The organism is Citrobacter sp. CRE-46 (assembly GCF_059615875.1).
On sequence record NZ_JCAPUG010000002.1, the window covers coordinates 57,672 to 115,342 of the forward strand.

Below are 57,671 nucleotides of genomic sequence, written 5' to 3' on the forward strand. Positions count from 1 at the left end.
GAGCACAGGTAAAAGGAGCAACGGTCCGTGCCGACAGCGACATTAGCGCCGGACGCAATATTACGGCAACTAACGAGGTTTCTGGTGCCACAGTCAAAGCAACAGGCAACTTGTCAGCAGGTGGGGTTTTGCAGTTGGATCGGATCAATGTTGCAGGCATCGCTTGTTACCCGAATGGGCAGATAAGCCGCGATGCCAATGGCGGCGTACTTTCCTGTCAATCCGGTGCGTGGACGTCCAGCGGCAAGGTATCAGCATTTGAAATGATTCAAGGAAATGATGCTTGTGGCAAATACGTCTACTCAAAAGCCTACTGTCCTGCCGGAAAACAATTGATTTCGGGTGGCTGGGTTCTCTCAAACTGGACAGGTGGTAACGGGTGGAACGCCCCAGATTCCTCAATGCCATCACCATCAGATAATGCCTGGCAACTTGTTACTGGAGGTGGTGTTACGGGTGGAACGTGTATGCGCGCAATAGCGTGGTGTGCTAAAAATTAACTGAATGATAAACTTGGATAAATCCTCAAGCACAAGCAAAGGAAGCCGCTAATAATGCTTACGTATCTCTTCAGTACATTAAGAAACAGGTTGAAAGTACCGACTGCCAGAAACCTCTTCAACACAACAAATCTTCGAAGAAAATCACGCAACAAGTTGCTCAAAAAATCAGGGGTTGTCATAACTGGCGAAAGCGCAGTAACCCCCCCATTTTTTTATGAATATGGTCGCATAACGATCGGTCAAGGTGTCTACATCAACACTGGATGTGTCTTCCTCGATCATGCGTCAATTTCGATAGGCGACAATACCCTGATTGGACCGAATGTCACACTGACGACAGCCAGCCATGAAACTTCGCCTGAATTGAGATGTAGTGGCGTTACTCAGGCTCCAATCAGTATTGGCCATAAGGTATGGCTAGGAGCAGGCGTCGTCGTTTTACCGGGCGTTACAATTGGCAATAACAGCGTTATAGCGGCAAACAGCGTAGTACGTTCGGATGTACCAGAAAATACGTTGTACGCAGGTTCTCCTGCTGTTTTTAAACGCAACATATGATATGGGTTACTGGAAACGAAACACATTAAAACTGCCGTAATCGCACCCATAAGCCATCATTCCATTTGATGTAATCGAGAACGATTGGCCATCAGGAACATCAAATGAAAAACTTCCAGATTTCTGCCACTGAGAGTTACCATCGATTGAGTGTGCAACAGTAAGGCCGCCAACTGTAGCTGTCAGTGAAAACGTATTGGCACAGTTATCTGAGTTACCAAAGTTGATTTTTTTGGGGGGGGGATTGCCTCCCCAGGCATATATTTTAAACTGCTTTCCAGTTGTGTTGCTGCTACTAAAAAAGCCTTTAAACGCTCCGAGAGAGGTGTAAATACCATCAGATGGAGAGGGGGAACGCCAGGCACCGGATTGACAGTTTCCTCAACCGGCTTTGACTATGTAGTTAAACGCAACGTTCTTAGGGCGTACTTCACTACCATTTGAGTAGTAATGATCCATACCGTTATGATGGCCTTCGAGCCTACCACCAGTATTAAGGATCATATTACTTTGGTCTTTTTGGTAACTGAGAATAGCTCGTCCATTGTCGAGGCCGCGCCCATTATCCCAACCACGTATAAATGTGCCGCGTAGATCGGGTAATACACATCCAGGATAAACAATAGCCAGTTTAGGGTTAGAACCGCATGAAAAGCTCTGCCCTGCCATTAAAAAGAAACCTGGTGGGGGTGTTGTGGAAGGCCACGGAATAGGGCTACCAACAGGGTAGCTGTCAGATCCGCCCCACACGCCGGATTGACAGTCACACTGACTCTGTTGAGTTCATTTTTATGAGCAGCTAATTATGAAGCTGCATTTCCCTGTTAAATCCGTTCGGTTAGTGCCTGGGTGAAAGACATATTCATCATAGTAGCCGCATGTAACCACTCGGTTTGCATCTACGGCAGCAACTTGACCGGCGAAGTAATTTGGTTTCCATCCATGTGGATTTTCGCTATTGCTGACACTCCAGGTGCATTGGTTTTGGCTAAAACCTGTGGGCAGCGGAATCTGTTGCCCGTTGCCGATTAAACCCGTTAAAACTGTACTCCCTATGTTCCTGCGCCAGACACCGGATTGACAGATTAATTAATTCAGTCTGACTGCAAAACATCTAACGTTATCTATAGTGCAAGTTTGGTTATCTTCTGTACAAGCATCAGATCCAGTGGCGACCCAACCTTGTGCCGTTAACCCGCTCGAATTCAAGGAAGTCTGGCAAATATCGCCGTAGTTATTCCCTGAATTTACTGACCATGTGTAACGCTGTATTTTTTTTTCCCCAGAATTAGCCCAGGCACCGGATTGACAGTTAGAAACAGTTGATCATAACAGCACCGCCTAATGTATTAGTTTGCCAGAGGTACTTACCTTCACCATCCGGCCCGGCTACTGGGTAGATCTGCGATCCACCACCTTGTCCGTAATGCCCTAAAGCACAATATCTGGCCCATGTAATATTGTTGACACCAACTGGAGAAGCGACAGAAAAAAAACCGATTTTCAAACCACTATTCCACACGCCGGATTGACAGAATTATTGCATTTTTCTCTTAAGGCTTTATTTTCTTCACCTTTTTAGGAGTAATGATGTCTTCCGTTGCGCGTATTAGAAAAATGCCCCTCAGTCGTGGCCTCGATAAATATTACGAATCAGTATCTGTTCATAAAAAGGGCCACCTTCAGGAGTTTTACCGAACCAACGTCATTAAGCGCCACCCACTGGCCAGCAGGAATATGGACGAAATCACCACGGTTGATATTGCCGCCTACCGTGATGAAAGACTGACCCAGCGCAACCCCAGGACGGGGAACCCTATCACCGGTAATACAGTAAGACTTGAGCTGGCGCTATTGTCATCACTTTTCGGTATTGCGCGTGTGGAATGGGGAACCTGCCGTAGCAATCCGGTCGAATTAGTGCGTAAACCGAAAGTATCAAAAGGTCGTGATCGCCGCCTGACATCCACTGAAGAGCGCAGACTGTCCCGGTATTTCCGCGAGCGAAACTTAATGCTGTATATAATCTTTCATCTCGCGCTGGAGACAGCCATGCGTCAGGGTGAAATCCTTAACCTGCAATGGGAATATATTGATCTGCAGCACGGTGTGGCGCACCTGCCAGACACCAAGAATGGGTCATCGCGTGACGTTCCCCTCTCACGCAAAGCACGTAATCTGCTTCAGATGTTGCCGGCCCAACTAAAAGGTAAAGTATTTTCCTATACGTCATCCGGTTTCAAAAGCGCCTGGCGGCTCGCCCTCAAGGCCCTCACTATCGAAAATCTGCATTTTCATGATCTTCGGCACGAGGCCATCAGTCGCTTTTTCGAGCTCGGTACACTGAACGTTATGGAGGTCGCTGCAATTTCGGGTCATCGGTCGATGAATATGCTTAAACGCTACACCCATCTGAGAGCTTACCAACTGGTCAGCAAGCTGGACGCGCGACGGCGCCAGACTCAAAAGATTGCCCCCTACTTCGTACCTTATCCCGCACTGGTAGAACAGGATTGCGGAAGTACTGGTGACATAAGAGTGATGCTATGCGACTTCGAAAACTTGATGGTGTCGGCGCCGACCCGCGAACTTGCCCTGACCCGCGCCAGCGAACTGCTACTACGCACTCTGGCACTTGCTGCCCAGCGCGGCGAACGAGTCCCTGCACCAGGGGAACTCCCCATCAAAACAAACGACCACATCATGATTTGTCCGCTTAACCCCGACCAGGCTCTCTCGGCCCGGGCGTAACCTTTATCCTGGAGGGACTGTGTATCTGATTATCCTTTCAGCAGTACCGCTGACATTACTGCTGTATTGCCCGGTAATGACAATCGTTAGTGCCGTGACGCCCTGGACAGGGTTTCGCACGGCCTCGGTTAGTCATCGAAAGAAGCATTACACTACCCTGCACCTTTCGACATTTGACCGGGTTGGTCATCTTAATCTTCATCGTGCAGCGCGCTTTCACCGTAGTTTTCTTGCCACGTTGCAACTGGCGTTACAAAGGGACAGCGCCCCAGTGTACTTCACATCCCATTTGATGCGCCCGGCACACATGAAAAGCATGACCCTCCTGATGGGAAAAATGGACGATACACACCGCTGGCGCTGGATCACAGTATCGATTCCTCCTGCCGTCAGGAACGGGATACGGCTACAAACACTGGTACAGGAATGGCGCTGGATTACCGTACCGGAAACCGGCGTGCTTGTACTCATTCGACCGCGCCGGAGAATGCGTTAAAACGACAATACACAAACGCAATTAAAACGCACACGTAAACGCAGTCGATCTACACGATCGAATTAACTCGTTATACATGCGCGTCACGATTAATTATTCTTTAACTCACTGAACCGCAAGATGTAATTTTACTTAAGGGGGCCACGTGGCAAACAGTCTTACCGCAATTTTCACCTCGCTTCTGGCGCTCCCCGACCTTGATCGGAACAGGATTGCAGAACTGCTTCAGCGCAATGAAAAGAAGCCTATGCAGACCACGTCACTCCGAATGAGACCCGGCACCCGCCAGCTGATTGATGAGTTATCCGGCAAGATTGGGATATCTCAATCGGAGCTACTGAATCTGGTTATAGAAGGTTCTCTGCGCGATATTTTCCTGCCGTTCAGCAATACCGCGCTTAGTATCATCGATCGCTTTGAGGTGCTAATGCAGGCACATGAGCTTGACCCGACTGATATCGCAGAGTTGCTTTCGTCATGGAATGTTCGGGTGAGCGTACTGCAGGACAGGGAACGAACGATGGACTATCTGTCCACTCCGCTCCTGCAGGCGCTCGCTCAGTGGTTTTTCGTTTCACAGGACTGGTTGTTAGGCAGGAATGTTCCAACGGTCGACACCACCCTGGCTCGACATCAATGGCCACAAACAGAAGATGCCTTACGGAAGATGATAATTCCTTCAGATGAGAATAATAATGACAGCGTTATTTTCTGGACGACCGAACATACAGGTGAGGATGAATATCAGGAACAAACCGGCATATTAATTAAGAAGAAAATTTCTTCATCCCTGCTGACATATTTCCCGGTGTTATCCATTATTCCGCTCGTTCTGAATAAAGAGCAAAAATACTGGAAAGAACGCCTCCTCAGAGAACATGCCGCAACAGGCACTCTGCGCACCGTAACGGTCAGCAAGGGACTATCCACAGCGCTTGAACAGGGAATAACACTACCCGCACTTATATTCAGACAGCTTTAAACCACGCAGAAATATTGAATTAAAAAAGAAAAAGAAATTTTTGATGCTGCCGCATCAAGACCTTCTTTTGCCCAAAATCCAGACTTGACTACAGGAAATTTAATGATGAAAAAGACTTACATTGCAAAAACACTGATTTCTTCCGCCGTCATGATGGCTTTTCATGCAGGTGCAGCAACCTCCTACATGGAAGCCCGCAGCGATGCCATGGGGGGGACCGGCGTGGCCTCTGCACACTACGGCACTGCTGCCTTATCCAACCCGGCACTCCTGACAAAGTTTGGCGCGAATGATGACTTCAGTCTGGTGCTGCCGTCCGTGGGTGTCCAGGTGGCAGACCCCGATAAGGCCATAGATACTGCCGATGACGTGAAAGATCTGTGGAACAAATTTGACAATGCTGTCGACAGCCAAAGCGGTGTTAGCGAAAGCGCTGCCGCGTTACGAAATAAGCTGGAAGATTTGAAAGATGTGAAGGCAAACGGGCAGGTCGGGGCATCTGTTATTGCCACCACCCCAAATAAAGTACTCCCATTTGCTGTTGTCGTGAAATCCTGGGGCACCGTTTCCGTAAATGGCACGGTCAGCGACCACGATCTGCAATATCTCGACAAAATCGCCAGCGGGGCCATACCGGCGGATGCGGTAGACAAAGATGCACTAACGTCCCGAGCCTATGGTCGGGCGGCCGTCATCACCGACGTAGGTGTGGCTATGGCGCATGAATTTGAAACGGCAGGACACAGCTGGTCACTGGGCATTACACCCAAGTATCAGCGAATCGATCTTTTCAATTACAGCGCAACGGTAAACGACTTCGACAAAAATGACGTGAACTCAGACGATTACCACAACACCAAAACCGGATTTAACGCCGACATCGGTCTGGCCACAAACCTCGGAGATAACTGGATGCTGGGTCTGGCGGTACAGAACATCATTGCCCGCAGTGTTGACACTAAAGAAGTGAACGGCGAGAAAGAAACGTTCAAAGTGAAACCTCAAGCCACTGCCGGCGTCGCATGGAGCAACAACGTCCTGACTACCGCACTCGATGTGGATCTGACCGAAGCCAGCCGTTTTGAGCGAGATGACAAACGCCAGTTCGCCAGTGTAGGGGCTGAGTTGAACGCCTGGAGCTGGATGCAGGTTCGTGCTGGTTATCGCCAGAACATGGTCTCCAGCGAGGGTAACGCCTTCACCGCGGGTCTGGGCTTCTCACCGTTTGATGTAGTACACCTGGACCTTACCGGTATAGCCGGAACTGATCGTACCTACGGCGCGGTTGCGCAGTTGCAGTTCACGTTCTGATAATCATAGGGAAGCCCGCAATGGGCTTCCTCTGCCGTTTACTTCCGATCAATATCTCTACCGTCTGCAAAACTCCGTCTCCTTGAATCTTCTGGCTTTAACCTCAGTCGCCCTCCCGGCAAGGTAACTACTATGAACTACTTAATTCTTCCCGGCGTGCTGGCTATCTCTCTTCTTGCCGGCTGCCAGCCCTGGATTCCGCCATCGACGCCTCCAGCTTCTGTTTCTCCTGACCGCTACGGCGCAGCATCATCCGTCGCCGTTGCCCGTCACACGCAATATCAGATGTGGAATAACGGTCTTTGGTCCGGTTCGAAAATTGCACCATCGCCCATGGAAATCATACGTACCAACAGTGCTGACGTTTCCTTCGACTGGGAAGGTGATGCTGTGGAGTTGCTGGCTGAACTGGCGCGTGCACGCGGCCTGCAGTTCAACTACAGCGGCGTGCGTCTGCCCTTACCCGTAACGCTACACGTTCGGGGTATGACGTTCAGCAACGTGCTGCGTGTGATTGAAGCGCAGACAGCATGGCGAGCTACCCTGAATCAGTATCCGGGACTGCTGCAGCTCAATTTCATGCAACCGGAGACAAGTAAGAAATGAAATATTTTCTCTTATTACTTTTCCCTGCGCTACTCCTGACCGGTTGTGCCGCCGAGCATCCTGCGCCAACAACTGATGCGAGTGTGCCTCCACCGGATATGCAGGCCTGGCTCAATCCGGAGCGACAAAGACCAGACAGTATTTCCGAAACTCGCTGGCAGATGCTTACTGATGCCGGCAGAACACTGGGATTTCGGGGGGGTAAATCTCAGCGTGCATGGGAGTTGACCCAGGCGCTAAATGCCCGCGAGTCCACCCTCAATGCCCTTTACGATTTCCGGCCGCTTATCAGCCCTGAGGGCTGGCTGCCGCCGGTTATCGATGAAGCGCAGGACGTTGCACACATCACTCCTAATCAAATCCGCACCGCCTCAAAGGTTTGGACCATTATCCGACCGGAGAGATTTGTCAGTAACCCGCCCAGTTGGCGCAGTTGGTTACTTCGCGGGCTGGCCACCACGGCAACCCCGGGCACAGAAGGACTGGTCGTGCCGGAAGACAGCTCTCAGAGAAAGGTATGGGAAGACGCGCTGAAAAAAGGCTGGCAGGAAGGTCGCGCAAATGCTGACCTGACCCTTGAAGCCAGTATGAATCAGCTCACCCGTGATTATCGGGGCATGATGCTTTACTCCCTGCTCTGGCGTCGGGGCATGATTTCCCGACCGGAAGTTACCGAACAACAACAGACTGTGACCGGCAGTGGGCAGAAACTCGTTACTGGCGATCGCGTACGCCGACTCAAATCACATGCGTCGTTTGAACTCCAGAAGTCCCGCTGGCGCCCGTCTGTTACCATTCAGTAAGGAGTTTTCTCGTGAACACATCTCTTATCCCAGATAAGTTCGGGATTTTTCCATTCAGTGGAGCCTTCACCGCCGACGAGTTCAGGGCATTTTTTGCCTGGTGCTCAGCACAGGCCGTTAGTGACGTGGACCTGGTCGGTGGCTCTCCAGTTTCTGTTAGTCGTTATGGTCGGCGTGAGAGAGTCTCCGACACCGTACTGCCGAATACCATGCTCGGCAATATGCTTGATGACCTGCTGGGACCAGAAGTGCGCCCTAGAGTGCAGGGAGGTAAACCGTCGGACAGAGCCATCCAGATCGACGGTGATATGCACGGGCGTCATGGCCTGAAGCGGGGTGAACGCGTGCGACTGCGCGCACACATTATTCAGGGAACCTCTGCCCGGGAAGAAAAGGCATTATCCGTCACTCTGCGCGTTATCCCACATATCATCCCCGACTTTCTGAAGATGGGTATAGAGCCTGAACTGGCAGCCTCCATGTTGCCAAAAACAGGGCTGGGTCTCATCTGCGGCGAAACAGGTTCCGGAAAATCAACGCTTCAGGCGGCGTTGTATCGACACTGTCAGAACACTCAACCTGACCGCAAGATAGTGACCTACGAAGATCCGGTTGAGTACATTCTTGGCCGTCCCGATGACCTTCTGCCACCGCATCAGGCTCAGGTAGGCCGTGACGTGGCGAGTTTTGCAGATGGGCTTCGCTCCGCCATGCGCCGTAACCCGGAGGTCATCGGTATCGGGGAGATCCGCGATACTGAAACAGCAGAAGCCGCTGTTCAGGCCGGGGAAAGCGGGCACATGACTATCGGGACTCTGCACTCTAAGTCGCCAGGTGAAACCCTGAACCGATTACTTGGTTTGTTCCCGCCTCAAATTCGAGATGCGCGTGCGTGGGAGCTACTTGGTATGTTGCGTTTCATCGCAGTCCAGGTACTTGTCAAAACGACTGACGGCAAACGTCGTGCCCTTCGGGAATACATCGTATTCGACGATGACTTACGCGATGCGCTTCAGAATATCCCTTCAGAAAAGTGGCCGGCGTACATCGACACCATTCTGAGGATGGAAAAACGGCGTATTGTCGATCAGGTGCGGGAAGGTTTCGTAACAGGTGACATAGACAGAGATGAAGCAGCGCTCTATCTGTCAGGTAAGGAACTCACGCAATGAAACGAGAAGGATTCTGGCGTTATGCCACTCCGCCGGTCAGCTTTTTTGGTATTCCGCTGCCGTTCCTGCTGCTGTATCTGATCTGGTTTCGCTGGCCATCCATGAACACGCTGTATATCTGTTCCGCCATTCTGGGATTCTTTGTTGCACTGAATTTCTTTGGCTGGAGTGTACGTGCCATCTGCCTGCGCGTGATTAGTACCTTCAGGGGAAAGATTGCCTCCGGTCGCCCCTGGTGGTACCGACACTTCATCGAAACGCCGCGAGACTGGACCGGTCTCTGAGCCCAGTCTGACACGCCAGTTCTCCACAGCGCTTACGCGCTTCCCCCTCTATATCTTCCAGGATTGTGACCATGCAAAAAAGTCACCGTATATGGCTTGCCGTACCTCACGAAGAGAAGGACGACGCCATCAATGCCCATCCACGTTTGGATAATGGCCAGAAAGCACTTGAATGGGACAATGAACACCGGCTCTGGTATGCCCGACCAGGTGCCGACCTGAACAAGTTCGAACGATGGATGCCCCGACCACACGAACTGTCGATGAATGCAGAAGACCCGGTAACAGAGTTTGCACAAAAACTCGAAGAAGCAGGGCTGATGGTTAAAGGGCTGCCCGTAATGGATGGCAGCCTTCAGCGTGTACCGACGAAACAGGACAGGAAGGGTTCCAAAAGCGGAGCTTACAAAGCATACCTGGACGGGCGCCCTGCCGGATGGTATCGCGATTATCGCAGCGCCGACGCTAAACCAACGCAGTGGGTGTTCTCAGGTGGTGGCGAGATGGACCCGCTTGCGCGCCTACATCTCCGGGCTCATGCCCAGCAAACCCGTGAAGACAATGCACGTGCTCTTGAGCTGCAGTATAACCGTCAGGCGGAATATGCCGCCCGATACGTTGACCGGTACCCGCAGGCTACAACAAGCACCTATCTGACCCGCAAGGGAGTAGAGGCCGCTCCGGGTATAAGAATCAACGAAAAACAAGAGCTTGTTATCCCCTTCAGCAACGCGCATGGCGACATTCGTTCTTACCAGCGTATTCCACTTACCGGTGGGAAAGACGCCCGGATCCTTAAAGACAGTGAGAAAACAGGTAACTGGTTTGCTCTCGGGACCCCGCAGAATGGCAAGCCGCTGTTGTTTGCTGAAGGATATGCCACAGCAGCCTCCATACATGAGGCATCAGGCCTGCCGGTACTGATGACTATTGATGCGGGAAACATGATTGCCGTTGGTCAGAACGCCCGTGCCGTCTGGCCAGACAGTCAATTTATCTTCTGCGCTGACAACGACCATCAATTAAAAAACCCGCAGACTGGTGAGCCAGAGAATAAGGGCATCCTAAGTGCCACCAAGGCCGCCGAACTGACGAACGGAGAGGTAATAGCACCAGCATTTACACCGACGGAGCTTGAACAAAACCTTACTGACTTCAACGATTTAATCCTCAGCAGAGGAAAAGACCTCGCCAGGCATCTCATCAATGTTCAGCTTCACGCTATGGGGATAGAAACCCCATTCAACACAAACTCACAAACCCGTAACGCCTTTGTAGAGGGCGGTCTCGTCTTCACCCCTGTTCAGGAAACTGCTATGGATAATCATGAATCTCCGGATATCGCACATATATCCGATAATGACATCGCCCGTGAACATACCGTCAGTGAGTTGGCCGAGGCCACTGCAGCAGAAAAACCAGCGACGGGGGCACCAGTGCAGCCTCCGGAAAACCAGGCGTCACATAAAGCCGGGCGTGAAACGATAACTTTGTTTCATGGTTCACCTGCAGCCTTCAGTGCCATTGATTCTGAAAAAATAGGATTAGGTCAAAACCTCGTGGGGAGAGGTTTTTATACTGATACGTCTGTTTTAGGCGTGCACTATGTAATGGAGGAAATAAATCATAAGGACTATCACGTATATGAATTAGAGATCCCTTCTGAGTCTGTTATTTTAGACCGTTGGGATAATTCCACATTAACAGAAGAACTGCGGGCACGAATCAGAGAAGCTGGAAATTCGGGGCATCAGCAACTCAATGAAAACGAGAGCATTTCTCGCTCCGAGCTTGGAAATAAACTCGCTGACAGCAAGGCGATAGATGACACCTTTCTTAACTTCGCCAGCAGCCCTCAGGGGATGAGCATTCTGAAAGAAGCAGGCGTTGATGCATTAAAAGACAATAGTTATGTCGCTATTATCAATACGGATTTAATTGATAATATTCGTTTGCGCTCTGCAGGTGGAAATATAAAAGCAGAAATGACGAAATATATAGATAAGGCATTAAGTAACGTTGCTCAGGATGCATCAAGATTGTCAAATATATTGCAAAAGGAACAGAATCTTTCAATACATTATGAAGCCATCCGTTCTGAACTAATAAATCTTACAGTGGCTCAAAACCGGCCCGAAGAAGCTGAAAGATTGACAGCTCTACTTACACATACATTCGTTGAAACTATTGATAGTCCCCCTGATAGAAAAACAAATATTACCCCCTTAAACCGACTATATGCGGAGGCAATAAGAAGCCTTGACCTGAATCACGATGATAGCGCTGCGCAACTGGGTCGCATTATTGATAGTGCTGTTGTAAACATAAACCCTGACCAGAAATTCGTTGCTGAACCCAATAAACCAGAGCCGGCAATTCCTGCTAACGAACAGAATCCCGCGCCGACTGAGCCGGAACAACCTCAACCTGCAGATGTACGCGATGAGCCATCCCCCATGCCCCCAATAGAATCTGACGTTTTAATTCCTGATACGCAGAGCAACCCGGATGGGACGCTCGTGACATCTCCCGATGATATCGGTCAGAGTAGCCAGAGCGTCGCCGAAGCAGGATCGTATGCACCGTTACCTGACCTGGATGATTATGCAGACATACGCGCGCAAATGGACGACCCACAGTTTGGTGAATGGATGCACAGTCAGTCTGACGACTTACCCCATAAGCCTGCTCAGGAACAATTTACAGCCCACGAACTGCAGGAAACGGATGAACAGGCTGTAAAACCTGAGGCTGCATTGCATGATAAAAACGCTGAGCCCACGGCGCCGGTCTCGTCTGAATTACCAATCCCTCCACAGTCCCCCGGAGCACCATTAACCGGGAAAAAACAGGAACAGGCACAGACAGCCAACGCAGATGCAGACATGCCAGAGCTGAATCCAAACTGGACGAAAACTGCAGAGAATGAGGTGAATGAAGCGGATGGGCTTGTCTATGGACCGCGAAGACCGGAACCGCTGCAGCGGGAAGATCTGGATAAAATCATCAAAGCCTTGTCAACAGAAGAGCAGCGCGACAACACGGTGCTCTACCGCCTCGACGGGGAAGATGCCTTTCGCGATCTCGGCAACCGCCTCGAAATGTGTAACGGTGCAAGTCAGGACAAACGAAGGGTACTCGCCGCGCTGGCGGTTGCATCACGCTTTTACGGCGGCGTGGTGGAGCTAACCGGCAGTATGGAGTTTAAAGAGCAGGCTATGCGGCTCATTATCGAAAATGACCTCGATATCCGCATGAAGTTGCCTGCACAGCGCGCTCAACTTGAGGCACTTCGGCAACAGATGGGGACGACCAGTGATTCAATCACAACGCATATACCTACGCCAGACCTGAATCGGCAGACACCATCACCTGATGCCGCACCACCACAGTCATCGGCAACAGCCGCACCTGAAGCTGTTTCCTCTAACGCGCCAGGTACACCAACACCCCCTGCATCACCGAACCCGGTATCACAGGCACAAGAACCCGGCGCGCCTCAGCCGGCGTTTTCATCCTCTACTGAGGCTGTCGCGTCAAAGGCTGCCGACAGTATCCGGGTCCCGGAAATGCCCGCTGAACCAGCGCCCTCCGCACTGAAGCCAGGACAAAGCATCACGGCGGTATTGAAAAACTTTGGCGAGGCGACCTACGAAAATAAAGAGAAAAAGGGTGGGAGCTTCTTTATCGAGCTACAGAACCGTGGAGGGAGTCATACCTACTGGGGGCAGGATTTAAGAGAACTTATCGAAAACCACAAAACCGGTGATGTGGTTACACTGACGCTTAACTCCCGTGACAGCTGGCATGTACCAGGAGAGGAAAATGGACGCGTAAAAAATAACTGGTCATTGACATCCGCCTCGACGGGCCTTGCCGTGGCGCACGATCGGCCAGAGCAGGGGCAACCCCTGCAAGTTTTTCCGGTCGATACGTTTGGCCGTCTCACTCAGCAAATCCGTCAGGCCTGGCCCGAGTACACCACAGACCTGAAGTTGCCACCTCGCCTGGAAGAACGGCAGTTTTATCTGGGTGAAGACAGGCACCCGGTGAAGTCACCGGTAGCTGCAGCAAGCATTTTGCCACCATCCACAGACGCCCCAGACAGGTTGATACCCGTTATGGCCTCCATGGACACACAGTCAAACCAGTTAGACCTGCTGCTTGTACAGTCAGCGGGGGAACACCTGCAGGGTATGGTGCGACTGGATGGCACACTGTATCCGGCACTGGCCACACCAACTACCGACAATAGTCAGTTGGTTATCAATGCCATCACCGACGACGGCCCCCGCTTTGCGGGTTACGGGCAGGCGGTGAATTTCGAACCCGACGGCACCACCCGTGCCGCACCTCAGCTGATGAAGTTCCACCTGAAAGGTCGGGAAGAGGATACACCGCTTCCTGCCCGACTCTACACACCGGAAAAACAGGCAGACACCCTGTTCCAGCGTCTGGGTTTTGAACAGACCTGGAAACAATGGGATGACGCACGAAAGCCGGAGGGCAGACAGGAAAAGGCGCTTCATCAGGAACACTCCCACAGCCCCGGCCGCTAAGCCGATAAGGAGAGAGAATGCGATATCACATGCTTAAAGCCGGACTCCTGTCCGGCTTCTTGCTTTTTTCTACCACCGCTGCGGCGGCGACCTGCCGAGCAGGAAGTGCCGCTGAAGCGGGTAGTCAGGCTGGTTATGAGCGAGCCAGGGCGGCCGCAACAGCCTGGGAACAACGCGAAAGCAATGTCTCATCCTCCCTGCAGTCCTGTCTGTCCCGTATCAAGAGCGTCAAAGTGAGCCTGCCGCAATTCCCCGGGCTCGATGACATCATTTCTCAACTGGAAAATAAGGTCTGCGAAGCTGCCCTTGATAAGGTCAACGAACAGATTCCAGACAACATCGATCCCTGGAAAAACTTCAACTCCTGAAACCTATGACAAAACTGACTCAACCGGCCCCCCCTGCAAAGGGGCGGGCCTCCTCCCCTGCGGAGGATCCACTGAACGATGCTGTGAAAATGATGATCACGGCAGAAAAACGCCAGAAAATGGCACCAGAGCTGATGAAAAGTAATCTCCGGCTGGGGACTGGTCTACTTATCAGCATAATCCTCAACGCCGGTTTAACCTGGGCTCTGATACAACAGCCACGAGATTACTTTGCCACCGACAGCGGACGCCTGATTCGCCTGGCTCCCACATCCGAACCAGCATGGAGCCAGGACGATGCAATCGCCTTTGGCAGCAAGGCTCTGATGCGGGCCTTTAACCTGGACTTCGTTCACTATCGTGAGCAGGTATCTTCTACGGCCTCGCTGTTCTCTGAAGAAGGGCACGCCAGTTACATCCAGGCACTCACTAACTCCAATATCTATGATGCCCTGAAGCGTGAACGTATGAACCTTACCGGCTCCGTTGGGGCTGGTGTCGTCATCCGGCGTGGACGCCTGTCTGATGGAACCTGGTTCTGGACTATGCAATATCCGGTACGTCTGCGTCTGGTTGGTCAGACAACCAGCAAGCCCGAACAACCTTTTGTTTTCGAAATCACCATCCAGCGCGTAGATCCACGACAGAAACCTGTCGGGATGGAAATCCGCCAGATGATCTCACGCAACGCCCCCCGCAACCTCTGAGGCTCCCGCCATGAAACTTCGTTATCTCATGACCACGCTACTGCTGTGTGGTCCGGCTCTCGCAGTCGCTGCTGACAATACTGGCTGGCAGAACGCCAGGACACCTGGCGCAACAAGTGCAGCTCCAGCCCAGCAAGGTGCTGAACCACATACAACGGACGTACCCGCAACCCGGATTAGTGGGGAGTTACCGGCACCAGGACAAAGCTCACCGCTGGTAGACGAAGCGGCAAGCATGGACTCGCCTCTGTCAGCGGATGAGATACGCGAACTGCGTCTGCGACTGACAGACAACGAGCGGTCGGTAAATGCTCCAATGATAAGCGTGGTTCCGCGCATCAGTTCGTTAACCCTTAATCTTTCACCAGGAGCCAGTATCCCGTTGGTACGTACGGCCATGAACAACCAGAGCGTCGTTACCCTGACAGACATCAGTGGTGCGCCGTGGCCACAGTCGGATCCGCCAATTAATGCCAGTCCGAAAAATTTTGATGTGAAGTTCAATGCTGGTAGCAACATGCTAACTATCACCCCACTGCGTCCGTGGGCGGCAGGAAACATATCCGTCTATCTTAAAGGACTCGATGTACCGGTCATGATTAACGTGACAAGTGGTGAGACAGACACCCGTACAGCCAGCCAGGAGATCGACAGCCGACTGGATTTACGCGTCCCACGCCTGGGTCCCGGCACCATGGCCCCAGGCGCGCCAGTCGATAAAATCGCACTCCATAGTGCCACTTTGCAGGCCTTTCTGGATGGCACTCCACCAGAAGATGCACACCGCCTCAAATTCCAGGGCAACGTTCCTGACACTGTTATATGGCAAAGCGGTGATGATCTGATGGTCCGTTCCCGGGCAATGCTTCGCGATGAGTTTGAACAGACACTCTCTTCAGCGGACGGCACACATCTCTGGAAACTCCCCCTCACCCCGTTACTGACCTTCTCAGTGAACGGGAAATCCGTTCACGTCACGCCGGAGCTTCAGTAATGAGCGCAGAACAGGATGCCGGAAATAACGGCAAAAAACTTATTTCAATAATCGGATTTGGAGCCCTGGTTTTACTGACTGCCGGTTACTGGTTAGTGTCATGGCTGGCACATGACCCTTCAGGAAAGGATTCTGCCGTCAATCTTAACGGCACTGCCTCAAGTGCCGTAACCACCACAACAGAAAGCCCGCGATACCGTGAGCTACTGAAAGCCTCAAACGACTTAGGTGCGCAAGAAGCCGCACGAACTGATTCATCTTTTATCGCCAGCCTCCCGGTAGGCCTTGAAGTCACGGAACCCCCGCCTGATAAGCCGCCGGTAACAAAGCCGGCATCACAAGACTCGCCATCTCCACAGTCGGGAAAATCGTCACGACGCACGGAAAACACGGCCGGAGAAGAGCAGGCAAACGAGAAGCGCCAGGCTCAACTCCAGAAACTGCTCACGAGAATCAGTGCCGCGCAGGCGGGCGGTGACGCACCGGTTCTGGCCACTGCACTGGCCAGCGTTACGCGGACTTCACCAGAGTCTGGTGCTGGCCGCCAGGCAGAATCCACAGCTAAAACAGAAAGCGCACAGGTCTTCGTCCCTGCACTCACTCGTGCGTCCGGTTATATGGAGACTGCCGTGGATTCGGATAACCCCAACTCAGAGGTGGTTGCGGTCATACCTGCAGGGCCGCTGGCTGGCGCCAGACTCCATAGCCCTTCAGTAAAACTTGCCGGAAATGGACTCGATATCAAATTCACCAGTATGAGCTGGAAAGGAATGGAACTGAACGTAAAAGCAAGCGCACAGAGCGAGAAAAACCTGATGTCTTCAATAGCTTCCGATGTCAACCATCGATGGGGGACACACATCGTTCTACCAGCTGTATTAGGTGGTCTTGGAGATCTGGGGGGGCTGTACAAGGATGCTAATACTCAAGTCATGCAGTCCAGCGTCGGAACAGTCACCGGACGCGTAGGGAAACCTGACGGCAGCACAGTAGCTGGCGTAATGGTCGGTGGCACAGCACAGACAGGTGCGGAAGTCATCAAACAGGAGATGGCCCGCGAGCCGTTCCGCCAGGTAACAGTTAAGCAGAAAGAGGTTATCTCCATTCTCTTCGTTGAATCAGTAACTTCAGACGACATTATCAGTAATAAGAAGGCCGCACTCTCCGCTGCCAGTACATCAGCACCAACACCTGTTGCAGCAGAGCAGCAAACTGAATCCCGCCTGCAGGAAGCTATAGCGCGCCGCCAGGCTGAAATCCGTCGTCAATATGGCGACACCGTACCCGTGAGGAACAATGATGAATCAGCAAATTGACATACCTGAAGAAGATACGCTGGAAAACGAGGATGATTTTGGCGCGCCAGACCCCCGTCAGAAACCACCTTTATGGAAACGGGAGCTGCTGTTTGGCTATTCTCTACCGTGGCTTCTCGGGATAACTCTTCTGGCAGTGGCCAGCCTCTGGTATCTGTTCGGTCCGTCACTGTCATTTACAAATAACACACCGTCTGAAAGCAGCTTCAGTGAGGTTGAAAGTACGCTCGACGGTGCACCGCAAAATGCAGTTGAGACTATCCAGCACACGAGGGCTTCGATCCCCGTAGCGCAGCCAGCGACACAAATTGCACCTCCGATGCTCCAGGGCGATACGGCGAGCATGATGACGGATATTCGTGACGAGCTGAACGACCGTGATCGAAAGATAAATGACTCTATGACGTCACTGAAAGACAGCGTCACCCGTCTGTCTGATGCTATCAAGAGGGATGAGGCATACGCGGTAGAAACGCGTGCCCAGCTTAATGACCTGATACAAAAGCTGGCAGTACTGGAAGCCCGGGCAAGCGTCACTGATACCTCAAAACCCGCTTCCAGGTCCCAAAAACGGCAGGTAGCCAGTGCTATTTCAGGCATGAAAATCATGTCACTGGAGTCGGGAATGGCCTGGATTAAATGGCAGGGCAGTACCTGGTCCGTCCGGGAGGGGGATACGCTGGGTAAAGTCACTATTCGTCAGATTGATCCCGCCACACGCTCTGTGGTGACAACAGGAGGAACCCTGCGCTAATGGCACTGGATGCCATTACGCTAATAGAGAACCTGGCTTCGGGCATCTTCACCGCTGGACTGGATTTACTGTTCAGTTGGTCTGAGATGATTGGTTTTTTTGGCCTCATCGCCCTACTGGTCCGGCAACGTTCCAGTCGTGGTCCCTTATCCCCGGGCAGGTTCGCTATTGGCCTTTTTTCCTGCGCCGCACTGGTATCCCTTCCCTCCATAATTAATGCCAGTGGTGCTCAGCTTGGTTTTGGCGCTACATCCTTTGATGCAATCGCTTATGTGCAGCCCGCCACCTACGGCGTTGCTGCAGGGGCCGCTAACGCCGTGCTTTCCCTGGTTCGGCTCGCAGGTGTGGGATTTGTCTATGCAGCACTAGATATGTTTCGACGTTCAGAACTTGAAGGGCATACCGCGCTCAGTTCAAGCGAAAGCATTCGTGCCGCGACCGTAAAACTGATGGCCGGAACCGCGATGGTCTTTTCACCTCAGCTCATCGATGCCGCGCTCGCCACCTTCGGACTCGCTTTTTAACACCATTCGTTTTTTTATAACCCAAGGAGACACCATGTCACTTTTCCGTGCTATTTCCGCGCGTATTTATGCCGTTGTTATTTTCTGTCAGCTGACCATGATGAAGTGCCGTGAGCGAATGATTCAGGGGTTGTGTGCCCTGGCCACGTTCCTGTTACCCGGCATGGCCTTCGCCGAAGGCGATCTTGCTGACATGCTTAGCAGCGCCGCTGCCGGTGCTAAAAGTGGTAAAACTTCTGGCCTGGAAATTGCCCAGGCGATCGGAGTATTCATCTTCATCGGTTCCCTGCTGGCTTTCAAAAAAGTTGGTACCAACCCGCAGATCACCGTGGGCCGCTGCTGTGCAGGTCTGGCTATTGGCGGTCTGCTGGCCGTTGTCCCTGAAGTTATGAGTCGTACCCAGAAACAGCTTGGTACCAGCTCCGTCAATATCAGCTAAGCACAGGAAAGGGTCGGTGTTTACCGACCCTTTCAGGAGAAAACGATGAGTAATAAGAAAAAGACACCTGACCTTCGGTGGCTACATTCACTTCCAGTACCTGATGTTGTCCATACCACAGCCCCCCAGCTTCCTGCCCCTGTGAGCGTTTCAGGGGGACGCTGCTATTGCTGCGGTGCTGATATGAAACATCTGTTTATGTTACCAGAATCCCTGCCCTTAACCCGACTTGCGGAAGAAGCACATGATGCAAAGGCCAGACTCGTCAGAGCGAAAGATACGCTGGCTCAGCTGGCGTCCCGCCCCACGCCACAGGTACCGGCTGAATACGAAAAACATACTCGTGCACTGAAAGCCGCACAAACCGGGATGCAGCACGCATCACTTGCAGCCCGCCGCCTTGCCCTGCGCCAGATTCCCACCGCGCTTCTGACCGATACCGGTTTACTGTCTGATACTGAATATGCTGAGTTCGAACGGCTCACGCAGCCGTTTAATCTCTGTTTTATCTGCCACGCCTGGCATGCCCTCAACGGGTTTGCTGCTGCTCAGGGGGTAATGGTCTGGTTACCGGATCTGCATCCACGTAATGTCGTCGCCCTGAACCGAAAAGCGCTGCAGGCCGTCTTCAGCAACATTCCTTACAAAATTCGGGAGGGTCGCCGGGTGCTGTCGGAATTGACCCGGCATCGATTGCCTCTGGAAGAACGTTTCGGAGGGTGGCGGCCTGCTGATTATGCCGACGCGCTTAAACGCTTCCCGCCAGTCATTCGCGATGACATGCGACAGAAAATGAATGGAGTGGCGTTGATCCTTACACCGGATTCAGTAACGGACAGTGACGTGCTGTCAGAAATCCCGCAGAAAAAAATAGTATCGGCGCTGCCCACTGGCACCACTGTCACACAAAACTGAAGCGCACCTCGTCACACAGATGCGCCATCGAGCCCATCAATACACGCCATCCTGGTGGAGTCTTCACTGCTATGAATATCAACCGCCTTGTCTTCGCCATTGAAGACGTTATGAACACCTTTTCCCGTTTCACCATCTCTGCTGACTTTGTCGACTATTGCGACATTCGCACTGTGATCGGACTGGACAAACACGACCTGGAACTCAGACCCTGGCTGGAAGCACCTTATATTGGCGTAACCCATCATGGTTATTACCTCTCTGCATTTGAAATTTCCGGGGCATTGCGTGAACTATCAGAAACCGCCTCAGCCGACCATCCGGATGCGTTTGAAGGAATGATCGCGCACCTCACATCCACACTCAGTACGACCTGGAAAAATACCGGCCATAAGTTGGCCTTCATTTTTGAACGAGATCCGGAAAAAGGGCGTGACGAAGTCAGCACCATGATCGCCCCACAAAAACGCTCAATTCAGCACATCGGCATCCAGTTGGATGACCTGCTCAATGAAAAGGTAAACGTAATTTCACCTTGGCTTGTCCGTGAGCGATGCTGGCTTGCCGTCTGGAGTTCACCGACACTGGTGAGCCATCAGGAAAGAACAGATTTCAATACCACCGTTCGGGCTATCCAGGATAAAGCGCCGGTCGCGCGCTTTGGACAGGAGCCCTGGCGCTGGCAAATGTCTGGTCTGAAGATCAGGCATGACAGCTTTATCTCTACTCTTGAAAAAGCACTCGTACGCGGCGGAGACGGCTTACTTGTCCGCCTGCTAGACGTGCCTGAGTTCTGTAACGAAATCAGACGTGAAACAGCACGTAACAGCACATCGGCAGCATGGCGCCCGGCACTGCCGGGGAAAGCCGCACCCTCGGGTACGCTTCAGGATGATGACGCCACGGCTCTGCTTGCTCCCTTCCTGAATTTTCAGGTTTTTGGTTGTACACCAAAAACTGAAGGTAATCTTGTGTTTGCAGAGGGACTATGGCATGGCATGGTAGCCATAACTCTGCCTCCTCAGAACCCCAGCCCCTTCAATGAACTGGTTAAACTGGTTCCACGTGCCGTTCCCTGGCGTATTCGGATCGATATAATGCCGGGTGGGATGAAGGCGCTGGGCTGGAAAAAGAATATTTCATCATTTGGACAATTTATTCCCTCCATTCGTCCTCTTTACGACGCTTTTACGCAGTTGGCTGAAACGGATGAACGAGATCCAGTTTGTGTGATGACCATTGTGGCTTCCACCTGGGGGCGTACCCGTGAAATATGCACCCGTAATCAGATGCTGCTTGAATCAGCTATGCAGGGATGGGGAGTCTGTAACACGACCACAACCTTCGGTGATCCACGTCGGGGATGGGTAAACAGCATGCTGGCAGCGTCAGCAGGTTCAGGCCCCGTCCCGCTTTATCCGCCACTATCCCATGCGCTTTCTATGCTGCCCTTCAACCGACCAGGTTCCGTCTGGCGCGGGGAAGGTAATTTGATGCTGCACACTGAAGACGGCTGCGCCTGGGAAGTTGGGCTGGGTTCTTCACGACAGAACAAGCACACCGAACTTGCACCAGGTGACTCAGGTCTTGGTAAGTCGGTACTGATTAATACCCTGACGGAAATACAGGTATCTTCCGCCCAAGTTTCACTTCCCTATGTGGCGCATATCGATAAAGGGTTCAGCGCTATGGGGTTCATCCAGCTGATTCGTGACAGTCTGCCGGAGGAGCGAAAGGACGAAGCCGTCGGTATTATTCTCAGCAACGACCCGTCTAAGTCGCGCAATGTTTTCGATATCTTGTACGGTGCCCATAAGCCAGTAACGCCGGAGAAGCAATTTATCGCGTCCATGTTGATGGCCTTCTGTATAGAACCGGATAAAGGGACGCCTCCTAACCCGACCGATACCCGGCAGATAGTGAACCGCCTGATTGATCTGGCGTTCGACATGCGCAGCGGTATTGAGCCAAACATGTTCCGGTCAAACGTAGAGCCAGAAGTGGATGAGGCACTGGAGTCATCCGGGTTGAGAGATGAGCACGATCAGGAATGGTGGACTGCGACGCCATGGTATGAAGTACGTGATCTCCTCCATGAGCGCGGGCAGTTATCCGCGGCTCAACGGGCGCACTATCAGGCAGTACCCGAACTCGCTGATATGCCAGCGCTACTACGCAGTGAGGCAATTCAGGAGAGTTTTGGCAGAGTACAGCGTGACGGTTCACAGGAGCCACTGCTGGAATACATTGAGCGTTGCATGATTCAGGCTCGTCAGGACTATCCGATGATGGCCAGTCGGACTCGTTTCGCGCTGAACCCGAACACACGCATTATTGCCGTAGACTTAAACAACGTCGCCGGCGATAAGACTCCGGCAGGCAGACTGAAAACCGGCATAATGTTCCTCTTTGCTGGCCACATAACAGCTGGTGATTTTACGCTTCCTCAGTATCAGGAAGAGATAGTGAAAACGGTGCCGGAAGCCTATCTCCCGGGCATTATGCGGCGTATCAACCAACTCGACAGCGAAATGAAAACCAAAATCTACGACGAGTTACACAACGTCAAGGGCATTGATTTCATCTTCGAAGCGCTGGACACGCAGGACAGGGAACAGCGTAAGTTTGGCATCCGCACGGTGTTAAGTACCCAGTTCCTTACCGACTACCCGAAAAGCCTGCTCGATTCTGCCAACACCCTCTGGCTGCTGCGCTACCGCCAGGAAGACATCCCTCTTTTACGGGACAGTTTTAAGATCCCCGAACACAATCTCCATGCTTTCCTGCGTATGCCAGCCGGTCCTGCTGCAGACGGTAGTGGAGTACCGATGCTGTGTATGATGCGCACGACCCAGGGCACGCTGGCGCGGATTGTCCGGTTTACGCTCGGACCGCTGGAGCTGTGGTCGCTTAACTCAGACAAAAAAGATGGTGCGCTACGCAAAAATCTCTCCGCGACGATCGGCACTGCCCGTGCCCGTCAGTTGCTGGCAGATAAGTTCCCACGTGGGTCTGCAAAAAAACTCATTGAGTACAGAGAGCGTAACAGTGGCGTCCGTGGTGATAAGGGTGTCATCGAACTGATGGCGGACGAAATGATTAACGAACTGGGGTATGACCTGTGATGTGTTCCATCCACCTGACGCCACGCTGCCGTCGCCCGGCAAAGGGACAGGTCAGACTTTCACGCCTGATGATCGATGTTGACGGCGTGGAGTTTGTTCTACCATCTCGTCACTTTCGTACAGACAGTGCAGTGAACTCTCGTGCTGTATACGCTACTGATCGTCGGGCTCCACAAGAAGCCTGTGGCGTTCTTCTTACGATCAAAGATCGTCCTCGCCAGTTGGTTACTACGGCCATATGGCAGGTAAAAGAGCCAGGCGAACAGGTGCGAGAATCGCGTCATGTGGTCCAGTGGCTGTTACCTGAGGATATAAGGACGGTGTTAAGTGATGATACCTGGTTATGGCCGGAGGGGGCAGAGACCCCACAACTCAGCCCAGGAGACTGGCCGGTACTGGATATTACCCCTTCAACTCACTCACGGATCGCTCGTCGTGGGTTGACTATCATAGACACCCGCAGCCGGGAAGGACGTATCAGCAGACGCTTTCAGACCTTCCCTCTGGTAGCCCTCGCCCCCGACCCACAGTCAGCTCGCCTTCCCAACGTATTTACCCCGCTCAACTAAATGGAGAATTTCATGATACAACGCCATCTCCCCGCGCTGGCGCTTGCCATCGCGTCCAGCCTTCCCACAGTTGCCAGTGCTTTCACCGTCAACGTGAACTCCAGTGTTCCGATAACTACTCAGGTTCTGCCTGAGATGGCCACCATCCAGGCAACGCTGGTCGAAATACTACAGATGCAGCAGGCCACCGGTACAGCAATCACACAGAATGCTGACAAGCTCGGCGCGCTGATTAATCAGGATGGACAGGCCACCCGTCAGCAAATGATTTTCAATAATGAAACCCAACGGCTGGAAGAAGCTCGACAGAGTTTTTCGGTACCGGATTCGATCTGCAGTGATTCAGCCTCCGGCGTTGCTGCACAAAGTAAAAGTGCGTCAGGTAGTACCGCATCAAAACTCTCTTCCGGCAAAGGCGTTTCCAACTCAGCGGTGCGTAAGAGGATTTCCACTGCATCAGAAGAGCAGGCCCGCGACGCTTATGACGGTGCGAACGTGCATGCAGCGTACTGCACAGCAGCAGAATATGAGCGTTTTGGTGGGACGGGGATCTGCCCAGCCGTCAGCAAAATGCCCGGTGGTGACAGCCAAGTACGCTCGATCTATGGTGGAGCAGGACCGGAAGGGACGGCACCAGCACTGTCCTGGACACAGGAACAGACCGACGCCGCAATGGCCTACATGAAAAACACATCGCGCCCTTCGGCCGGTCGCACGCCCGGTAAAGGTGAAGTCAACACCGTAACCGGACGGACGTATGTAGGATTGCTCAACGAGTACAACGGTATCACCGATGCCGCCTCTGAACCTCAGCTCTCGCTGATTGCCGACAGTAAGCCCAGTGAAACCACCCGTGATGCCCTGAAAGAAGCACTGCAGTCCCCTTCCGCAGCGCAGTATTTTGATGATGTGGCTTCACCGGAGGCGAAAGCGAAAGGCTACATGAGCCAGCGAGAATTTGAATCCTTTGAGGCCGGACGTCGATATGCCAATACAGCCTATCTCTCTGACCTGCAGCAAATGAACGGAGATAACCTTATGCGCGAACTCATCCGAACCACGGCGCAGATGAACTGGCAACTTAATGACATTAAAGAGTTGATACGCAAAGGGAACGTTATCGACGGCCAGTTGCTCGCTGCCTTTGCCCGTCAGTCCTATGCCCCACGACTAAAACAACTCGAATCAGCCATGAACCAGGGAGCGGCCAAATGACATCTGAAAAAATAGTCTCACGAAAAAAAAGCCTCACCGGGCGTATCACCATCGGATTGCTTAGCATCTTTCTACCTGTGCAGGAAACAAAGTGGTTTCTACGATCAGCTCGACACATGACATCACGCAATCTGGAGCGAATGCGTGATGCCTTTCCTGAGCTTAACACCGACGACAAACTGCCTGCTTCTCCTGATTGGGAAAAAGCCGTTGAGGAATCCGGCTGTACTACCGAACAGCTGGATAAGGGGTATGTTAGCCAGCGCCGGCGCTGGCGATTTCTGTTCTGGCTTATGATTATACTCGTTCCGCTTGCACCACTGACAACATTCATCATCTGTGGGAGTATCACTGCACACCAGATCAGCACCTGTGTGGTGCTGTTTTCCGGCGCTGGCGTGGCGTGGTCAAAAGCGCTAATCGTAACCTATCGACTGTGGCAGTTACGCAACCGGCGTGTGAGTCTTGCTGAAGGAGGCACCTTTCAGCATTTCAGGACGGAAACACATGCCTTACGAGATTCCATTCTCGGAAAATAACGGCCCTCTTCTGCCCCAACCGCCATCCCGGCATTCATGTTTTATCCGGAGTTACCGTGAAAAATCTCATTCGTGCGCTTTGTGCAGGGCTGCTTATACCTGTTATCCCGGCACGCGCCGGTGTCACTTACGATGATATAGTCTCTGCTGCGACCAATGCCCAGGACCTTTCCCGACAGGCTCTGGTCACTATCTTCGGCGACGTGGTGCTTGACCCTCTCGCCGCCGGTAATACCACGATGATCGGGAATCTGTTTGCGCTGTTTAACGGAATTATTGCCGTCCTTGCCGTCGTCTGGTTTGTGATTATTGGCCTGAAGCACATCAACAAAACGGGGCATCAGGGCAAGGTATTCAGTGGCGATCGCGATATCACCAGTACACTGAGTACAGTCTCAGGATTCTTGATGATTATCCCGACAGCCAATGGCTGGAGCATGTCTCAGCTCATCATCCTCTGGGGCGCATCGATTATGGGCGTGGGCTCTGCCAACCTGATGGTGTCCAAAGCTGCAAGTGATATTGCCAGCGGCTACTCCCTGACGGTGCAGCCCACCCAGGCCTCGACCCGTACATCTGCACGCGGTATTTTTGAGATGCAGCTGTGCAAATACGCCATCAATACGGCACTGGACGATTACAGCAGCACTGCCAATTCCACCACAGCAAAAATGACTGAGAGATTCGGTTCGTCTGGAGGAAATTATACCTACCGGGTCACGAACGGCAGTGGAGTGTGTGGCACAGCAACAATTCCGGAACAACAGAAATCAGGCTCCTCGTCTGGCTCTGGGAGCTTCTTTAATCCCTTCAGTAATAGCGACACACGTGAAGTCGTGGACGCACAAAACAAAGCGATGGAAGCCATGATTCAGGATATGGATAGCGCTGCCAGCGAGTTTGTTACAGGATTTATGAATAAGCGAACGACCGGAAACGGCACACTCCCGGATATAGAAACGCGCATTCAACGAGCTGCCAACAACTATGAACAAACAGTACAGCGTGCGCTGCCGGCACAGAGTGAGCAAAATGGCATTCAGGATGCTGTCAGGAATTACCTCGATACATACGGCTGGGCGTCTCTCGGCGCCTGGTATCAGACTTTCGCAACGGCCAACCAACGCCTGACTGAAGTTGCCAGTCGCGCACCGGCGACCAGTGGGATGTCCTCTCTAGGGGAAATTGGCAGCGGAGAACTTTTCAGTGCAGTAATGAGCGCATACAGAACTCAATTGCAGAATTCGAGTTACAGTCCGGCGTTGGGGACCACTATCTCAAACGATGAACAAACGGCAGTAGATGGGAATGATCCAAATAGTTATTTCATGAAAACTGTCGGTGGGCCCATGCAGAGGTTAACCAACTACTTAGCAACTTCATTAAGTGGAACAGGTTCTGTAAATGGGCAAGTTAACCCGCTTATTAAGATGAAAAATGTAGGCGATTACACGTTTGGAGCTGCCGAAGGCACATTAACTGCATACACAGCTGTTCGAATCATTGCAGCTGCTGGGGAAGGAAGCTTGGTAGGTAAAGCGCTAGATTTATCTACCGGCACAGTCAGCGCGATTAATAAAGGTCTGGATGCTATATCTCCAGCAATATACTTCCTGCTGCTGCTCATGTTTACGGCTGGGTTTACCTTATCAATCTACTTACCGTTTATACCATTCATTTTCTGGATGACAGGGATTGGAAACTGGATTGTCAGTGTTCTTGTTGGCTGTGCTGCAGGCCCTCTGTGGGGAGCTACACATCTAGGTACTTCACAGGATCGAGGTAGTCGTGCTGCGTACGGCTATATCTACTTGATCGACACGATGATACGCCCAACCCTCATGGTGTTTGGATTCTTTTTCGCATCTGTCGCGATTATAGCTGTAGGTACAATCTTACACGCATTGTTCGGAGCAGCTCTGGTCAATGTTCAGGCAAATTCTTTGACCGGAGTTTTCAGTCTTGTTGGATTCTTAATGATTTATGCACGCCTGTGTACAGCACTGGTATCCAGTATGTTTGCATTACAGGCATATCTACCGGACTACGTGATTTCATTCTTGGGCGGAAGGGATGCAGCCAATACCCTTGGCAGTATGGCTGGCTCAGTGAAAGATATGTTTATAGCCGGTGGGAGAAATATACGCCATACCCCTGGAGTTAATACAAAGGGTATGAATGGCCCCGATGGAACAAATAATGATGGAATCAAAAGTTGAGATGTGGACATCTATCCAGTAGTGCTATAATATTGATTGAAATACCTAAGGAGGGTTGACTGTGAAAGATAGATTCCCTAAATGGTGGCTTCCATATTATGTAGTCAGAACTCTATTCTTGCGGTTCGGAGTTATTACATTAGTTTTACTTGCTCCGCTATTTACTTTATATGTATCGAGCGGGGATTATGTTATTGGAAGTGACTATATTTTTCTCTTTAGTCTTTGGTTTATGCTGTTCGCCCCATTCATCATAAATTACGGCATAGCCAATAATCGTAAAAAAAAGATCCTTGCTGTTATTGAGAAAATCAAGGATACAGGGCACTTCAAGCCGGACATCAACTCAGAAGGCTGGCTCTTCTGGCAAAGTACCTATCTGGGTTTCGACTTCCAGCAAGGAACGTTTTTGTACATCAGAATCTATCCTGGCAACGTTATGGATGTCATTGGTTTCGATGCTTACAGCCTTACCCGTACAGAGGTTGAAGACTCAAAGCTGCGCCTGTTCACAAAGTTTACATCGTTGCCGATGATTCTTATTGATACCGGCGCTGCATCCAGTATTGCTAACCATTTGCACGCAATGAACAATAAAGGATACAGCTATAACTTTAACTTCAATGATGTCGTGAATAAAAAACGTGCCGAGATCGAAGTTCTGACAGGACTACCAGTTCCCGTTCTTGCCTAAAACACATCTACTCCCCTCCAATAAATAGCCGGTTTAATTACCGGCTATTTTTATTAAAGTAGATCATTGCCCTGAAAATTCACTCTAAAACAGATAATGATAATTAAAACCACAATCTGACTCCTTATTGATTATTACTCAAATAAAGGGGATCCATATCAGATCCACAATAATTTAATTTTTAACCAATCAATATATTTTCACCTTCCGTTGCCATCAGTAAACACGCCTACAGACTTTAGATAAGTCCATGCGTTGTTGCCCTTTTTTATTCAGTTAGTCTTCATCTTGGGAGTTTATCCATGACATCCGCTCGCGTGGGATCGAATGACCCGCTTGAATTTCTCGGCGCCCTCGCCATCCTGGGAATTATGGTTCTGCTTGTCGCTTGGCTGTACTTGCCCGAGTTTGTGTATTGGTCATGTTTCATTTTGCATATCCTGTGGGGTATGGCTGACTTTGGACCATTCCATACCTGGGCCGCACCGCGCTATAACCTGTTGGCCGTCACCGCCAACAATGCCCAATACATCACGTACGATCAGTGGATCAACGTGATGGAGCAAACGACAGGGATCTTGATGATATTCCTCATTCCCCTGTCCACCGCTTCCCTGTGGAGCTGGTTACACCATCCAGCCCGCAACTGGCAAACTCGGCGGGTACTCGACATAAGTACATTGCCGTTCGCCATGGAAGCTATTTCTCCTGCAATTTCCCCCATCCTTAGTGAGGGAGATGCCAGTCGTCTCTTGTTGGATAAACGTCGTCCGGAAAGACGTCCGGCACAAACCCCGGAAGGTTTCGTAGAAGAACATCAACTCATCAGTAACATGCAGCTCGATGTTGCCCGCTGCCGGGCTGTTTTCATGGCGCAGCTGGGACGTCCGCTGAATGGATGGAAAAGCCTTGCGCCGCATGAAAAAACTCTGTTCGCAATATTCGGCCTTCAGTTTTTCCTGGACGATCGCCCGGCAGCAAAAGCGCTGATGGATGAACTGAACCGTTCCTGCCGTCTCAAAAGTCGCCGTGATAAGGGGAAATTCTCAGTACCAGTCTATGCGCTGGCCAGAACTGCCTTTAAGCGTGTCATCCAGAGCGAAGGCGCGAAAAAGTGGTTGCATGAGCACCGCTACGTCAGAAGTGGCATGGTCTGGCTGTACGCACATGATTTACGGCTGACACCGCCTAACTGGTTATGGCTCAAGGGAGTGGATCGTCCCCTCTTCTATGCCCTGCACCGGGCAAACACCACCAAAGGATTTATTGAAGGAGCAGGTATCGTCGCCGTCGCCCGCACCGAGAGTGAGGCTATACGACTTGGCCTGCCCTGCCCGCAAGCCTGCGTCGATGAAGCCATTGAGGGACTGCGCATCGATATGCTGTCCTTGGGGCTAATCTGGGACGAACCTCAGCCAGACCTAGACCGCAAGCGCCGCATCCGGACCAACTGGTCACTGACGGAAGATGTTATCACTCGCCCGGGAGGCGACGACGCTCCCATCTTCTGAAAATCCGAACATATCTAACGCGAATTAACATACCTTCTACTGGAGTCTCCTTATGTCACAGAAAAGCACCTACACCACCTTTCGTTGTAACGATTTCATTTACGACACAATTGTGGTTTTACATCAAAGCGGAGACGGCGATCCTCAGGCCCTGCTCATATTCCGCGAACCACAGCGTATGGCCATTCATGATAAAAAACTCATTGCCTTTTATGAGCTTTCAAAAGAAGCCGTGACACTTCTTGATGACCCGATGCACGATGCCGCAGAAGTCTTCAACACCATTGCACTGCAACTCAAAACTCAGAGTAAGGCGGTGATAAAACGGCGAATTAAAGCCCTTGTCCTGTTTGTTGGCGGTGCGTTGATTGCGTCCTCGTTATGGTTCATGGGTACAAGCAACCATACCTCACTTAATTTCAGTAGCACAGAACTGACAATACCTGAAGGGCCTGCCCCTGTTCAGCCACAACAGTCTGCCGCTATTCAGGGACAACCTAAAATGACGGTTCTCCCGTCGACTGACAATACTGTCAGCCACGCTGTACAGGCTGAATCCGCCAACATGCAGAATATTATGAAGGAAAGCCATGAATCCTTACCGGCCTCTCCTGCTGAAGCATTGCAGACGGCAGCAACACCGATAACTCCACCCACGCCAGTAACAACAGAAGCGACGGAACAGTCAGCCCGACAGAAGATGGTAGCCATACTGAAGCGCAGCGCCGATCGGGGTCTGTTCACCATCCCACTCTCAACCGGACATGAACGTACGCTGTATGCATTCCTCGACCCAACCTGTGCGGTTTGCAAAAGCATGGAACCAGCAATCGAACAGCTGGCACAAAATTACAACGTGGTCATTTTCCCTGTATCTGTAGTCAATGACGGTGGCGATGCCGTAGATAAAATCGTTCCGGTATTGTGCGAGAAAGACCTGACTGCCCGTGCTTTAGCATGGAGCGACCTTTTTCGCCCGGACGCAGGCATGCAGGTTCCTGGACAGGCGACCTCTCAACAGGTGAGTTCAGACTGTTCCGTGTCGGCTCAAGCCGTAGTGGCCGTAAACGATACAGGCTTCCGCGCATTTGGTTTCTCAGGTACACCGACAGTGCTGACTGACACAGGCATTCGTCTGGCAACAGGCATGCTGGCCGCACCTGATAAAATTGCTCACTTCATGAAAATTACCGATCCAATGACACAAGAACAGGTCGACCGTTTTGTGAGTTCCCTTAGCATCCAGGAGTAACCCTTGACTGCTCCCAGCCCTGAAGAACGGGGATTCCCACTTCAACGAGCCGAACCTAAGCCGCGTGATGCGGTTCAGGATTTACAGGCTCTCCATGGGCTAACACTGCCAGCCCGGCAGCTTTTATATTACGGGCCGCGTTGATATCACGATCATGGTCTGCCCCGCATTCAGGACAGAGCCACTGACGAATATCAAGAGGCATGTTTTTCATGGTAAAGCCGCAACAGCTACAACGTCTGGAAGAAGGGAAATACTGGTCGATAGCGACAACGCTACGCCCTGCCCATTCCCCTTTGTACTGTAGCTGGCGAACAAGTTCGCTCCAGCTTGCGTCAGCTATCGCTTTTGACAGCTTTGGGTTGCGGATCATGTTTTTCACCTTAAGGGATTCGACGCAAACAACTTGGTTTTCGTTAATCAGTTTGCGGGACAACTTATGCAGGTTATCCATCCGGCAATCGGACATTTTCGCGTGGAGTTTGGCGAGCTTTAAGCGGGCTTTGGCACGATTCTTTGAGCCTTTTTTCTTCCTGCTTAACATGCGTTGCTGCAAAGCCAGTCGCTTCGCATATTTAGCCGTGTGGCGTGGATTGCTGGTTTTGAATCCGCTGTCGGTGACGAACAAATCTTTTAAACCAACATCAATGCCGACCGTGGAAACGGTAATCGGCAGTGATACAGGTTCAAACTCGCAAAGACAGGATACGAAATATCGTCCGGCGGCATCTTTGGTGATAGTGACAGTGGATGGCGCAGACGGCAACTGACGGCTCCAGCGCACATATAACGGCGCCTTGCTCTTTGCCATGTACAACTTGCCGTCACGATATTTAAACGCGCTCGCAGTGAACTCAACCGCCTGCTTGTGGCGTTTGCTTTTGAAGGCTGGATATGCGGCTCGTCCGGCGAAGAAGTTAGCAAAGGCCATTTGTTGGTGGCGTAGCGCCTGTTGCATGGGTACGCAGGAAACGTTATTCAGCCAGGCGAATTCTGGCTCTTTTTTCAGTGCAGTTAATCGCGCGCTGGCTTGTATATAGCCGATCTTTTCCTTTCGCTCGTAGTACGCATCCGTGCGCCAGCGGAGGATGCTGTTATAGACAAAACGTACACAGCCAAACGTCTGAGCTAAAAGCTCAGTCTGCTCTGGTGTCGGGTAAAACCGGTATTTATAGGCGCGTTTCATCGTTTCACATACTAAAGAGGACAATTTGATTATGCAAAAGGCAGTTAGCCGGAAAACCGCTTCCTTTCCTCCCCGGCCTAAAGGCCGGGGTTTCCCGGAGGCATTCTGATGAATAATACGCCCGTAAATCAGGCGCTAATGAAGCGCAATGCCTGGAATTCCCCTGTTCTTGAGCTTATGCGCGACCACCTGCTGTATGCCGGAATTATGGCTGGAAGTGTGGTGGCGGGTTTTATCTGGCCACTCGCCATACCGCTCTTTCTTTTGCTGACCATAGTGGCCAGCATCAGCTTCGGTACCCACCGCTGGCGCATGCCGATGCGAATGCCAGTCCACCTCAATAAAGTAGATCCGTCTGAAGACAGGAAGGTACGACGCAGTTTTTTCAGAGCATTTCCCTCACTGTTTCAGTACGAAACAACGCAGGAAAGCAAAGGTAAGGGGATATTCTACATTGGCTATAAGCGAATGAATGATATCGGACGCGAGCTGTGGCTCACCCTTGATGATCTGACCCGCCATGTAATGTTCTTTGCCTCGACCGGTGGCGGGAAAACCGAAACCATCTATGCGTGGATGCTCAATTCATTTTGCTGGGGACGGGGATTCACCTTTGTTGACGGCAAGGCGCAGAACGACACTGCACGTACCTGCTACTATCTGGCTCGCCGCTTTGGGCGTGAGGACGATGTGGAGTACATCAACTTCATGAACAGCGGCATGTCCCGCAGTGAGATGATCCAGAACGGAGATAAAAGTCGGCCACAGTCTCACCAGTGGAACCCCTTCTGCTACAGCACTGAGGCCTTTGTGGCTGAGACGATGCAATCAATGCTGCCGACCAACGTACAGGGTGGAGAATGGCAGTCCAGAGCTATTGCAATGAACAAGGCGCTGGTCTTTGGCACAAAGTTTTACTGTGTCCGTGAAAACAAAACCATGTCATTGCAGTTGCTCCGCGAGTTTATGCCGCTGGAGAAACTGGCCGGGCTTTACTGCCGTGCCGTGGATGATCAGTGGCCAGAAGAAGCTGTCTCTCCGCTCTATAATTATCTGGTAGACGTACCGGGTTTCGATATGGCCACCGTGCGGCAGCCTTCAGCCTGGACAGAAGAGCCGCGCAAGCAGCACAGCTACCTGACGGGCCAGTTTCTGGAAACCTTCAACACATTCACAGAAACGTTCGGCAATATCTTCGCTGAGGATGCCGGCGACATCGATATTCGTGACAGTATTCACAGCGACCGCATACTCCTGGTGTTGATCCCAGCCATGAACACGTCGCAGCACACAACCTCTGCACTGGGGAGAATGTTTGTTACCCAGCAGAGCATGATCCTGGCCCGGGACCTTGGACACAAGCTGGAGGGACTGGACTCAGAAGCGCTTGAAATCACCAAATACAAAGGCAAATTCCCCTACATGAATTATCTCGATGAGGTGGGAGCCTACTACACTGAGCGAATAGCCGTTCAGGCTACACAGGTACGCTCTCTTGAGTTTGCACTTGTAATGATGAGTCAGGACCAGGAGCGCATTGAAAATCAGACCTCAGCGGCCAACGTCGCAACCCTTATGCAGAACGCAGGCACCAAAGTCGCCGGAAAAATCGTGAGTGATGATAAAACGGCAAGAACAATCAGTAATGCTGCAGGGCAGGAAGCCCGGGCGAATATGGTCAGCCTGCAGCGGCAAGACGGTCTCATTGGCACTTCCTGGATCGATGGTGACCACATCAATATCCAGATGGAGAACAAAATCAATGTGCAGGACCTGATTAAGCTACAACCCGGTGAGAACTACACAGTGTTTCAAGGTGATCCAGTTCCAGGAGCATCTTTCTACATCGAACCTCAGGATAAAACATGCAATGCCCCCGTCATTATCAATAGATATATCACGATTAACCCACCGAATCTTAAGCAACTGCGAAAACTTGTCCCACGAACAGCACAGCGCCGTCTGCCGGCAGCGGAGAACGTCAGCAAAATCATTGGTGTACTTACAGAAAAACCCTCGCGCCGGCGTAAAGCGGCCAGAACTGAACCCTGGAAGATAATCGATACCTTCCAGCAGCGGCTGGCCAATCGGCAGGAAGCACACAATCTGATGACAGAATATGACATGGACCACGGAGGACGGGAAGAAAACCTCTGGGCAGAAGCGCTGGAGATCATCAGAACAACCACTATGGCGGAACGAACAATCCGGTACATCACACTCAATAAACCTGAGTCAGAATCGACGGAAGTAAACGCTGAAGAAATTCAGCTGGCGCCGGATGCAATATTGAGGAACCTGACACTTCCACAACCTGCCTATGTTCCTCCTGCCCGGCACAGAAACGAGCCATTCTTCTCCCCAAAACAGACAAGTTCACCACAGCCAGATATGGAATGGCCAGAGTGACAGTTCAAAAATTTGTCGGGTTTTAGGAACAACTGCCGATAATCAAAATGATATAGCACAAAAGGAAATGAAATGAAGAAACTAATATTTGCCGCACTCTTTGGTTTTTCAGCCGTTGCCGCTGCAGCGCCCCAACCTGTTGTAGACGCCAATGCCGTGGCGCAGTTGACTGAAATCCGTAACATCCTCCTCACGAACCAGCAGAAGGCGTACGCCTGCTCCGATGGCGAGAAGCTTTATACCGTCGGGTTGCAGATTAAACATGATGGTTCTGAATACAAATGTGTTTTAAAGAATGACCACGCGGAATGGGAAGTAGTTCCACGCATTGCATTTAACTAAAAAAGGCCGCGAAAGCGGCCTTTTTTGTTTTTATAGTTCTGCTTTGGAGGTAGCTGAGTCAAAATTCAGTGCTTTCGAATACGACCGTTGCTCATCCTTAGCGATCTTGCTCGTTTCTTCCATATCAAAGTCCGGATATTTTGTTTTAACCGCTTTGCACAGGTCTTTCAGGTGCCCTTCTGCTTCACATACTGCGTTCCGGAAATCATCATGAGCAGCCTTTGCCAACGGATCAGTATGTACATTGTGCTGATGGCCGAACTTCTGCAGATGAGGGTTATTGGTTTCAACGAAGTACCATGCATAAGAAAATGCCCGCGAGCATGACTGGTAAAATAGCTCTACAGATTTCCTGATTTCTTTGTCATGAAGATGGAACTGAGTAGCCTGAATATAACCCTCAACACCGTAGTGGTAATGAAGTGCCGGAATATATACCCACGTTATTTTTCCGTGATGGAAAAACCAGTCATAAGTAGGCAAGTGCATCTGGCTGAATAACTCATAAAGAGTATTTTTATCTTCCTTGTCTTCTGCAGTCATCTTCTTTTTTGATGGCCAGCGATCCAGTGTTTCGTTCGCTATCAAACAGAGCAGACCCAGCCCCAGACATACCCATCCACTCGTGCTCGTATCTGGTATATTAATGCTTGCGTACCTGGATAAAAATGCGTTCACATAGGGGACCCAAAGTGGCCCTGACAACATCGATATACCGGCAGCTATCAGCGCCCTGGTGACCCACTTACGTAGTTCTGGAAAAAAAACGCGAAATATTTTCCAGAAAAATTGCTCATCAATTTTCAAATCATATTTCCTGGGCATACCCTATGCCGCGGTGGAGGCCACAGTGTATTCGTGAAGAAAAAGCTAAGACAAGGCACAGAAACCCTTGCAGGCGACGTTAAAAAGTATTGGAGTAGCTATAACCCTCACTCATTTCTCAAGAGGTCGACATAATCCTTATAGACATAGCTTTTCCCGCGAGCTCTGCCAGTCGTTTCAACAAGAATGCCTGTAGCTTCGAGTACCTTGATCGCAGTACTGGCAGTAGGAAACGTTACCGCAAGTTCAGACTGAGCACGTTCGACAGTTAATCTTGGCATAACTGGCAGTAACTCAAAAAGACGCATGGTTTGCAAGGACGTCGAGGTGTTCGCAAGTAGCATCTTTCGATGCATGGCGATGAGAGAAGCTATCTGAATAATACTCCGTTGAGCCTCCTCAGCAGCTATCTCCACCCCTTCCAGGAAGAACGATACCCATTGCTCCCAGTTCCCATAGCTCCGTATCTCTGACAGACACCGGTAATATTCTTCCTGATGGCTTTTCAGGTACCCGGAAACATATAAAAGAGGTTCGGGCAGGACACCCCATTCTTCCAGCAGGATTGCAATAAGCAGTCGGCCAATGCGTCCATTACCGTCCAGAAAGGGGTGAATAGTTTCGAATTGCGCATGCACCAGGGCAATCTTAACGAGTGGAGGTAACGTCTGATTTTGGTCGTGAATAAACAGCTCCAGATCAGACAAGAGGTTCGTGACTTCTTCCGGGGGAGGAGGAACATAGACCGCATTACCAGGACGAGTTCCGCCTATCCAGTTCTGGCTGGTTCTGATGTTGCCGGGTTGTTTATTAGCGCCACGAATACCATTGAGAAGAACCTTATGCGCTTCCGTAATCAACCGCACCGATACAGGAAGACCTTCAGGTGAGTTAATTTGTTCCCGGACATACCGGAATGCCTGCAGATATTGTGTAACTTCTTCAACATCATCCGCATTGGCAACGGATAAACCTGCTTCGTCATCAAAAACGTCTGTCAGGGTAGCTTGGGTACCTTCCAGCTGGGAAGTTAGCAATGCCTCGCGGCGCAAGGCGCTGTAAATGAGCCACTCTCCGGAGGCAACGAGACCAGACATACCTGAAAGCCTGGCCAGGGCAAGTTCAGCTCGTGTATTTTGTTCTTGCCATACATGGGGATCCAGTTCTGGTTTCGTTGGTGGCAGAGGAAATGGCACAAAGGCATGAACAGCCTCATTGTGGCTTTGGGTGGTTTTGTAGTGGCCTGTTACTCGATTCATTAAAGCTCCTTTTAATAAGCTAGATAGTTATTAAAACATCCTTTAATAACAATATCACTAGTTAAAAAAAGCTTTAATACAGAGGCTGACTCTGTTTATCTTGGCGTCGGTGGTTCCCAGGTATTCTGATGTGAAGCTTGAGCATCCGGAGCATAACTGCTTTGATTCAACACATTTGTGAATTGTTGCTCATGCTCAACACGTAGCTGGTCTACATCCGGCCGTGCGATATGGTATTCAGCTTCATCGCGGTGGTTCACATTGTGCCATGCCACCATTTTGGCAAATGCTGTATTGAACTGTTCATCATTCCCTTCTGGTGCCATCGCGACGGTCGGAGAACGACTGAAGAGAACCGGTGCGACTTTGACCATATCCCGCTTCAGCGAATCGTAATCGCCGGTGTTTCTGAAAATAACCCTGTCGCCATAGTCAGTGCAAATGTGACGACCTGTCTCCGGATCCCGGAACTGGACGCGACCATTTTTCTTCAGTGAAGCCTGTAGGCCAGGTACACCGGAATACATCGGCGTACCACCAGGTTCACAGATAACAACACATCTGCTGTCTGTAGTGGATTTCACTGCATTACCACGACGATCCTTGTAATCCCATCCCCTTAGCTGTGATATCGCAGCCTTGTCACCTTTCACCGCTTCAGCTTCAACCCACTGCCGGTAAGACGGCGGATACCATGTTCCCTGTCCGATGAGTTCAGCGCGTTCAGCTTTCATAGCTTCTTTCAGTGTAATCAGAGCCTGCATACGCTGCAGTTCTACAATATGGTAATACAGCTTTCTCACCAGAGGGTCTCGATGTTCGATACGGATGCGCGCTTTACGCATCCGGCATTCATCATGTATAGCCTGGTAGCGCTCACGACCACGCAAATCCGGACGCTGCCAGTTAGCCCGCCAGGCTGCATAACGGGCTTTCAGATCTTCTCTTGCAGCTGCGCGCGCTTCACGGCGCTGGCGACGCAATTCAGGGTCACGTTTCATACCAGGAATATCGCGATCGCTCACGGCCAGTTCCGGATTGTAACGGCTTACCGGCTTAACACGTTCAAAGATGTCTGCCGGCACTGGAACAAATGAACCAGCATGAGGTTCCGCACGCGCAAGTGTAAGATCCGGATGAACATGACTTGCCTTAACAGGAGTCTGTTCGCGATTATAGGCATCCATCACAACCAGCCCCTGCTGCTCACGAACTAACAACAACCCTTGTTTCGCAAACTGTTCATGACAGCGTTCCCAGGAAAAGTGTTTACTGCTTATAAGCGTTTCAATCTCCTGACGGCAGTGCGAAACAGCATAGCCCCAGAGGCTTTCCTTATCGGAGAAAATCTCGCGTTTCAGGGCTCCCTGTGGACCCGATCCTGTACGCAATTTTCGCCATTCCCGATCGGAAACTGGAGTTGCTTCCAGACCGCCACCAGTGAACTGTTCTGCAGGAGGAACCTGCTGGAAAATGTCTTTTGGTACCGGCTTCCAGCCACCTTTATACGAGTCCAGGACCGCTTTCGTTAGCGCAGGCCATACCCGTTCTGCCCTGACTGGTGTGCGCGTTGGATCATATCCATCACAGATAACCAGTCGATCATGTTGTTCTTTAAGATACAAACCCGACTTTGCGAGGAGTGTATGTACCGACTGTATAGTTCGTTGCGACGGGTCCTGATCAAGTGCAATCAGCGGTGCGCGTAAACGTGCGGTCGCATAGTCAGTTAAGGTATCTTTCTCTGTCATTCGTTCAGGACGCGACGGCACTGTAATTTTCTCAGGTTCGTAACGGCCAACAGCCTGGACTTGCGAAAAGATATCCTGTGCAGGAGGAGTAAACTCACCCAGTTTACGAATAAGTTTTTCGGTATCGAAAGCGTGACCAAATGCCGAAAGCGTTACGCCAGGACGCTCACTGTCCCAGCCATCCTTCACTTTCAGCTCGCCGTTATCCGCTGACAGGAACAAACCTTCTTTAGCAAAACGCTGATGGAGAGAAGACCAGTCAGTCACAGGTGCTTCCCGTAAACCGGCTATAGCAGTGTCAGCGATGTATTCTCTCAGGCTCTGAATACGACCACGCTTCCAGGCACTTTGACGATCACGTTCAATCGAAGTACGACGAACAATACGATTGTCAGGTGCAATCACATAGCACCCATTATCGGGCGAAAAGCCATGCTTAAGCTCCAGCTCACGGCAGGCCTTACTCAGTTTTTCCTGGCTGTAAGCGAGACGGTTAAGATAACCGGTCTCCGGGTGAACGCGGTTTACAGCGATGTGAACATGCAGATTATCCGTGTCAGTGTGAACGGCAGAGACGAACTGATGGCCGGCTAATCCTAGGCGAGAAAGCGTATGGCTGACCGAATCATAAATCTGTTCTGGACGTGGGCTTTCATGCGACTGCCAGCTCAGAATATAGTGGAATACAGGATCACTTTTGTTATGGGCGAACTTCGCTTTACGGGCCGAGAACTCCATCTCTTCGGCTGCGCTTTCAATTGACGTACAGTTGTGGAAACAGGTCACGCCGTAAAAATTTACCCATTCACTGCCGTCCGGCATCACGTCAACAAGCGAGATAAACGACTCATCACGCAGTTTCGTGGCATAATCAACAAGACGAGAAAAGCGACTGCTGTGCGGCATTTCCGGTTTTGTTCCGGATGCTTTAACAGCTTCCATCAAATCATCATCGCGCGGTTCATCACGAACAGAAACGTAAGACACCAAATCCCCAAAGGAGGACTTTCCGTCTTGTCGTTTCGGTGGAATAACTGCGATCATGATGTTCTGATTCTCTCCGTACTAGTCGTTGCTCATAAGTTTTTTTCTGAGCGTGGTGGACAATTCTGATATTGCTACAAGGACCGTGGAGTATTCTTTATCCCCGACTCTTTTCCCTTCAACAAACAGATGCTTTTGCAGTCTTCCCAGCCTCAATAGCTCAGTCATAAAGCTGTCGTCGATGAGTGAAATGACCTTTCTGTTCATCGCAGCGTTACGAATGTAAGCCGATACGCTTTGTCCAACCTCTTCCGCTTTCCCTTCAATTTCTTCGATTTCATCAGGGGTAAACCTCAGAGTCTTGATAACGGTTTTCTGCCGTTTATCACTTCCTCTTCGGGATACTTTGTCGCTCATGTGTGCTCCTTACTCGGGTGTCGGGACGGAGCCCTGACCAGGTGGCATTTGTAATATCGTGCGTGCGCGGTATTACAAATGCACATCCTGTCCCGTTTTTTCGGCCATTATACGCTTCGCTGGCTGTTTCGCCTAGTGGCGATTTGACGGCATCGGCAGTGCGAGACACTGCCACTTTTTATTTGGCAATGGTATGATTGACATGAAAATCATAGCGGCAATATGTGAAAGGAAAAATTTGATATGGCAGATAAAAAATGGTTCACAACGGAAGACGTTGAACTGGCAAAAATGACGTTAGATTCTCTACCTGATTTAACCGAGAAACGTCTTACCAAATCCGACGTATTGAATAAACTGCAAGACCAGATAATTTTGCTTTCTGGTCATAAAGGCTATTCTGTAGATGATATCCGTTCGGCTTTAGAGGGTGTGGGTATCCAGACAAGTGTTAAAGCTATTCGTGAAATATTAAGTAAGCAGAAAAAAACAACAAAAGGGGCAGGTTTTTCTCGTAACAGAACGACTAAAAATTCTAATCAAACTCCAGTGAATCAAGAAAGTTAAGAATTTTTACGGAGAACACTGGAACCTGATGAGAGGCATTATTTTACCACGATAGTGGTTAGATAATTCCGAACTGTGTAATTAGCTGAAAACTGATTCAATACCTGAGTTTGTCACGCCCAGCACCATAATTAGCGGGAGTTTCCTCCCGCATTGCATCATTCATGACTTCAACTTTTGCATCATTTCTGCCATTCCCCACAATGCACGGTTCAGTTTTACATCCCCATCAATTCCGGTCACTGCACGTGTACGCTGTCTCTTTCCTTGCGCTGTTTTTCCCAGTAAACCACCCTTTGTCATATTCTCCTGAACACGCTGATACGTCGTCCAAAGATCATTAGATTTATCTTCATTTCGGCGAACATTGAGCAAATCGGATGGTGCCAGAGGGATGTGCTTTCCTTCTGAGTTTTCATCATAACGCCAGCCCAGAGCGGTCTGTGCAAAAATTTCCTGCTCCTCGCGTGTCAGCGCGGTGTCTTTCATTATTTCTCGTGACTCTGTTATTTCGTCAAAAATTCCCAGAACCTCGTATGCACCTTCTATAACTTGCTCGACTACATCGCCTTTGTGCGGGACACGGATCTCCCCGAACGTCTGCCCGCAAATCATCCCGTTGGTGCAGACGAAGCGGAACATTCCCGGAATCATCTGATAACTGCTGCTACCATCGTGGCTATTCAAAAGAATTATTTCCGGAACCTCTTTACCTGCAATTTGCCCGGCGCGACGCAAACGCATCATATGTTTGGTGTGACCACGTTTTCCTTCATCACGGGTGCGTGTCTGGCAAGCAAAGAACGGCAGGAAACCTTCTTCGCGCAATTTTTCCAGAACGGTAATCGTTGGAATGTACGTGTAGCGTTCGCTACGGGAATCATGTTTGTCCTCGGAAAAAATACTCGGAACAACATGCATCAGTTCATCGTTCGTCAGTGGACGTTCGCGACGGATGACATTCATTGATGCAAAACGAGATGCTAAACGGGCCATAGTGATTCTCCTCATGATGATTATAAAATTGCTTCTGCCGTCGCCTTTTTGATGATGATTCACCATCGCGGGTGGCCGTTCCCGTGATAAAGCGAACGGCCTGACCTACAAGGAGGAGATGCAAGGGTGCAGCAGGAAGCCGCAGCGCAAGCGACCAGAGGGAGTGCGAACGGGTGAGTGATGTGCCCTTGCATAGACTCCGGGTCGGGCCAGAGTCTTTCACGGGTAAGGCAGCACGCGGTGAGCAAAGTACTCAAAAGGTGAAAGCTGGAATTATCCGGCGGGCGAAGCCCGTTTCCTTTCTGGGGCCGCCAGGTGGCCCCAGTCAGGGCGGCGCTGTCGGGACGGCAGCTGCAAGCCCGTGCGCCGGAGGTGGAGAATTATGCCCGGGCGTGCCGGGCTGATACTTACCAGTCAAATACTGGCGCACCTTCCACATTATCCCCCACAGATGAGAAATGGATCATGCTAATATTGGCCTGCTTAATAGACCGATAAATTAACGCCCGTGTGGTTCGTGAAATGCCCAGACGTTTCAGCCGGAGAAGCGGACGTGTGGGAGCATCGAGGCGCAGAAGATACCCGACATCGGTATCCAGAATCCACGGCCATTCGTTCTCTGATTGGGTCAATTCCTGCAATAAATAATTATCTTCTAACGTGATATGAGATATTCGACATTCCATAACCGGGCGCAGCATCATACGCGGAGCGATGATACTTTTCCCCCATCCCAATGAATCCGTAATATCGTTCCACGCCCATTCATCATCACCAGGAATAGGGCACTCCAGCAACTGGAAAGGAACCCCGATTTTCTCCGCAATTTTCTTACCTATCGAGATCACATCCTCATTACGTTCCTGAAGATCGCGGCCTGCAATATATTCACCATCCAGATAAATGGCCTCCTCGCCGTTCTCAAGACGGATACCTGTTACGCCGCGTGGCGCATTTTGTAGATAATATTTTGGCATTGGTTATTCTCCGCAATGGCGATCAAAAGCCGCCCCGTTGCGGGGCGGCGGCTGTCAGATGTAGCCCAACTCGGCGTTCACGGTAGTCATGAACTGCTGCCAGTATTCAAATCGCAGCGCAGGTACATGCGCGCGGCGGCCACTCTTCAGGGCGTTTACAAACGCCTTCGCCTGTGCGACTATTTGCGGGTCGAAAATCATAGTTAACTCCTTTGGTTTTGATGAGGACCAGTTGCATCTGGTCTGGAAGAAGCAGAGTTCGCGCTCTGCTTTTTTATTGCCTGTGATCCGGCAATCCTTTCTGCGTCGATGACGCAAGCCTTCAGTTGTTCCCCCCCGGCTCCTTCTGCCGTCTCTTTTTTCTTCGGCTTCCGGGCCAGAACGAAACGCCCTCATTGCGCAGACGATCCGGCAGCGCCCGAAAGAGGCTGCAAGGGTTAAGGACTTATTTTTTCTGCGTCACACCGGAAAAAATCAGGCCTTAAGCAGCTCTGCTGCGACCCTTTCAGACGCTTACGGGAGATGTCAGTCTGCATCAGCAATGAGAGGCTTTCGTGCGTGCGGAGGGGAAAAAGGACGGCAGAAGAAGCCGGTGAAGCCGGCTTTCCTTAGCGGACGCCAGCGGCGGCCAGTGAAAGCGGCGCGGCCGGAACGGTCGCAGCAAGCGCGGGGGTTGCCGTTCGACATCGGACACTAGCGAATAGCCCGAAACCGCTTGCGGGTTCGGCGGAGCCTGGCCGGTGCGTCAGCAGCTGCCCGGCGGAGTGTGGCCTGACGACCCGGCGCGCTGGCGCGACGGGGAGCCGAAGGGGGCGCACCTTTCGCATTTTCCTTTCTCTTTTCGCTGTCAATTTCAACATCAAAAAAAGTGCAATTTCTGCACCTTTTAACCTTCAAAAAAACCATAATTTCATTATAAAATAAGTGCAATTTCTGCACTTTTTTAAGGATAAATAATGACAGGTTACGAGCTTCGACTCTGGAGAAAAGGCCTCGGCTGGAGCCGTGACAAGGCGGCTGAACAACTGGATATCAGCCTGCGAACCTATAAAGACTACGAAAACGCGCCCCGCCTGAAACGTAGCATTGCGCTGGCAACAGTGACGCTATCACTACAGGACCAGCTGCCCCGATTCAGACAGAACCGGACCAGCGGCGACAAAATGCGTGAAATGCTCAATACGATGATCGATGATGCGATCCATCCGGATTAACGGCCCTTCCCTGCGGGCCTCCCCTGCAACGTGTCCTGCACATATTTTTGCGCCATATTCCAGACTCGCGCTTCATCTTTGCTCAGTTCCTCTGAATCAATGGCTTCACAGGTATAGTAAGCATCCCATGGCGGCGGATGACTGACCGCTTTGGGCATATTCAGCAGTTCAACCGCCGCGCGAACTGCCGGAAGCACATCACCCGAATCGATCCCTTCATCAAAAATTATCTCTGTGCCCATCGCCACGTTATCCTCCAGCCACGCCAGCAGGATTTCCAGTTTGTGGGGTTTGCTCATACGTCCTCTTTCGGTGTGGCCCGGCAATCGCCGGGCCTGATTTTTCAGTCAATGGCCCGGTAAATCAGATCGCGTTCCGGGTGTTTGATGATGCTGATATAGTCCTTCAGCGCGTCCTGACGATCGACAAGCCCCTGGCAGACTTTCGCCATGCGCTCCCCCATTTCATAGACCTGCCAGTTCAGACGATTGAGGGACATCAGTGTCGCAATGATCCCGGCGGCCTCCGCTGAAACCTCAGCATCGAAGTAATTTCCCGGCATGGTCACGTGATACACCCCTTCCGGCGGTACCAGATACCCGGTCGGTCGGGTAATACAGTCCTCAGTCCATCCGTCAATTCGACCGCTGATACCACGCGGAACGGCAAAGTAACGCCAGAAACCTCCGTCATACTGGCTATGTACCTGTAACCAGGAGGCGACCAGCTGGTCGCCCTGCGGCGTGAAGAATAATTCAGGAATAAAGGCCAGACGCTGGCGCGGGTCAGTGATTTCAATGCTGGCAGTCGGGGCAATCATTGTGGAAGTCATCATTATTCGGCTTTCCTTAGTGGCCGCCAGTGGCGGCCAGTTTAAGTGGCGCTGCCGGAACGGCAGCTGCAAACGCTATATGTCAGGCGGCAATATCGAGGCCGTACATAAAGTCCTTCATTGCTTTCATGCGTCTCTGGAACTCCAGCTTGTTTTTAAAGTCGTTCCAGTAATAAACCGGGGTATACCGCGCACGATGCAGGTTCATTGTCAGCGTGTTGCCTGTGATAACTTCCGCCGGGATACCCAGTAACGAAAGCTGAACAAACGCCATATCGGCGGCGATCGGGTCAATATCGATACAGCTTCCGAACATGTGATTCGAATGGTCATATCCGGCATCTAACAGGCATTCGGCATAGGCGATAATCATCCCCGCCGCGCCGCTCGCAGGGTCACTGACGGTGACAAAACCCTCGCGGCGGATCGACTCTTTCACGCCGGGCATCATCATTCGTGCCATCATCGACTGAACGGAATACGGCGTGAAGTATTGCCCCATGCCATTAGATCCCAGCTCCAGCTCCATGAAAATCGCGCCGAGAAAATCATGAAATTTGGCATCGAGCGCGCACACCATCAGGATGAAAAGATCATGCATTTTCTGAATATCTGCGGCCTCGTAGCGCTCGCAGACTTTGCGGCTACGCTCGATATTCTCCGGTGTAAGAATCCGCGCCAGATCCAGCTCACTGGCAGAAAGCGTGATGAAATCGCAGAACACATCCCAGCGGCGCATATAACGCGCGGTATCGTTAAACAGGCGGATAAACTGCTTACGTGCTGCATCCACGTGCATCAATCCGATAATCGGCTTCTTTTTGGAAACCGGAACAATTGGAATAACGTTGTCAGACTCACGCGCCTGGTTGAAAAATTCTGCAAAACTCAGTTGTGACATAGTTCCCCCTGCTTGCCGCCCCTTCAGGGGCGGCTCCGTGTATCAGTGTGTTTTCTGGCTTTCAGGAATGAAGGTCGCTTTGACCTTCGCCACAATGACGGCGTGATTCAGGTGGCTGTAATCACGCAGACGGAAATAACGCTTGCCGCAGCGCACGAAAATATCAGTCACGTTCCCGCAATACATTTCCTGCATCATGAACGTTTCAGTGTCCTGCGCGGTGTCGCTACGCCAGTTCATTGGCGGCATCATCCCTGCCGCGTCATGGAACTTGTACACGTCGATTTCGACGGGTGCAGTGACAGCCGCTTTTTCGCGGGTCAGCCAGTAGGCGCGCTCGGCCTCGGCGGTCGCGTTCATGTCCAGCGTGTGGGTCGGTTCGGTCTGATATACGTGCATAAGGATCTCCTTTCTTTTAATCACATCACCCGTTGAGTTACGGGAGCCGCGGTTTTGACGTTTTGCGGGAACCTGCTGAAGTTTCCCGGGTTGTTTCACTTCACCCGTTTGAGAACCTTCGCCGCAGGTGCAGCACGCCACCGGCCGACGCCGGAATCCGGGGCGGAAGCGCAAAGTTTTTACCTGGAAAAAGTTTTCGCTGGAGAGCGGCAGCGGCCCTGGATGACAAGGAGGACTGTGGCGTGATTCAGCACCCAGGAGGAGGATCTCAAAGGGCGAAACGCACAACGGAGAAGACGAGCCGGGACCCGCCGCAACGGCGATACGCGGCAGCGTAGCGATGTTGCCCTGCAGAATCCCGTCGCCGGCGACGGGATGGTGAGAGCGGCGTGGCCGGAACGGCCGCAGCAAGCGTGGGGTTGACCTTCTCCATCGGACACTAGCGAATAGCCCGAAACCCGCAGGGGTTCGGCGGAGCCTGGCGGGTGCGTTAAGCAGTTGCCCTGGCGGAGTGTGGCCTGACGACCTGGCGCGCTGGCGCGACGGGGAGCCGAAGGTGGTCGGGTTCTTCGCCTTTCTGGTTTGAAACAGCAAAAATCCGGGAGAAAATGGCACAGCTATCAGGGAAAGTGGTACAGAAGTGAGTAAAGAGAAACAGACGGCAGGAAGAAAGCGGAAGACGACTAAATGACCATAATGAGGACATAAACGGAGGGGAGGATGGGAGGCGCGCAGCGCCTCTCCCCCGCCCTTCCAGCTGGGCGCCCTGCAGCAGGTTGTTCATGCCAGGCCAGACAGGGAAAAGGGCCTCCCTGCGAACAGGGAAGCCCTTCTAAAAGCGCTTGCGGCAATGGTCCGACAACATCCGATACCCTGAATGGCGGGGGTTTCCCCCCGCCGGGGTTAGCTACTTAGCGGATTCGTAAGCCAGTATTGCAGCGACCTCCCGTTCTCCGTCCTTCAGCCTGATTTCGCAAAGCGATTTTCGGGTCAGGTATGTGAATGCCAGCAGTGTTAAACACACTATAAGCACACACCAGATAACGGGACTTCGCGGCAGTTTCATGGCCTTCTTCTCCTTGCCTTACGGCATCTAAGAGGCTATCCTGATGGTGTCGATTCATGCAGGGGCCTCGGTTAATGAAAATTAACTGGGGCTTTTGTCTTTCTGCCTCACGACACAGGTACAAACCACCGGAACATCCTGAGGCAAAAAGCCTCAAGCGCCACCGCCATTATACCGTTCATCCCTCTTTCTGCCCAGGAATAGGCAGCTAACTGTCTTAATTTATCCTGCTTATCCGTCTTCCCGGGGATCGCCCTCCCCTCTGGCCCACTCAGTAATCTGCTCATCCAGCACGGCAAGTTGCGGGTATACCGCCTCAGCCAACAGATAAAAATCTGTCTCCAGTCCGCCATGCCAGTCGGCCCATTCGGCAGACATATCATTCAGTTTGTCGACGATGGTCTGCAGCTTCTTACGCTGACTGCGTGCGAGTTTCAGTTCCTCGCGGAACGGGTTTCGTTTTCTCACGGCCAGACCTCCCGAAGAGTGATCTTGTTCGGTACCATCCAGCGTTCAAGCTCGCGTTCTTCAGGCGAACTGGCTCCCGCAACGTCGTGAACATCCAGCACAACCTCCAGCGCCGACAGGTTATACCCGCGAACCAGAGATGCCAGTGACGGACAACGTTCTGTCCACGCCCACAGCATTTTTTCCAGATCGTAGTCCCGGATATCCTGTTGTGACCAGTGGGCATACCAGGTGCGGATAGTCTCCGGTGTGTGAAATGCCAGGTCAATTTCGGCCTGCCCGGTCAGATTGTCATACTTCTCTTCCCGCTCTCTTTCTCGGCGTGCCTCCTGACGGCTGTATAGATCATCTTCACGCTGGTAACGGCTTGCCTGACGCTCTCCCACACTGAACGCCTGCTCCGGAAACAGCGATGTCACCATCGAGGTATCAAGCGGTGAATAACAATGCCGACCCCGCGAGCGAATCAGAGTATCAAATGCTTCCTCATACTGAGCGAGCGGGACTTTGTCGTCCTTGTACCAGTACACGCCGCGTACCTGGTTAATGGCGCGACCGCTAATTTTGCTGCTCCCACACAGGAACCGGAAAAAGGCCCGGGCATAAGGGTGCGGCGGATTACCGAACCGCCTGTCCTTCTGGGTTGTTTCCTCAACGTGCATAATGGCACGGAGTGCAGCTTCACGTTCTGGCAGTTGCGTCACAAGAGAGAGATGGCGTGGAATGCTCATGCTGGTATCTCCTCTTTCAGAATAGACATGATGTCGCATAGTCCGTATCCATCCCAGTGAAGGCCACTGATCTGGCACAAAATGCGGCTGATTTCACTGGCATCGAAGAACGAGGACTGGTGAACACAGGCCAGACGCTCTCCCTGAGACATGGAAATCAGCACAAGCCAGTAATCACTGATTTCACCAGGGCTGCATACCACCACTTCAAAGCGCTCATGTTCGGGGGTAAAGCGAATCTGAACCGGAAACAAGCCGCCGAACTCACTGCGAAATTCTCCGTTCATGTCCCATTTGTCAGGAAGCGCGAAGGAATTCATGACGGCATTAGTGAGTTCACTGCGATACTGAAAACCCGCTGCTCGATGGGCTTCAAACTCTTCGGCGGTCATCGCGGCAAGACGGGAATGATGAATACTCATAGGGTATCTCCTTATTGCCGCCCCATCGGGGCGGCTCTCCATATCAGGCGGCTAATGCCGAGTGGTCAGTTTCAGTCTGGTTTTCTTCAATCGCTTTCGGCTGCGGAGCGCATAACCACGCAGGAACCCAGCAACTGTCTTTCAGACGATCTTCGGCAAGCTCGGCAGCATCGCCCTTCTTCATCTTCGCCGCATCGGACGCTGCCCCTTCCATTCCAGCCTCTTTCAGGGATTCGACAATCTGGTCATGCTTAACGCCTTTGAAATATCCGTCTTTGGTTGGATGCCACCAGTCGCGAAAGTTGAAATCGATCGCAGTCTCCAGCGCGTCAAGTTTACTTCGGGAGGTATGACCGTTATCGCGAGTCTGAACACCGTCAACGGAACAGGCCGTACAAAACGCCATAAGAGACATGAGCACGCCACCATCCAGCGAGAAGAACGAGGTTAAATCCTGTCGCCAGCCCTCTGGCAACAGCGCCTCAAGACGCTCACCTTCGGTCCGGATTGCGGTATATGCTTTACCCTCCTTGCCCGACGGTGCATTCATGGTCTGTGAGTAATGACCTACAGTCACGCGAACACCAAATGGATTATCCTGCTCTCCACGCCCCGTAAAGACCTCAGCACACATACGCCATGCCAGCAGCGCCACGGCTTTGGTTGGCTGGTTCATCAACGCTGCCTGAACAGCAAGCGTCCTTTCAGACGACATTTTCAGCAGTTGCGGCGCGGTAACCCCTTCGGTGATATCTTTTTTTATCGAAGTCACCGCAGGTACAGGATCCTCCCCACTTTCCGTTTCTCCGTTCTCTTTTGTCGGAAGGTCTGCAATACGGCAGACACCGCGCTGAATGACCAGTTCGCCATACTGGTAGCTGACCACAACACCCGCAGAGGCTTTCATCCCATCCGTCCAGGCACGTTGTCCTGCTTCTTCCTGCATACGACAGATTTCGGCATCAAGCTCGTCAGCTTCATCACAGGCACTGTCAAACGTACTAAATTTCTCTTTCAGTTCATCCAGACGCGCCTGTTCTTCATCGGTATAGACGGTTTCTGGTTTTTCCAGCAGCAGGTAGTCTTGCCCGTCCTGACCATAACGACTTACCGTTTCTGGACGACCCATACTCCACGACCAGCCCTCGCTCAGTTCGTGTTGCAGTGCAATCGTGTCCAGTTTTTCCTGTACAAGGCGCTGAACCAGTACGCTGTCAGCCGTTCCAGCCCCCTCTTCCTTGGAAAACAAATCTTCACGAACCACACCGCCAGCGGTTTCATATGCTTCACGACCCACAAAGAGAAAGGCTGAACTGGTAACAGAAATTTCGGTTTCTGTGATCGCACGTTTTAGTAAATGAGCCTGAACAGATCCCCACTGCGCGTAGACGCTGTCAAACACCTGAACCTGACGTTCCTGACTGGATTCAAGGCACAGAGCCTGACACTGCTCAACAGTGATTTCATCCTGTGCCAGCTTATCCAGCAGTGCTGGGGCAAGGTTTGCCAGTTTCAACATGCGCTGAACATGGCGGGAACCATAGCCCAGACCATCACCAATCTGCGCGGCGGTTTTGCCCTGCGCCGCCAGCTTACCAAAGGCCATAATTTGCTCGGCAGGGTGCATCGCCTCCAGTTCATTGTTCTCAGCGTAAGACGCTTCAACAGCCAACTCGTCACTGACACACTTAACCGGAACCTGATAATCAGCACCAATACGTCCCGTCTCGCACAACAGATTCAGTGCGGTGAGACGTCTACCACCTGCAGCAACTCCGGATTTGCCCTCCGGCAGCACGTGAACCACGAGGTTATGCAGAAGCCCGAGGTTTTCAATCGAGTTAGCCAGACGTTTAACACTGTCAGCGGTGTAAGGGATAGTACGCACGTTCAGCGGAGATTTAATAAGATCGGACAGCGGAACGTATGTGATAACAGCGGAATCAAGCGCGCTTTTCAGTTCTGCGCTGATAACTTTATTCTTCGGGTTGGCCTTTTTGGCTGATTTTGCTTTAACATTTGCTACTGACATCGTTATTTCCTCCATTTTAATGATTGTCGCGTTCTGCGGAGGTGCATCTCCGCAGAACACCTTTCGTTTACTGCTGTACTGCCCTGCCGTGACTTTTCAGGTAGCCGTTCAGTACCTGTCCGGCATCCGGCTGGAAATTCCAGACCCGTTCAATCAACTGCTCATGTTCGTCACGCATAACTAACTGAAAATGCGATGACTGATCGTTTTCTAACGTCACATTGGAGTAATACGCAGACACGTTTTTCGCGTCTTCGCGTGTAAAAGCGCCCAACGGAAGCAGTGGCGCAGGAGCATTGACGACTTCGCCATTCAGCAGCGCCGCCAGCGCATGATCCTCAGCCGTAGGCTGCCGTAATGACTCAGGCTGATTCAGAAAATCCTTCAACGATTTGCACATCACAAAACCCCTCTGGTCTGGTTTTCAGAGGCAAAGCCTCTCCTGCCGTCCTCTTTCTGGTGTTTTCACACACTGCGGAGGACCTTTCCGCGAGAGCGTAACGGGCACGGCCCGGTGAAGCTGTCCAGGATTAGCGGGAAATTTATTCCGGCTCGTCCGGAAAAAATTTGCTGATAAAGCCCCGGCGGTCCTGGCCAGCAAGACGGGTTGTGGCGGTATCAGCGACCGGAAAGGCACTCAGCAGGGAATGAACGCAGAGGAAGTGGCGGGAGAGAGCCGGCAACGTCAACAACGTTGCCCCTTACACCCCGGAACGGGGTGCATCGAGCGCAGGAACGGCGCGACAGGGCGGCGCGACCGGAACGGTCGCTGCAAGCCAGCCTTTGACGTTGCGACAGCCTGGGATGGAAACCCGCTGCCCGAAGGTTTACCGGAGGGCCGGGCAGAGACAGCGCAGCTGGCTCGGTGCGAAGCATGACAGCCCCGGTTCCCGAAGGGAAGTCGCCCGGGTAAACCAGCCCGTGGAAAAAAAGTATCTGAAAGCCCCGGTTTTTATCGTTCTGGTTATGGTTCTGGCCACGCGGTCCACGCCCACGCCCACGCCCACGCCCACGCCCACGCCCACGCCCACGCCCACGCCCACGCCCACGCCCACGCCCACGCCCACGCCCACGCCCACGCCCACGCCCACGCAGGTCAGCATGTTTCAGAAACGACAGCAGGAAAAGCAGATTTCAGAACTGATTCATTACCGGCTTCACCGGCGGAGGGAATGCGCCGCAGGCGCTTTCCCCTGCCGTCATCCCGCAGGGATGACAGGGTTTTCCCGCGCGCGAACAGGCGGCTCATTGGCCGCCTCCGGGACTAATATTTAACTTTTTGCTGGATAAACTGGCCGCCGATAAAAAGTTGCTCGCGACGAGTCAACAAATCACAAATATCGTCAAGGAGCATTGGCGTCGTTATAGGTCTGAGGCCTAATTCCCTGCGGCGTTCGTTTACCAGAGTTTTGTAGTGTTTCAGAATTTTGCGTGTTTCAGGTGTCATTTTCATAGGGAACCTTTTTCCGGCAGGGTTTCCCCTGCCTTATCTGAATTAGCGACGAAAAACATAGCCATCAATGAAGTTGAAAGTGTCGATAAACAAATCACGGGCAAACGCGTCATAGTCAAAGTAGCCGCGCAGGCTCTCAGGGATAGCCGCCAGCAGGCTGTGTTCGTTCACGTAGTCCACAGCAAAATCTTCTTCGCTCACGGCCTCGCCATAGTAGGCGTCTTCGAACGCGTCAAAGTCGCATTCGCCGCTGTATTCGGCCCACGCGATAAATGCCGCGTCCTTACCTACATCCTTCGCCTGTTTGTAGGCATCGATGAAATCCCAGTCCACAGAGCTTTCAGAGGCAAACTGAGAAGGAATGCCTTCCCAGTCCTGAAACATCAGTTCCGGGTCATGCTCATTCGCGTGGAGCGCGTGGCAGGCTTCCAGAAAGTCTTCTTTCTCGTCGAAATCGGTCAAATCAAACCATTTTCCGGCCAGGCTGCCACAGTTGTATTTGTGATAAGTGCCAACGTATACCGCCGGGGTGGTGGTGCTGATAGTGTTCATGGGTGTTCCCTCCATAGTCCAGGTTATCTGAGTACCGGCTTACGCCGTGCCGACACGACAGCCCGACGAAAAGCGGAGGATGCAAGGTCGGAAGCGGAGGCCGCAGCGCAGATAAAGCAGAGGCGGTCTGGACGGTTTTTCTGCGAATTTTTGAGCAGAAAAACAACGGGAAGAACGCCGATAATCATCAAAAATAACTGCGACCGGGTGACGGTGGAGGTGGCGCCAGCCACGTGCCTTGCATACGCAGCGGTCGGGCTAAAGTGAAGGCACGGCGTTAGCCGCAGACCGCACGAAATCTCATCCCGCGCGCGCCCGTAACAGCGTGGAGGTCGCGCTGGTATAGCGGAGCAGCGCGACATCCGATTCCTGTTCAGAACTGCGGGGCAATCTGCCCCGCCCGTCGGTCACGCAGCAATCCGGATTCCGGAGAATGACCGCATCATCGCGTCAATTTCGACGCGGGCCTCGCTGACCGCATCACGTAACCAGCGGCGCTCAAACCATACGCGTGATGGGCTGTCCGGGTGACGCAGCGCGAACGGTACGTCCGTGACACCAACAACGCGACCGCGACATTCGAGACGGATCTGGAGGCGACGAAACGTTTCCTGCCCGTCGAGGACGGCTTTCAGGCGCGCGTCGAGAGTGTCGTTATCCCACTCGGTATCATCGCTTCCGGCTTCCACTTCAATCACGGAGAGCGTGAAGTTGCGCGTCCGGCGGGTAAACACCAGAGGATCAGCAGCAGGACGCAGGGCTTCTGTCAGGCGGTATCCGGCAGCGGCGACACAGCTACAGACATGGTTGATTTCGTCTCGCAGGGCTTTCAGGAGGCACAGGATTTGTTTTACCGACATCCCGGCAGGACAGTTATCGTATTCCAGCGAAATCGTGCCAGCGTGGGCTTTGCGGTGGCCCAGCGAGTTGCGGTAAAGACGAACAATCAGATCGCTCCCGCCAACTAATGGCAGCAGTTCATTCAGTGCGCTATCCGGCATCAGGCCACGCAGCGCAATTTCAGGCAACAGGCGCAGCAGATCGGACGCCCCCAGTTGGCCATAGAAAGCGACGCCTTCCCCACGCGAATAATTCAGGCTGGTATCGATATCCATCGTGGCTGGCCAGCCACGGGCAACCAGCGTGTTACGGGTGTGACGGTGCATAAAGCGATAAGCGGTGGTCATAGTTTTCTCCTTGTCTCGACGCGGCGACTGCTTCGCCGTGCCGATACGACAGCCCGACGATCCGCGGGAAATGCAAGGGCGGAACCGGAGGCCGCAGCGCAGATAAAAGCAGAAACGGTCTGGACGGTTATCGAGCGAAACCTGAGCGAGAGAACGACGGGAAGAACGTTGAAAAACATAAAAAATTTACTGCGACCGGGCGATGGTGGAGATGGCCCGGCCATGTCCCTTGCATTAACCGCAGTCGGGCTATAGTGGAGGCACGGCGTTGACACCCGCCGCGACACCGGCGCGGCATAAAAAGCGGAGTCCACGACATCCTTATGGCTGATTTGGCGGGCTGACAATGCAGCCCGGCCACGGTTAGCGGGTGAATTCGTCCCAGTGTTCGTTGAACTGATTCTGAACCCGCGGGCTTGTCAGATCACCGGTAACAACCCAGGCATCCAGGAATTTAAGCTCCTGCAGGATAGAACTTTCAACATCATCAAGCAGTGTGATGCTGTTAAACCAGACCGACTTTCCGGAACGATAAGCCCATCGGCAGCCATCACTCTCTTCCAGGCATTCCTGCCACCAGGTTCTCCCCATATAAACAACCCCGGCTTCCGCCAGCGCCAGACTCTCCGCCTGGATCAGGAAATATGCCGGAAACTCAAGATCAGAAACTTCGATATCGACGCCAATCAACCAGGTATTCATTATTTCTTTGCCTCTTCAATCGCCCACTGCAGGTGATCCCAGTTGAAACCGATATTGGCATCATGGCATTCATCAGCGAGTGCCATCGCAGCCTCAATCGTCTCGTTGTCCAGCGTGTTATCGAGCGAAAGGAAATCGTCGGCCAGCCAGAACGTCCCTGTACAAAGTGCATCCAGAGGATGTTGCTGCAATCTGGCAATCATCCCCGATACAGTCATTTCACGACGCCACAGACCAGGTGTCGGGAAAACTGCGTTGGCCACATCAAACCACTCCCAGTCTCCTGGCGGTACCGGCCATTTCACCATTTCGGTCTGAACGCCTGGTAGCCAGGACAGACGCTCAAGGATCTCCCCCAGGGAAAACTTATGGCCACTTACATCGTCACTGGCCAGACAGTGGCCATTGAGAAACACCGCATGCTGGCCATCATCCAGCGTAATACACGTCAGCTTAAACATATTTCCCTCCTTAACCCGGCACCCATCTGCGCCGTGCCGACACGACAGCCCGACGATCAGTGGTTAATGCAAGGGCGCCAGCAAGGCCGGTAGCCGGTAATAGCAGAGGCGTTCCGAACGGGTTTTCCGTGAAAATTGAGCGGAAAACCGACGGAAGGAACGACGATAAGACGTTAAATCACAGGCGGCCGGGTGCAGCTGGCGGCGCAGCTTCCCTTGCATTCACCACAGTCGGGCTATAGTGAAGGCACGGCGCACCCATGCCTGAAGATGGGATAACCAGACGCTGCCGGTTCAATACCGGCAGTGGATGGCTGGGGAGAGATGATGAGCCCCGGTTTCCCGGGGACGTCTTCAGGAAAAGCTGGAGGTTAATTCCCGATCGTGGATGATACGCTGGCGTACCTCGTCAGCCAGAGCATGAAGCGCTTTCAGCGGTAGCCAATGGCGTACTGGCGCTCCCGGACGAATAATGCAAATGCCGGCGCTGCGGTCACCTTCGCGGACCATATCAAAATCACGGTAAATCGCGAGGCCAACGGCAACAACTGCGGCCCCGTGGTGAAAAATTTCTGTCAGCCATAGTTGCTGTTGTTCAGCATCCGGGCGCATCAGCGGCGGCATATCATTCCACGCTTCACCAAAAACCCAGAAGTGGCGTGTCTGGCGCTCAAAAATATTAATCCCTTCATACTGGGCTCCGGTCATGTCGTTAATAATGCCGGCATCAATGAAGATCTGACGGCACAGGACCATCAAATCGGCTTCAATCGCTTCAGTCAGGCCAATACAGATCGGGTTCGCCTCCTCAAAATCAACCCGAACACAAGGATCACCTTTCAGGATTTCGCCGCTGACGCTTGCACACAGGTTGAGATCACTGCACATCTGCTGCAGGCCATGGACCGCACGGGTATCAAGATGGCCACGTGAAGCAATCGCCGGCAGCATCGCCATAATAGATTCGGTAGTGACATGGCCCGAAATAGTGAAGCAATAACAGTTTGCATCAGGCTGGACAACGACTGACGACGGCCAGTTGTTTTCTGACAGGATCTGACGGCTGCGGGTTGGTGCAAGAGTCATATAAAGATTCATAGGGTACTCCTTCGTTTGATTTACCGGGCTTCTTCTGCCGTAGCTTTTACGTACGGGAGGATATCTCCCGCCATAAGCGACAGGCGGCAACGTGCCATCAGGCAAAAATCAAGTTCCGGAGGCAAAGCCGCAGCGCAAGCGACCAGAGGGAGTGCGAACGGGTGCAGCAGCAGGCGACTTTATTTTTGCCGGCACGGTGCAACTGTTTAAGCGATGGCTGGAGATAATCTGACTGCAATAGAGCAGCAAAGTGACTTCATTGGATATACCCACATCGTTATCCCCCGATTCTGTGGATAAGTAACCCAGCTCTCAACGAGTGCAAGGTACCACATCACCGGTGGAGTTTTTCCAGGAACTACAGAGGGTTAAAGGCAGCAAAAAATCAATACTTGAAAGTGTCTTCAATAAGGCAATAATACTGTATATGCAAACAGTGTTATTTGAGGTGGTTATGTTTGAGTTTATACGTGCTGACAGCAATCCAGAGTTGACGCCCATCCCTCTCTATAGCGATCGCTGCCAGGCTGGGTTTCCCTCACCGGCCCAGGACTACGTGGAGGCCGAATTAGACCTGAACCAGTACTGTATATCGCGGCCCAGCTCAACCTACTTTGTACGAGCTATCGGCAACTCGATGACCGACATCGGCCTGCATTCGGGCGACTTGATGATCGTCGATAAAGCCGAACAGGCTCAGCACGGAGACATCGTCATAGCTGAGATAGAGGGAGAGTTCACGGTTAAGAGATTGCTGCTGAGGCCACGGCCTGGACTGCAGGCGATGAACCCAGCCTACCCAACTCTATGGCCAGACCCGGAGAACCTGCAGATCTTCGGTGTCGTGACGGCATTTGTGCACAAAACCCGGGGACATGATTGATGTTCGCCCTGGCTGATGTGAACAGCTTTTATGCGAGTTGTGAGAAGGTCTTTCGTCCTGACTTACGTGATAGACCAGTGGTTGTTCTTAGCAATAACGATGGTTGTGTTATAGCCAGATCTAAGGAAGCCAAGCGGCTTGGAATCAAAATGGGGATCCCCTGGTTTCAGCTAAAAGCAATGCAGTTCCCGGAGAAAGTCCTAACGTTTTCCAGTAATTATGAGCTGTACGCAAGTCTGAGCAACCGGGTCATGGCACATCTGGAAGAATTGGCGCCCCGCGTTGAGCAGTATAGTATCGACGAAATGTTCCTGGATATTCGCGGCATCGATGGCTGTACTGACTTTGAAGATTTCGGACGGCAGCTGCGCGAGCACGTCCTAAGAGGAAC

At 51.9% G+C, this 57,671-nt stretch carries 56 protein-coding genes and 3 pseudogenes (2 of these 59 cut by a window edge); 33 read left to right on the forward strand and 26 right to left on the reverse strand.

The genetic code is table 11. From position 1 onward, the window contains the following. A protein-coding gene (gene pilV, locus AC534G_RS25710) for a shufflon system plasmid conjugative transfer pilus tip adhesin PilV (protein WP_058687259.1) crosses the window boundary here: on the forward strand, window positions 1–500 show its end. 787 nt of this gene lie to the left of the window's left edge; only the last 500 of its 1,287 coding nucleotides appear in the window; its start codon lies off the left edge, out of view; the stop codon is at window positions 498–500. A gap of 54 nt (window positions 501–554) precedes the next feature. After that, the gene (locus AC534G_RS25715) at window positions 555–1,061 is read left to right on the forward strand and encodes a sugar O-acetyltransferase (protein ID WP_077223963.1); all 507 of its coding nucleotides are present in this window, start codon (window positions 555–557) and stop codon (window positions 1,059–1,061) included. A gap of 381 nt (window positions 1,062–1,442) precedes the next feature. Here AC534G_RS25715 and AC534G_RS25720 read toward each other — a convergent pair. Then, window positions 1,443–1,823: pseudogene (locus tag AC534G_RS25720) on the reverse strand (phage tail protein); the annotation flags it as partial. A gap of 825 nt (window positions 1,824–2,648) precedes the next feature. Here AC534G_RS25720 and AC534G_RS25725 point away from each other — a divergent pair. From AC534G_RS25725 to AC534G_RS25845, 25 genes and pseudogenes are all read left to right on the forward strand, one after another. Beyond that, window positions 2,649–3,812 (forward strand): site-specific integrase, encoded by a 1,164-nt coding sequence (locus AC534G_RS25725; protein WP_213135375.1) that lies wholly within the window; start codon window positions 2,649–2,651, stop codon window positions 3,810–3,812. A 19-nt stretch (window positions 3,813–3,831) separates the two neighbouring features. After that, a complete protein-coding gene (locus AC534G_RS25730; RefSeq protein ID WP_127341066.1) occupies window positions 3,832–4,308 on the forward strand; it encodes a hypothetical protein in 477 nt (158 codons plus the stop codon). 145 nt (window positions 4,309–4,453) lie between these two features. After that, on the forward strand, window positions 4,454–5,290 hold the full coding sequence (locus tag AC534G_RS25735; protein WP_053389049.1) for a hypothetical protein: 837 nt from the start codon (window positions 4,454–4,456) through the stop codon (window positions 5,288–5,290). Between the two features lie 102 nt (window positions 5,291–5,392). Further along, a complete protein-coding gene (locus AC534G_RS25740) occupies window positions 5,393–6,601 on the forward strand; it encodes a conjugal transfer protein TraF (RefSeq protein WP_053389048.1) in 1,209 nt (402 codons plus the stop codon). A gap of 132 nt (window positions 6,602–6,733) precedes the next feature. Then, window positions 6,734–7,207, forward strand: a complete 474-nt coding sequence (locus AC534G_RS25745) for a DotD/TraH family lipoprotein (protein ID WP_053389047.1) — start codon at window positions 6,734–6,736, stop codon at window positions 7,205–7,207. Then, window positions 7,204–8,010 carry a type IV secretory system conjugative DNA transfer family protein gene (locus tag AC534G_RS25750; RefSeq protein WP_053389046.1) on the forward strand — a complete coding sequence of 269 codons (807 nt, stop codon included), beginning with the start codon at window positions 7,204–7,206 and terminating at the stop codon, window positions 8,008–8,010. Before AC534G_RS25745 ends, AC534G_RS25750 begins: the two co-directional genes overlap by 4 nt. Before the next feature lie 11 nt (window positions 8,011–8,021). Continuing rightward, entirely contained in the window at window positions 8,022–9,182 is a 1,161-nt protein-coding gene (gene traJ, locus AC534G_RS25755; protein ID WP_053389045.1) for a plasmid transfer ATPase TraJ, read from the forward strand. Further along, a complete protein-coding gene (locus AC534G_RS25760; protein WP_048227635.1) occupies window positions 9,179–9,466 on the forward strand; it encodes a hypothetical protein in 288 nt (95 codons plus the stop codon). The genes traJ and AC534G_RS25760 overlap by 4 nt, the downstream gene beginning before the upstream one ends. Window positions 9,467–9,537: 71 nt before the next feature. Continuing rightward, window positions 9,538–12,753, forward strand: a pseudogene (locus AC534G_RS25765) (DUF5710 domain-containing protein); the annotation flags it as partial. A 1,289-nt stretch (window positions 12,754–14,042) separates the two neighbouring features. After that, on the forward strand, window positions 14,043–14,393 hold the full coding sequence (locus tag AC534G_RS25770; RefSeq protein WP_053389043.1) for a hypothetical protein: 351 nt from the start codon (window positions 14,043–14,045) through the stop codon (window positions 14,391–14,393). Between the two features lie 5 nt (window positions 14,394–14,398). Then, window positions 14,399–15,100: a DotI/IcmL/TraM family protein gene (locus tag AC534G_RS25775; protein WP_053389042.1), complete on the forward strand. Its 702-nt coding sequence runs from the start codon at window positions 14,399–14,401 to the stop codon at window positions 15,098–15,100. Window positions 15,101–15,110: 10 nt separating this feature from the next. Further along, window positions 15,111–16,094, forward strand: a complete 984-nt coding sequence (locus AC534G_RS25780) for a DotH/IcmK family type IV secretion protein (protein WP_053389041.1) — start codon at window positions 15,111–15,113, stop codon at window positions 16,092–16,094. Next, complete coding sequence (traO, locus tag AC534G_RS25785; protein WP_053389040.1) at window positions 16,094–17,410, forward strand: conjugal transfer protein TraO; 1,317 nt, start codon at window positions 16,094–16,096, stop codon at window positions 17,408–17,410. Before AC534G_RS25780 ends, traO begins: the two co-directional genes overlap by 1 nt. Then, entirely contained in the window at window positions 17,391–18,164 is a 774-nt protein-coding gene (gene traP / locus AC534G_RS25790) for a conjugal transfer protein TraP (RefSeq protein WP_129719564.1), read from the forward strand. The genes traO and traP overlap by 20 nt, the downstream gene beginning before the upstream one ends. Next, a complete protein-coding gene (gene traQ, locus AC534G_RS25795) occupies window positions 18,164–18,688 on the forward strand; it encodes a conjugal transfer protein TraQ (RefSeq protein WP_048227641.1) in 525 nt (174 codons plus the stop codon). The genes traP and traQ overlap by 1 nt, the downstream gene beginning before the upstream one ends. Before the next feature lie 34 nt (window positions 18,689–18,722). After that, window positions 18,723–19,127 (forward strand): DUF6750 family protein, encoded by a 405-nt coding sequence (locus AC534G_RS25800; RefSeq protein ID WP_048227642.1) that lies wholly within the window; start codon window positions 18,723–18,725, stop codon window positions 19,125–19,127. Between the two features lie 183 nt (window positions 19,128–19,310). Next, the gene (locus AC534G_RS25805; RefSeq protein ID WP_069325142.1) at window positions 19,311–20,042 is read left to right on the forward strand and encodes a hypothetical protein; all 732 of its coding nucleotides are present in this window, start codon (window positions 19,311–19,313) and stop codon (window positions 20,040–20,042) included. Window positions 20,043–20,113: 71 nt separating this feature from the next. Then, window positions 20,114–23,167, forward strand: a complete 3,054-nt coding sequence (locus tag AC534G_RS25810) for a putative type IV secretion/conjugal transfer ATPase (protein WP_261452497.1) — start codon at window positions 20,114–20,116, stop codon at window positions 23,165–23,167. Then, on the forward strand, window positions 23,164–23,736 hold the full coding sequence (locus AC534G_RS25815; protein WP_161556285.1) for a conjugal transfer protein TraV: 573 nt from the start codon (window positions 23,164–23,166) through the stop codon (window positions 23,734–23,736). Before AC534G_RS25810 ends, AC534G_RS25815 begins: the two co-directional genes overlap by 4 nt. A 12-nt stretch (window positions 23,737–23,748) precedes the next feature. Beyond that, the gene (traW, locus tag AC534G_RS25820; protein ID WP_048227644.1) at window positions 23,749–24,951 is read left to right on the forward strand and encodes a conjugal transfer protein TraW; all 1,203 of its coding nucleotides are present in this window, start codon (window positions 23,749–23,751) and stop codon (window positions 24,949–24,951) included. Beyond that, window positions 24,948–25,490 carry a conjugal transfer protein TraX gene (gene traX, locus AC534G_RS25825; RefSeq protein WP_094935555.1) on the forward strand — a complete coding sequence of 181 codons (543 nt, stop codon included), beginning with the start codon at window positions 24,948–24,950 and terminating at the stop codon, window positions 25,488–25,490. Before traW ends, traX begins: the two co-directional genes overlap by 4 nt. A 56-nt stretch (window positions 25,491–25,546) precedes the next feature. Next, complete coding sequence (locus AC534G_RS25830) at window positions 25,547–27,709, forward strand: DotA/TraY family protein (RefSeq protein WP_053389037.1); 2,163 nt, start codon at window positions 25,547–25,549, stop codon at window positions 27,707–27,709. Between the two features lie 61 nt (window positions 27,710–27,770). After that, entirely contained in the window at window positions 27,771–28,403 is a 633-nt protein-coding gene (gene excA / locus AC534G_RS25835; protein WP_053069310.1) for a plasmid IncI1-type surface exclusion protein ExcA, read from the forward strand. A gap of 302 nt (window positions 28,404–28,705) precedes the next feature. Continuing rightward, window positions 28,706–29,914 (forward strand): secretion/conjugation apparatus DotM-related subunit, encoded by a 1,209-nt coding sequence (locus AC534G_RS25840; protein ID WP_053389036.1) that lies wholly within the window; start codon window positions 28,706–28,708, stop codon window positions 29,912–29,914. A gap of 52 nt (window positions 29,915–29,966) precedes the next feature. Next, the gene (locus AC534G_RS25845; RefSeq protein WP_053389035.1) at window positions 29,967–31,166 is read left to right on the forward strand and encodes a thioredoxin domain-containing protein; all 1,200 of its coding nucleotides are present in this window, start codon (window positions 29,967–29,969) and stop codon (window positions 31,164–31,166) included. Between the two features lie 55 nt (window positions 31,167–31,221). Here the strand turns inward: AC534G_RS25845 and AC534G_RS25850 are convergent, their stop codons facing one another. After that, window positions 31,222–32,352, reverse strand: a complete 1,131-nt coding sequence (locus AC534G_RS25850; RefSeq protein ID WP_053389034.1) for an RNA-guided endonuclease InsQ/TnpB family protein — start codon at window positions 32,350–32,352, stop codon at window positions 31,222–31,224. Window positions 32,353–32,460: 108 nt separating this feature from the next. Between AC534G_RS25850 and trbC the strand changes: the two genes are divergently transcribed. Both trbC and AC534G_RS25860 read left to right on the forward strand, forming a co-directional pair. Continuing rightward, complete coding sequence (trbC, locus tag AC534G_RS25855; protein ID WP_053389033.1) at window positions 32,461–34,761, forward strand: F-type conjugative transfer protein TrbC; 2,301 nt, start codon at window positions 32,461–32,463, stop codon at window positions 34,759–34,761. 72 nt (window positions 34,762–34,833) lie between these two features. Beyond that, window positions 34,834–35,103, forward strand: coding sequence for a hypothetical protein (locus AC534G_RS25860; protein ID WP_048227650.1), 270 nt, complete (start codon window positions 34,834–34,836; stop codon window positions 35,101–35,103). A gap of 30 nt (window positions 35,104–35,133) precedes the next feature. On the opposite strand, the gene AC534G_RS25865 is transcribed toward AC534G_RS25860, so the two are convergent. The 4 genes from AC534G_RS25865 to mobA form a co-directional block, all read right to left on the reverse strand. Next, window positions 35,134–35,910, reverse strand: coding sequence for a hypothetical protein (locus tag AC534G_RS25865; protein WP_094935554.1), 777 nt, complete (start codon window positions 35,908–35,910; stop codon window positions 35,134–35,136). A 125-nt stretch (window positions 35,911–36,035) separates the two neighbouring features. Then, a complete protein-coding gene (locus AC534G_RS25870; RefSeq protein ID WP_048227653.1) occupies window positions 36,036–37,187 on the reverse strand; it encodes a Fic family protein in 1,152 nt (383 codons plus the stop codon). A gap of 95 nt (window positions 37,188–37,282) precedes the next feature. Beyond that, the gene (locus AC534G_RS25875) at window positions 37,283–39,982 is read right to left on the reverse strand and encodes a relaxase/mobilization nuclease domain-containing protein (protein WP_048227654.1); all 2,700 of its coding nucleotides are present in this window, start codon (window positions 39,980–39,982) and stop codon (window positions 37,283–37,285) included. 21 nt (window positions 39,983–40,003) lie between these two features. Further along, entirely contained in the window at window positions 40,004–40,339 is a 336-nt protein-coding gene (mobA, locus tag AC534G_RS25880) for a plasmid mobilization protein MobA (protein WP_048227655.1), read from the reverse strand. A 243-nt stretch (window positions 40,340–40,582) separates the two neighbouring features. On the opposite strand from mobA, the gene AC534G_RS25885 reads away from it, so the two are divergent. Further along, window positions 40,583–40,906 carry a hypothetical protein gene (locus AC534G_RS25885; protein ID WP_069325148.1) on the forward strand — a complete coding sequence of 108 codons (324 nt, stop codon included), beginning with the start codon at window positions 40,583–40,585 and terminating at the stop codon, window positions 40,904–40,906. 162 nt (window positions 40,907–41,068) lie between these two features. Here the strand turns inward: AC534G_RS25885 and AC534G_RS25890 are convergent, their stop codons facing one another. The 3 genes from AC534G_RS25890 to AC534G_RS25900 all read right to left on the reverse strand — a co-directional run bounded on the left by AC534G_RS25890 (window position 41,069) and on the right by AC534G_RS25900 (window position 43,080). Continuing rightward, window positions 41,069–41,902 carry a DUF932 domain-containing protein gene (locus AC534G_RS25890; RefSeq protein WP_053389752.1) on the reverse strand — a complete coding sequence of 278 codons (834 nt, stop codon included), beginning with the start codon at window positions 41,900–41,902 and terminating at the stop codon, window positions 41,069–41,071. Between the two features lie 407 nt (window positions 41,903–42,309). Further along, the gene (locus AC534G_RS25895; RefSeq protein WP_053389751.1) at window positions 42,310–42,879 is read right to left on the reverse strand and encodes a DUF5983 family protein; all 570 of its coding nucleotides are present in this window, start codon (window positions 42,877–42,879) and stop codon (window positions 42,310–42,312) included. Between the two features lie 54 nt (window positions 42,880–42,933). After that, window positions 42,934–43,080 (reverse strand): hypothetical protein, encoded by a 147-nt coding sequence (locus tag AC534G_RS25900; protein WP_048227658.1) that lies wholly within the window; start codon window positions 43,078–43,080, stop codon window positions 42,934–42,936. A 755-nt stretch (window positions 43,081–43,835) separates the two neighbouring features. Between AC534G_RS25900 and AC534G_RS25905 the strand changes: the two genes are divergently transcribed. Next, on the forward strand, window positions 43,836–44,093 hold the full coding sequence (locus tag AC534G_RS25905) for a helix-turn-helix domain-containing protein (protein ID WP_053389750.1): 258 nt from the start codon (window positions 43,836–43,838) through the stop codon (window positions 44,091–44,093). On the opposite strand, the gene AC534G_RS25910 is transcribed toward AC534G_RS25905, so the two are convergent. The 17 genes and pseudogenes from AC534G_RS25910 to AC534G_RS25990 all read right to left on the reverse strand — a co-directional run bounded on the left by AC534G_RS25910 (window position 44,090) and on the right by AC534G_RS25990 (window position 56,397). Continuing rightward, window positions 44,090–44,392 (reverse strand): DUF957 domain-containing protein, encoded by a 303-nt coding sequence (locus AC534G_RS25910; RefSeq protein WP_053389749.1) that lies wholly within the window; start codon window positions 44,390–44,392, stop codon window positions 44,090–44,092. The two genes, AC534G_RS25905 and AC534G_RS25910, sit on opposite strands and share 4 nt — an antisense overlap. A gap of 44 nt (window positions 44,393–44,436) precedes the next feature. Beyond that, window positions 44,437–44,928, reverse strand: a complete 492-nt coding sequence (locus AC534G_RS25915) for an antirestriction protein (protein ID WP_053389748.1) — start codon at window positions 44,926–44,928, stop codon at window positions 44,437–44,439. A 79-nt stretch (window positions 44,929–45,007) separates the two neighbouring features. Beyond that, window positions 45,008–45,826: an N-6 DNA methylase gene (locus AC534G_RS25920; protein WP_053389747.1), complete on the reverse strand. Its 819-nt coding sequence runs from the start codon at window positions 45,824–45,826 to the stop codon at window positions 45,008–45,010. Window positions 45,827–45,868: 42 nt separating this feature from the next. Continuing rightward, the gene (locus tag AC534G_RS25925; RefSeq protein WP_040231230.1) at window positions 45,869–46,225 is read right to left on the reverse strand and encodes a hypothetical protein; all 357 of its coding nucleotides are present in this window, start codon (window positions 46,223–46,225) and stop codon (window positions 45,869–45,871) included. Window positions 46,226–47,132: 907 nt separating this feature from the next. After that, complete coding sequence (locus AC534G_RS25930; RefSeq protein ID WP_228719026.1) at window positions 47,133–47,258, reverse strand: type I toxin-antitoxin system Hok family toxin; 126 nt, start codon at window positions 47,256–47,258, stop codon at window positions 47,133–47,135. Next, a pseudogene (locus AC534G_RS25935) lies at window positions 47,200–47,349 on the reverse strand (DUF5431 family protein); the annotation flags it as partial. The gene AC534G_RS25930 and the pseudogene AC534G_RS25935, both read right to left, overlap by 59 nt. A gap of 173 nt (window positions 47,350–47,522) precedes the next feature. After that, window positions 47,523–47,759 carry a hypothetical protein gene (locus AC534G_RS25940; RefSeq protein ID WP_048227663.1) on the reverse strand — a complete coding sequence of 79 codons (237 nt, stop codon included), beginning with the start codon at window positions 47,757–47,759 and terminating at the stop codon, window positions 47,523–47,525. After that, a complete protein-coding gene (locus AC534G_RS25945) occupies window positions 47,756–48,490 on the reverse strand; it encodes a plasmid SOS inhibition protein A (RefSeq protein ID WP_048227664.1) in 735 nt (244 codons plus the stop codon). The genes AC534G_RS25940 and AC534G_RS25945 overlap by 4 nt, the downstream gene beginning before the upstream one ends. Then, complete coding sequence (psiB, locus tag AC534G_RS25950) at window positions 48,487–48,912, reverse strand: conjugation system SOS inhibitor PsiB (protein WP_053389746.1); 426 nt, start codon at window positions 48,910–48,912, stop codon at window positions 48,487–48,489. Before psiB ends, AC534G_RS25945 begins: the two co-directional genes overlap by 4 nt. A gap of 43 nt (window positions 48,913–48,955) precedes the next feature. After that, a complete protein-coding gene (locus AC534G_RS25955; RefSeq protein ID WP_053389745.1) occupies window positions 48,956–50,944 on the reverse strand; it encodes a ParB/RepB/Spo0J family partition protein in 1,989 nt (662 codons plus the stop codon). Window positions 50,945–51,011: 67 nt separating this feature from the next. Continuing rightward, the gene (locus AC534G_RS25960) at window positions 51,012–51,344 is read right to left on the reverse strand and encodes a DUF905 family protein (protein ID WP_077223967.1); all 333 of its coding nucleotides are present in this window, start codon (window positions 51,342–51,344) and stop codon (window positions 51,012–51,014) included. 864 nt (window positions 51,345–52,208) lie between these two features. Further along, a complete protein-coding gene (locus AC534G_RS25965; RefSeq protein ID WP_048227667.1) occupies window positions 52,209–52,397 on the reverse strand; it encodes a hypothetical protein in 189 nt (62 codons plus the stop codon). 42 nt (window positions 52,398–52,439) lie between these two features. Further along, entirely contained in the window at window positions 52,440–52,949 is a 510-nt protein-coding gene (locus AC534G_RS25970; protein ID WP_053389743.1) for an antirestriction protein ArdA, read from the reverse strand. A 407-nt stretch (window positions 52,950–53,356) separates the two neighbouring features. Further along, window positions 53,357–54,136, reverse strand: coding sequence for a YubG family protein (locus AC534G_RS25975; RefSeq protein ID WP_053389742.1), 780 nt, complete (start codon window positions 54,134–54,136; stop codon window positions 53,357–53,359). A gap of 363 nt (window positions 54,137–54,499) precedes the next feature. Next, the gene (locus AC534G_RS25980) at window positions 54,500–54,838 is read right to left on the reverse strand and encodes a hypothetical protein (protein WP_053389741.1); all 339 of its coding nucleotides are present in this window, start codon (window positions 54,836–54,838) and stop codon (window positions 54,500–54,502) included. Then, on the reverse strand, window positions 54,838–55,299 hold the full coding sequence (locus tag AC534G_RS25985) for a hypothetical protein (RefSeq protein WP_261452501.1): 462 nt from the start codon (window positions 55,297–55,299) through the stop codon (window positions 54,838–54,840). Before AC534G_RS25985 ends, AC534G_RS25980 begins: the two co-directional genes overlap by 1 nt. A gap of 354 nt (window positions 55,300–55,653) precedes the next feature. Further along, window positions 55,654–56,397, reverse strand: a complete 744-nt coding sequence (locus AC534G_RS25990; protein ID WP_053389740.1) for a hypothetical protein — start codon at window positions 56,395–56,397, stop codon at window positions 55,654–55,656. 454 nt (window positions 56,398–56,851) lie between these two features. Here AC534G_RS25990 and umuD point away from each other — a divergent pair, with 454 nt between their 5' ends. Together umuD and AC534G_RS26000 are read left to right on the forward strand one after the other, a co-directional pair. After that, window positions 56,852–57,280, forward strand: a complete 429-nt coding sequence (gene umuD / locus AC534G_RS25995; RefSeq protein ID WP_048227699.1) for a translesion error-prone DNA polymerase V autoproteolytic subunit — start codon at window positions 56,852–56,854, stop codon at window positions 57,278–57,280. Beyond that, window positions 57,280–57,671: the 5' end (the start) of a Y-family DNA polymerase gene (locus tag AC534G_RS26000; RefSeq protein WP_053389739.1), read on the forward strand. Its footprint extends 880 nt past the window's final position; the window shows 392 of its 1,272 coding nt (coding positions 1–392); it begins with the start codon at window positions 57,280–57,282; the stop codon falls past the right edge of the window. The genes umuD and AC534G_RS26000 overlap by 1 nt, the downstream gene beginning before the upstream one ends.

Excerpts from the sequence above, each read along its gene's own strand:
- AC534G_RS25715 (WP_077223963.1), top strand. The coding sequence starts at position 555 with ATGCTTACGTATCTCTTCAGTACATTAAGAAACAGGTTGAAAGTACCG.
- AC534G_RS25725 (WP_213135375.1), top strand. The coding sequence starts at position 2,649 with ATGATGTCTTCCGTTGCGCGTATTAGAAAAATGCCCCTCAGTCGTGGC.
- AC534G_RS25740 (WP_053389048.1), top strand. The coding sequence starts at position 5,393 with ATGATGAAAAAGACTTACATTGCAAAAACACTGATTTCTTCCGCCGTC.
- AC534G_RS25745 (WP_053389047.1), top strand. The coding sequence starts at position 6,734 with ATGAACTACTTAATTCTTCCCGGCGTGCTGGCTATCTCTCTTCTTGCC.
- AC534G_RS25750 (WP_053389046.1), top strand. The coding sequence starts at position 7,204 with ATGAAATATTTTCTCTTATTACTTTTCCCTGCGCTACTCCTGACCGGT.
- AC534G_RS25760 (WP_048227635.1), top strand. The coding sequence starts at position 9,179 with ATGAAACGAGAAGGATTCTGGCGTTATGCCACTCCGCCGGTCAGCTTT.
- AC534G_RS25770 (WP_053389043.1), top strand. The coding sequence starts at position 14,043 with ATGCGATATCACATGCTTAAAGCCGGACTCCTGTCCGGCTTCTTGCTT.
- AC534G_RS25775 (WP_053389042.1), top strand. The coding sequence starts at position 14,399 with ATGACAAAACTGACTCAACCGGCCCCCCCTGCAAAGGGGCGGGCCTCC.
- AC534G_RS25780 (WP_053389041.1), top strand. The coding sequence starts at position 15,111 with ATGAAACTTCGTTATCTCATGACCACGCTACTGCTGTGTGGTCCGGCT.
- traO (WP_053389040.1), top strand. The coding sequence starts at position 16,094 with ATGAGCGCAGAACAGGATGCCGGAAATAACGGCAAAAAACTTATTTCA.
- traP (WP_129719564.1), top strand. The coding sequence starts at position 17,391 with ATGATGAATCAGCAAATTGACATACCTGAAGAAGATACGCTGGAAAAC.
- traQ (WP_048227641.1), top strand. The coding sequence starts at position 18,164 with ATGGCACTGGATGCCATTACGCTAATAGAGAACCTGGCTTCGGGCATC.
- AC534G_RS25800 (WP_048227642.1), top strand. The coding sequence starts at position 18,723 with ATGTCACTTTTCCGTGCTATTTCCGCGCGTATTTATGCCGTTGTTATT.
- AC534G_RS25805 (WP_069325142.1), top strand. The coding sequence starts at position 19,311 with ATGAAACATCTGTTTATGTTACCAGAATCCCTGCCCTTAACCCGACTT.
- AC534G_RS25810 (WP_261452497.1), top strand. The coding sequence starts at position 20,114 with ATGAATATCAACCGCCTTGTCTTCGCCATTGAAGACGTTATGAACACC.
- traW (WP_048227644.1), top strand. The coding sequence starts at position 23,749 with ATGATACAACGCCATCTCCCCGCGCTGGCGCTTGCCATCGCGTCCAGC.
- traX (WP_094935555.1), top strand. The coding sequence starts at position 24,948 with ATGACATCTGAAAAAATAGTCTCACGAAAAAAAAGCCTCACCGGGCGT.
- AC534G_RS25840 (WP_053389036.1), top strand. The coding sequence starts at position 28,706 with ATGACATCCGCTCGCGTGGGATCGAATGACCCGCTTGAATTTCTCGGC.
- AC534G_RS25845 (WP_053389035.1), top strand. The coding sequence starts at position 29,967 with ATGTCACAGAAAAGCACCTACACCACCTTTCGTTGTAACGATTTCATT.
- AC534G_RS25850 (WP_053389034.1), bottom strand. The coding sequence starts at position 32,352 with ATGAAACGCGCCTATAAATACCGGTTTTACCCGACACCAGAGCAGACT.
- trbC (WP_053389033.1), top strand. The coding sequence starts at position 32,461 with ATGAATAATACGCCCGTAAATCAGGCGCTAATGAAGCGCAATGCCTGG.
- AC534G_RS25860 (WP_048227650.1), top strand. The coding sequence starts at position 34,834 with ATGAAGAAACTAATATTTGCCGCACTCTTTGGTTTTTCAGCCGTTGCC.
- AC534G_RS25870 (WP_048227653.1), bottom strand. The coding sequence starts at position 37,187 with ATGAATCGAGTAACAGGCCACTACAAAACCACCCAAAGCCACAATGAG.
- AC534G_RS25875 (WP_048227654.1), bottom strand. The coding sequence starts at position 39,982 with ATGATCGCAGTTATTCCACCGAAACGACAAGACGGAAAGTCCTCCTTT.
- mobA (WP_048227655.1), bottom strand. The coding sequence starts at position 40,339 with ATGAGCGACAAAGTATCCCGAAGAGGAAGTGATAAACGGCAGAAAACC.
- AC534G_RS25885 (WP_069325148.1), top strand. The coding sequence starts at position 40,583 with ATGGCAGATAAAAAATGGTTCACAACGGAAGACGTTGAACTGGCAAAA.
- AC534G_RS25890 (WP_053389752.1), bottom strand. The coding sequence starts at position 41,902 with ATGGCCCGTTTAGCATCTCGTTTTGCATCAATGAATGTCATCCGTCGC.
- AC534G_RS25895 (WP_053389751.1), bottom strand. The coding sequence starts at position 42,879 with ATGCCAAAATATTATCTACAAAATGCGCCACGCGGCGTAACAGGTATC.
- AC534G_RS25900 (WP_048227658.1), bottom strand. The coding sequence starts at position 43,080 with ATGATTTTCGACCCGCAAATAGTCGCACAGGCGAAGGCGTTTGTAAAC.
- AC534G_RS25905 (WP_053389750.1), top strand. The coding sequence starts at position 43,836 with ATGACAGGTTACGAGCTTCGACTCTGGAGAAAAGGCCTCGGCTGGAGC.
- AC534G_RS25910 (WP_053389749.1), bottom strand. The coding sequence starts at position 44,392 with ATGAGCAAACCCCACAAACTGGAAATCCTGCTGGCGTGGCTGGAGGAT.
- AC534G_RS25915 (WP_053389748.1), bottom strand. The coding sequence starts at position 44,928 with ATGATGACTTCCACAATGATTGCCCCGACTGCCAGCATTGAAATCACT.
- AC534G_RS25920 (WP_053389747.1), bottom strand. The coding sequence starts at position 45,826 with ATGTCACAACTGAGTTTTGCAGAATTTTTCAACCAGGCGCGTGAGTCT.
- AC534G_RS25925 (WP_040231230.1), bottom strand. The coding sequence starts at position 46,225 with ATGCACGTATATCAGACCGAACCGACCCACACGCTGGACATGAACGCG.
- AC534G_RS25945 (WP_048227664.1), bottom strand. The coding sequence starts at position 48,490 with ATGAGCATTCCACGCCATCTCTCTCTTGTGACGCAACTGCCAGAACGT.
- psiB (WP_053389746.1), bottom strand. The coding sequence starts at position 48,912 with ATGAGTATTCATCATTCCCGTCTTGCCGCGATGACCGCCGAAGAGTTT.
- AC534G_RS25955 (WP_053389745.1), bottom strand. The coding sequence starts at position 50,944 with ATGTCAGTAGCAAATGTTAAAGCAAAATCAGCCAAAAAGGCCAACCCG.
- AC534G_RS25960 (WP_077223967.1), bottom strand. The coding sequence starts at position 51,344 with ATGTGCAAATCGTTGAAGGATTTTCTGAATCAGCCTGAGTCATTACGG.
- AC534G_RS25965 (WP_048227667.1), bottom strand. The coding sequence starts at position 52,397 with ATGAAAATGACACCTGAAACACGCAAAATTCTGAAACACTACAAAACT.
- AC534G_RS25970 (WP_053389743.1), bottom strand. The coding sequence starts at position 52,949 with ATGAACACTATCAGCACCACCACCCCGGCGGTATACGTTGGCACTTAT.
- AC534G_RS25975 (WP_053389742.1), bottom strand. The coding sequence starts at position 54,136 with ATGACCACCGCTTATCGCTTTATGCACCGTCACACCCGTAACACGCTG.
- AC534G_RS25980 (WP_053389741.1), bottom strand. The coding sequence starts at position 54,838 with ATGAATACCTGGTTGATTGGCGTCGATATCGAAGTTTCTGATCTTGAG.
- AC534G_RS25985 (WP_261452501.1), bottom strand. The coding sequence starts at position 55,299 with ATGTTTAAGCTGACGTGTATTACGCTGGATGATGGCCAGCATGCGGTG.
- AC534G_RS25990 (WP_053389740.1), bottom strand. The coding sequence starts at position 56,397 with ATGAATCTTTATATGACTCTTGCACCAACCCGCAGCCGTCAGATCCTG.
- umuD (WP_048227699.1), top strand. The coding sequence starts at position 56,852 with ATGTTTGAGTTTATACGTGCTGACAGCAATCCAGAGTTGACGCCCATC.